48 protein-coding genes (1 of these 48 running past the window's edge) are annotated in these 57671 nt (G+C 52.5%); 23 read left to right on the top strand and 25 right to left on the bottom strand.

Translation table 11 applies throughout. From position 1 onward, the window contains the following. The 4 genes from NYR02_RS18010 to NYR02_RS17995 all read right to left on the bottom strand — a co-directional run. Positions 1-540, bottom strand: the beginning of a protein-coding gene (locus tag NYR02_RS18010) for a cache domain-containing protein (RefSeq protein ID WP_260977755.1). The gene continues 876 nt to the left of window position 1, outside the view; the window shows 540 of its 1416 coding nt (coding positions 1-540); it begins with the start codon at positions 538-540; its stop codon lies beyond the left edge, outside the window. 198 nt (positions 541-738) lie between these two features. After that, the gene (locus tag NYR02_RS18005; RefSeq protein WP_260977754.1) at positions 739-2031 is read right to left on the bottom strand and encodes a TRAP transporter large permease; all 1293 of its coding nucleotides are present in this window, start codon (positions 2029-2031) and stop codon (positions 739-741) included. Next, entirely contained in the window at positions 2028-2558 is a 531-nt protein-coding gene (locus NYR02_RS18000) for a TRAP transporter small permease subunit (protein WP_260977753.1), read from the bottom strand. Before NYR02_RS18000 ends, NYR02_RS18005 begins: the two co-directional genes overlap by 4 nt. Before the next feature lie 82 nt (positions 2559-2640). After that, on the bottom strand, positions 2641-3714 hold the full coding sequence (locus NYR02_RS17995; protein WP_260977752.1) for a TRAP transporter substrate-binding protein: 1074 nt from the start codon (positions 3712-3714) through the stop codon (positions 2641-2643). A gap of 504 nt (positions 3715-4218) precedes the next feature. Here NYR02_RS17995 and chrA point away from each other — a divergent pair. Then, the gene (gene chrA / locus NYR02_RS17990; RefSeq protein ID WP_260977751.1) at positions 4219-5376 is read left to right on the top strand and encodes a chromate efflux transporter; all 1158 of its coding nucleotides are present in this window, start codon (positions 4219-4221) and stop codon (positions 5374-5376) included. 2 nt (positions 5377-5378) lie between these two features. Here chrA and NYR02_RS17985 read toward each other — a convergent pair whose 3' ends face one another. Beyond that, positions 5379-7727 (bottom strand): winged helix-turn-helix domain-containing protein, encoded by a 2349-nt coding sequence (locus tag NYR02_RS17985; RefSeq protein WP_260977750.1) that lies wholly within the window; start codon positions 7725-7727, stop codon positions 5379-5381. Positions 7728-7942: 215 nt separating this feature from the next. Between NYR02_RS17985 and NYR02_RS17980 the strand changes: the two genes are divergently transcribed. Genes NYR02_RS17980 through NYR02_RS17970 form a run of 3 tightly spaced genes read left to right on the top strand, consistent with a single transcriptional unit; the run spans position 7943 to position 10133 of the window. Beyond that, on the top strand, positions 7943-8638 hold the full coding sequence (locus tag NYR02_RS17980; protein WP_260977749.1) for a cytochrome c biogenesis protein CcdA: 696 nt from the start codon (positions 7943-7945) through the stop codon (positions 8636-8638). A 32-nt stretch (positions 8639-8670) separates the two neighbouring features. Next, positions 8671-9201: a TlpA family protein disulfide reductase gene (locus NYR02_RS17975; RefSeq protein WP_260977748.1), complete on the top strand. Its 531-nt coding sequence runs from the start codon at positions 8671-8673 to the stop codon at positions 9199-9201. Further along, complete coding sequence (locus tag NYR02_RS17970) at positions 9198-10133, top strand: peroxiredoxin family protein (protein ID WP_260977747.1); 936 nt, start codon at positions 9198-9200, stop codon at positions 10131-10133. Before NYR02_RS17975 ends, NYR02_RS17970 begins: the two co-directional genes overlap by 4 nt. Positions 10134-10301: 168 nt before the next feature. Here the strand turns inward: NYR02_RS17970 and NYR02_RS17965 are convergent, their stop codons facing one another. Together NYR02_RS17965 and NYR02_RS17960 are read right to left on the bottom strand one after the other, a co-directional pair. Beyond that, the gene (locus NYR02_RS17965; protein WP_260977746.1) at positions 10302-10943 is read right to left on the bottom strand and encodes a lytic transglycosylase domain-containing protein; all 642 of its coding nucleotides are present in this window, start codon (positions 10941-10943) and stop codon (positions 10302-10304) included. After that, a complete protein-coding gene (locus NYR02_RS17960; RefSeq protein WP_260977745.1) occupies positions 10944-12677 on the bottom strand; it encodes a proline--tRNA ligase in 1734 nt (577 codons plus the stop codon). Between the two features lie 224 nt (positions 12678-12901). On the opposite strand from NYR02_RS17960, the gene NYR02_RS17955 reads away from it, so the two are divergent. The 4 genes from NYR02_RS17955 (at position 12902) to NYR02_RS17940 (ending at position 15467) form a co-directional block, all read left to right on the top strand. Further along, positions 12902-13552: a DUF938 domain-containing protein gene (locus tag NYR02_RS17955; RefSeq protein ID WP_260977744.1), complete on the top strand. Its 651-nt coding sequence runs from the start codon at positions 12902-12904 to the stop codon at positions 13550-13552. Continuing rightward, complete coding sequence (locus NYR02_RS17950) at positions 13545-14141, top strand: DNA-3-methyladenine glycosylase I (protein ID WP_260977743.1); 597 nt, start codon at positions 13545-13547, stop codon at positions 14139-14141. The genes NYR02_RS17955 and NYR02_RS17950 overlap by 8 nt, the downstream gene beginning before the upstream one ends. A gap of 50 nt (positions 14142-14191) precedes the next feature. Next, positions 14192-14551: a hypothetical protein gene (locus tag NYR02_RS17945; protein WP_260977742.1), complete on the top strand. Its 360-nt coding sequence runs from the start codon at positions 14192-14194 to the stop codon at positions 14549-14551. Between the two features lie 220 nt (positions 14552-14771). Further along, positions 14772-15467, top strand: a complete 696-nt coding sequence (locus NYR02_RS17940) for an MgtC/SapB family protein (RefSeq protein WP_260977741.1) — start codon at positions 14772-14774, stop codon at positions 15465-15467. Between the two features lie 12 nt (positions 15468-15479). On the opposite strand, the gene NYR02_RS17935 is transcribed toward NYR02_RS17940, so the two are convergent. From NYR02_RS17935 to NYR02_RS17920, 4 genes are read right to left on the bottom strand one after another with little or no spacing between them, the layout of a single operon-like run. Continuing rightward, positions 15480-16655: an ABC transporter permease gene (locus tag NYR02_RS17935; RefSeq protein WP_260977740.1), complete on the bottom strand. Its 1176-nt coding sequence runs from the start codon at positions 16653-16655 to the stop codon at positions 15480-15482. Beyond that, positions 16648-17625 carry an ABC transporter ATP-binding protein gene (locus NYR02_RS17930; protein ID WP_260977739.1) on the bottom strand — a complete coding sequence of 326 codons (978 nt, stop codon included), beginning with the start codon at positions 17623-17625 and terminating at the stop codon, positions 16648-16650. Before NYR02_RS17930 ends, NYR02_RS17935 begins: the two co-directional genes overlap by 8 nt. Then, entirely contained in the window at positions 17622-18593 is a 972-nt protein-coding gene (locus NYR02_RS17925) for an HlyD family secretion protein (RefSeq protein WP_260977738.1), read from the bottom strand. Before NYR02_RS17925 ends, NYR02_RS17930 begins: the two co-directional genes overlap by 4 nt. After that, a complete protein-coding gene (locus tag NYR02_RS17920) occupies positions 18590-19384 on the bottom strand; it encodes a TetR/AcrR family transcriptional regulator (protein WP_260977737.1) in 795 nt (264 codons plus the stop codon). Before NYR02_RS17920 ends, NYR02_RS17925 begins: the two co-directional genes overlap by 4 nt. Before the next feature lie 192 nt (positions 19385-19576). Between NYR02_RS17920 and NYR02_RS17915 the strand changes: the two genes are divergently transcribed. The 3 genes from NYR02_RS17915 to NYR02_RS17905 are packed head-to-tail and all read left to right on the top strand — an operon-like array spanning position 19577 to position 21134. Further along, on the top strand, positions 19577-20224 hold the full coding sequence (locus NYR02_RS17915) for a L,D-transpeptidase family protein (protein ID WP_260977736.1): 648 nt from the start codon (positions 19577-19579) through the stop codon (positions 20222-20224). 3 nt (positions 20225-20227) lie between these two features. Then, a complete protein-coding gene (locus NYR02_RS17910) occupies positions 20228-20671 on the top strand; it encodes an acetyltransferase (RefSeq protein WP_260977735.1) in 444 nt (147 codons plus the stop codon). A 34-nt stretch (positions 20672-20705) separates the two neighbouring features. Continuing rightward, positions 20706-21134, top strand: a complete 429-nt coding sequence (locus NYR02_RS17905; protein WP_260977734.1) for a hypothetical protein — start codon at positions 20706-20708, stop codon at positions 21132-21134. 86 nt (positions 21135-21220) lie between these two features. Here NYR02_RS17905 and NYR02_RS17900 read toward each other — a convergent pair whose 3' ends face one another. Further along, complete coding sequence (locus tag NYR02_RS17900) at positions 21221-22129, bottom strand: hypothetical protein (RefSeq protein ID WP_260977733.1); 909 nt, start codon at positions 22127-22129, stop codon at positions 21221-21223. A gap of 347 nt (positions 22130-22476) precedes the next feature. On the opposite strand from NYR02_RS17900, the gene NYR02_RS17895 reads away from it, so the two are divergent. Further along, on the top strand, positions 22477-24675 hold the full coding sequence (locus NYR02_RS17895; protein ID WP_260977732.1) for an OsmC domain/YcaO domain-containing protein: 2199 nt from the start codon (positions 22477-22479) through the stop codon (positions 24673-24675). 70 nt (positions 24676-24745) lie between these two features. Here NYR02_RS17895 and cobA read toward each other — a convergent pair whose 3' ends face one another. Together cobA and NYR02_RS17885 are read right to left on the bottom strand one after the other, a co-directional pair. Continuing rightward, the gene (gene cobA / locus NYR02_RS17890; protein WP_260977731.1) at positions 24746-25594 is read right to left on the bottom strand and encodes a uroporphyrinogen-III C-methyltransferase; all 849 of its coding nucleotides are present in this window, start codon (positions 25592-25594) and stop codon (positions 24746-24748) included. After that, complete coding sequence (locus NYR02_RS17885) at positions 25594-28350, bottom strand: nitrate reductase (RefSeq protein WP_260977730.1); 2757 nt, start codon at positions 28348-28350, stop codon at positions 25594-25596. The genes cobA and NYR02_RS17885 overlap by 1 nt, the downstream gene beginning before the upstream one ends. A gap of 117 nt (positions 28351-28467) precedes the next feature. Here NYR02_RS17885 and NYR02_RS17880 point away from each other — a divergent pair, with 117 nt between their 5' ends. The 7 genes from NYR02_RS17880 (at position 28468) to NYR02_RS17850 (ending at position 37260) form a co-directional block, all read left to right on the top strand. Then, on the top strand, positions 28468-28668 hold the full coding sequence (locus tag NYR02_RS17880; RefSeq protein ID WP_260977729.1) for a hypothetical protein: 201 nt from the start codon (positions 28468-28470) through the stop codon (positions 28666-28668). A 161-nt stretch (positions 28669-28829) separates the two neighbouring features. Next, on the top strand, positions 28830-29633 hold the full coding sequence (locus tag NYR02_RS17875; protein WP_260977728.1) for a response regulator: 804 nt from the start codon (positions 28830-28832) through the stop codon (positions 29631-29633). A gap of 23 nt (positions 29634-29656) precedes the next feature. After that, positions 29657-30166 carry a GGDEF domain-containing protein gene (locus NYR02_RS17870; protein WP_260977727.1) on the top strand — a complete coding sequence of 170 codons (510 nt, stop codon included), beginning with the start codon at positions 29657-29659 and terminating at the stop codon, positions 30164-30166. Positions 30167-30693: 527 nt separating this feature from the next. Beyond that, positions 30694-33258 (top strand): nitrite reductase large subunit NirB, encoded by a 2565-nt coding sequence (nirB, locus tag NYR02_RS17865; RefSeq protein ID WP_260977726.1) that lies wholly within the window; start codon positions 30694-30696, stop codon positions 33256-33258. Between the two features lie 10 nt (positions 33259-33268). Next, a complete protein-coding gene (gene nirD / locus NYR02_RS17860) occupies positions 33269-33634 on the top strand; it encodes a nitrite reductase small subunit NirD (protein WP_225691934.1) in 366 nt (121 codons plus the stop codon). A 68-nt stretch (positions 33635-33702) separates the two neighbouring features. Beyond that, the gene (locus tag NYR02_RS17855; protein ID WP_260977725.1) at positions 33703-35187 is read left to right on the top strand and encodes a NarK family nitrate/nitrite MFS transporter; all 1485 of its coding nucleotides are present in this window, start codon (positions 33703-33705) and stop codon (positions 35185-35187) included. Between the two features lie 243 nt (positions 35188-35430). Then, entirely contained in the window at positions 35431-37260 is a 1830-nt protein-coding gene (locus tag NYR02_RS17850) for a bifunctional protein-serine/threonine kinase/phosphatase (protein WP_260977724.1), read from the top strand. A 38-nt stretch (positions 37261-37298) separates the two neighbouring features. Here the strand turns inward: NYR02_RS17850 and NYR02_RS17845 are convergent, their stop codons facing one another. After that, positions 37299-38255 (bottom strand): DMT family transporter, encoded by a 957-nt coding sequence (locus tag NYR02_RS17845; protein WP_260977723.1) that lies wholly within the window; start codon positions 38253-38255, stop codon positions 37299-37301. A gap of 222 nt (positions 38256-38477) precedes the next feature. Here NYR02_RS17845 and NYR02_RS17840 point away from each other — a divergent pair, with 222 nt between their 5' ends. Together NYR02_RS17840 and NYR02_RS17835 are read left to right on the top strand one after the other, a co-directional pair. Further along, the gene (locus NYR02_RS17840) at positions 38478-39956 is read left to right on the top strand and encodes an aminotransferase-like domain-containing protein (protein ID WP_260977722.1); all 1479 of its coding nucleotides are present in this window, start codon (positions 38478-38480) and stop codon (positions 39954-39956) included. A gap of 1 nt (position 39957) precedes the next feature. After that, complete coding sequence (locus tag NYR02_RS17835; protein WP_260977721.1) at positions 39958-40290, top strand: DMT family transporter; 333 nt, start codon at positions 39958-39960, stop codon at positions 40288-40290. An 18-nt stretch (positions 40291-40308) separates the two neighbouring features. On the opposite strand, the gene NYR02_RS17830 is transcribed toward NYR02_RS17835, so the two are convergent. The 10 genes from NYR02_RS17830 to NYR02_RS17785 all read right to left on the bottom strand — a co-directional run bounded on the left by NYR02_RS17830 (position 40309) and on the right by NYR02_RS17785 (position 54012). Continuing rightward, positions 40309-41586 carry an NAD(P)/FAD-dependent oxidoreductase gene (locus tag NYR02_RS17830; RefSeq protein WP_260977720.1) on the bottom strand — a complete coding sequence of 426 codons (1278 nt, stop codon included), beginning with the start codon at positions 41584-41586 and terminating at the stop codon, positions 40309-40311. 86 nt (positions 41587-41672) lie between these two features. Further along, positions 41673-42845 (bottom strand): alginate export family protein, encoded by a 1173-nt coding sequence (locus tag NYR02_RS17825; RefSeq protein ID WP_260977719.1) that lies wholly within the window; start codon positions 42843-42845, stop codon positions 41673-41675. Positions 42846-42870: 25 nt separating this feature from the next. Continuing rightward, positions 42871-43806 (bottom strand): ABC transporter ATP-binding protein, encoded by a 936-nt coding sequence (locus NYR02_RS17820; protein ID WP_260977718.1) that lies wholly within the window; start codon positions 43804-43806, stop codon positions 42871-42873. Positions 43807-43821: 15 nt separating this feature from the next. Then, positions 43822-44838 carry an ABC transporter permease gene (locus NYR02_RS17815; protein WP_260977717.1) on the bottom strand — a complete coding sequence of 339 codons (1017 nt, stop codon included), beginning with the start codon at positions 44836-44838 and terminating at the stop codon, positions 43822-43824. 161 nt (positions 44839-44999) lie between these two features. Continuing rightward, positions 45000-46397, bottom strand: coding sequence for a CmpA/NrtA family ABC transporter substrate-binding protein (locus tag NYR02_RS17810; RefSeq protein WP_260977716.1), 1398 nt, complete (start codon positions 46395-46397; stop codon positions 45000-45002). 364 nt (positions 46398-46761) lie between these two features. Next, positions 46762-48048 carry a nitrate- and nitrite sensing domain-containing protein gene (locus tag NYR02_RS17805; RefSeq protein ID WP_260977715.1) on the bottom strand — a complete coding sequence of 429 codons (1287 nt, stop codon included), beginning with the start codon at positions 48046-48048 and terminating at the stop codon, positions 46762-46764. A gap of 301 nt (positions 48049-48349) precedes the next feature. Further along, positions 48350-49486: a hypothetical protein gene (locus tag NYR02_RS17800; protein ID WP_260977714.1), complete on the bottom strand. Its 1137-nt coding sequence runs from the start codon at positions 49484-49486 to the stop codon at positions 48350-48352. Further along, positions 49477-50682 carry an SO2930 family diheme c-type cytochrome gene (locus NYR02_RS17795; RefSeq protein WP_260977713.1) on the bottom strand — a complete coding sequence of 402 codons (1206 nt, stop codon included), beginning with the start codon at positions 50680-50682 and terminating at the stop codon, positions 49477-49479. The genes NYR02_RS17800 and NYR02_RS17795 overlap by 10 nt, the downstream gene beginning before the upstream one ends. A gap of 57 nt (positions 50683-50739) precedes the next feature. Then, on the bottom strand, positions 50740-52479 hold the full coding sequence (locus tag NYR02_RS17790) for a parallel beta-helix domain-containing protein (RefSeq protein WP_260977712.1): 1740 nt from the start codon (positions 52477-52479) through the stop codon (positions 50740-50742). A 435-nt stretch (positions 52480-52914) separates the two neighbouring features. Beyond that, positions 52915-54012 carry an AraC family transcriptional regulator gene (locus tag NYR02_RS17785; protein WP_260977711.1) on the bottom strand — a complete coding sequence of 366 codons (1098 nt, stop codon included), beginning with the start codon at positions 54010-54012 and terminating at the stop codon, positions 52915-52917. 265 nt (positions 54013-54277) lie between these two features. On the opposite strand from NYR02_RS17785, the gene NYR02_RS17780 reads away from it, so the two are divergent. Both NYR02_RS17780 and NYR02_RS17775 read left to right on the top strand, forming a co-directional pair. Further along, positions 54278-56443, top strand: coding sequence for a YgiQ family radical SAM protein (locus tag NYR02_RS17780; protein WP_260977710.1), 2166 nt, complete (start codon positions 54278-54280; stop codon positions 56441-56443). A 382-nt stretch (positions 56444-56825) separates the two neighbouring features. Further along, positions 56826-57608, top strand: coding sequence for a radical SAM protein (locus tag NYR02_RS17775; RefSeq protein ID WP_260977709.1), 783 nt, complete (start codon positions 56826-56828; stop codon positions 57606-57608). The last annotated feature ends 63 nt before the right edge of the window (positions 57609-57671 follow it).

Below are 57671 nucleotides of genomic sequence, written 5' to 3'. Positions count from 1 at the left end.
ATAGCTGAGTTTGTTTTCTTGCCCGGATAACGATGGTTTATTCCAGATATAGCGATAAAAACCTCCGCCCTTTTCTGCCAGGGCGAGTAAATCGCGGATGACGTACTGGCCATTATCATCCTGAAAATCAATCATGGGCTGGCCCACCAGATCGGGCTGGGCAGGGTGGACGAGGTTAGTACCATACTGGTCGTAAACAAAAAAGTAGCCGTCGTTACCGTAGGTCAGCCCTTGCAGAATGCGCTTGACTTCATATTCTGCACGGGATTGATTCAGGCCGTATTCCAGCTCTTCCAACACCGGATTAATGGACGTCATCGCCAGGCTGACGTAATCAACCAGCGCTTTGCGTTTACTGGCCAGTACATTTTCTTCGAATATTGCCACCTGTTGCTGGGCCAGTTGCTGCGCCTGTCGCTGAGTAATCCAGGTAATGGTCAGGGTGAGGGCAACCAGCGGTAATACAGTCAGCAACAGGATTTTTGCTTTTAAAGTCAGGTTCATACCCGGCGGCCGTGGCGGAATTAATAGATTACCCATATTAGAACCTGCCGGCGAGGATAGATAGTCGCGCTTCAGAGCTGGATTCTGCGGGTTGGCGTTGGATATTCATAACGTCTTTATTGTCATTATTATTGTCAGCAGCGGGATGCTTGCTGCGAAATTTTTCGGTGCGTATGACCGGTTTGCTCTGTCGTCCGACATCCTGCGATTATCGGACGACAGAGCATCGTGGTATTAATCGAGCAGGCCATACCATTCAGGGAAAAGCAGAATCGTAATAACCACACCGACCTGCATCAGAATAAAGGGGATAACCCCGCGATAAATATCCATTGTGCGGACACCGGCGGGCGCAACCCCCTTCAGATAGAACAGACTGAAACCAAAAGGCGGTGTCAGGAAGGACGTCTGCAGATTCATGGCAATCAGAATAGCGAACCAGACCGGGGCAATACCCAGCGCATCTGCAACCGGCGCCAGAATCGGCACAATAATAAAACTGATTTCCACGAAGTCGATAAAGAAACCAAGAATCATAATGGCGACCATCGACAGAATCAGGAAGCCCATGGCACCGCCTGGCATATCTGACAGCAATTCTTCAACAATGTAGTCACCGCCGGTATAACTGAAGGCCATCGAGAAGGCTGTCGCACCGAGCAGAATTGCAAACACCATTGCAGAGATTTTTACCGTTTCCTGTGAGGCTTCATACACCATTTTCCAATTGAACTGGCCATACAGCGCCGCCAGAATCAGTGCGCCCACACCACCCAGAGCAGACGATTCTGTAGGGGTGGCAATACCGGCAAAGATGGAGCCGAGGACGATCAGAATTAACGCCAGTGGCGGAATGATGGCTTTTAATGCTCGTACATATTGTTCGTGACGATAGGATAAATCATCGTCCATGGGCAGGGCGGGAGCCGCCTCCGGCTTAAGCCAGGTGTAAATCAGGATGTACACCACATAGCAGCCGATTAATACCAGACCCGGAGCCAATGCTGCCTGAAATAAATCGCCGACCGGTATACCGAGTACATCACCGAGAATAATCAGAATAATGGACGGTGGAATAATTTGTCCCAGCGTACCCGACGCACAAATAGTGCCGCAGGCCAGTGCTTTGTCGTAGTTGTATTTCAGCATGACCGGTAATGAGATTAACCCCATCGCCACAACCGATGCGCCGACAACGCCGGTGGATGCGGCTAATAAAGCACCGACCAGAACCGTCGAAATGGCCAGCCCACCACGGACGCCACCAAACAGTTTACCCATGGCCTCCAGCAGTTGTTCTGCCAGTTTGGTGCGTTGCAGCACAATGCCCATAAAAATAAACAGTGGCACCGCCATCAGGGTGACATTTTCCATGATGCTCTGCACACGGAAAGGCATAAAGGCAAAGATATCCGGGCCTTCAGCAAATACACCAAAAATCAGCGCAACACCGCCAAAGGTAAACGCCACCGGGAAGCCGAATATCAGCATTAACAGGGCGACAAAAAACATCACAATACCAATCATAAAAGCCCCCGGTCGATTTTGGTTTCATGCTCATCTTTCAGGGCAATTACGCTGTTCAGAATCATGGCAACACCAGAAATGGCGGTTGCAAAAAATGCAAAAGGAATCACCGCTTTAATAATCCAGCGATTGGTTAAGCCGCCGGGATCGCCGGAGGTTTCACCCAGACTCCAGGCTTCATGTGCGAAGCCAACACCGTACCAGCCAACCAGCAGGCAGAACGGCAATAAAAACAACAGTCCACCGGCGATATCAATAATGGCTTTACGGCGGATGGATAAATTTTCGTACACAAGGTCTACGCGAACATGGCCACCGGCCCGCAGCGTATAAGGAACACCCAGCATGAACATGGCGGCAAACAGATGCCATTCCATTTCCTGCATGGCAATGGATACCTCGTTCAGGGCGTAACGCATGACAACGTCAATAAAGACATTCATCAGCATCAGAAGAAAAAGCACAGCGGAAACTGTGCCGAGAAAATCGGAAAAGCGATTAATGGCCCGTTCTGCCTTAATCAGCATAGTGCACTCCCGTCGGCATCCGCCGGGCTGGGTAAGTCCGGCGGATGGTCTGTCATTGTTATGGTTTATCAGCCGACACTGTTCAGTCGGCGCTGTTCAGGTACGCTTTGTCAGAAATATCGGTCCAGCGGCGGGCTTTTTTCAGGTAAGCCGCTTGTGAGTCGAGAATTTCTTTTGCCAGAGGGTCTTTCGCCGCGCTTTCGGCCAGCAGTTCGCTGTTGGCTTTGTGCAGGGCTTTCATGACATCAGCAGGGAAGGTACGGATCTGAACTTTTGGGTAGTCCTTATCCAGTACCGCCATGTTTTCGGCCGATTCGTGATAAGACTGGATGTACATGTCGTACGCTGCAGTACGCATTGAGACGCGCAGGATTTCCTGCAGATCGGCAGGCAGACGATCCCATGAACGCTTGTTGATCATGAACTGCAGTTCGGTCGCAGGCTCATGCCAGCCGGTGTAGTAGTAGGGAGCAATTTTGTGGAAGCCCATACGCAGATCGAGAGACGGGCCAACCCATTCCAGTGCATCAATGGTGCGGCGCTCAAGGGCGGTGTACAGCTCGCCTGGCGGGATGTTCGTCGGGCTGGCGCCCAGTTTTGCCAGAACTTCACCGGCAAAGCCCGGAATGCGCATTTTCAGACCTTTCAGATCTTCCAGACTATTGATCTCTTTCTGGAACCAACCGCCCATCTGGTTACCGGTATTACCGCCCGGAAAGCTCAGGATATTGAACTCGCCGTAGACTTTTTCCATCAGTTCCATACCGCCGCCGTGATAGAACCAGGCGTACTGTTCAGGGGCTGTCATACCGAATGGCATGGTGGTGAAATACAGCGTATTCGGTACTTTGCCTTTCCAGTAATACGAGGCAGAGTGGCCCATATCGTACTGGCCGGCACGCACCATATCGAACACACCAAAAGCCGATTTATGTTTGTTAGCCGAGTCGATGGTGATCTGCAGACGACCATTCGACATTTTTTCAGCCATGGCAGCCATGTTACGTGGAGCGTCACCGAATACGGGGAAATTCGTCGGCCAGCTTTCGGCCAGTTTCAGACGGTATACTTTGTCGTCTGCCTGAGCAGTACCGAACATAGCCAGGCTGCACGCAGCGGCTACCAGTACCTGTTTGAAGCGGGATAGGCGGATCATGGTTATTATCCTTTTTAGTGTTTCAGATTGATTGTGCGTACCCGTGAAGAGGCACAGCACACCCTGACTTTTCGAGTGTGCAAGCCGTGGCCGATGGTGACTATCCGCAGGACTGCGGTTTTGTAGGTAGTTAGGGCAAGAGTGCTTAAGTAGTTTTACTAGTACACTGGCGCTTGTCGGACTGGCGATAACAAGGCAGTTTGAGCTGCAGCCCAAGTATCATCAGGGCTTCAGCGGCGAAAGCGGGATCAGGATATTGGTATGACCAATAATCCATCAGGCTCTAGACTTTGGTCGGGTAGGCGGCAATTAACGCGGTTTCAGGCTTTTCGCGCCTCCTTATTAGGCGTCAGTCCGATGGATTGATGAGCCCCACGCACACCCACAAACAGCCAGCAGTGCACACGACGGATAGCGATGACAACGCCGAAACCACAACCGAAACCAGAAACGCTTACGGGAGCAACAGAACACGCGGAGCCATTACCCGTCCGGTTATGGGGTGTGTTCAGGCAGTTTTTCTGGTTGGGTTGCATCGGTTTTGGTGGGCCAGCGGCTCATCTCGGGTATTTTCAGCGTGTCTTTGTGCAACGCCTGCAGTGGCTGAGTGCAGAGCATTATGCGCAGCTGGTGGCACTGGCGCAGTTTCTGCCCGGGCCGGCGTCCAGCCAGGTCGGCTTTGCTATCGGTATGCAGCGTGGTGGTCTGGCAGGTGGTATCAGCGCGTTTATTGCCTTTACCCTGCCTTCTTTCTTACTGATGCTGGCGCTGGCCAGCAGCCTCACTATCTTGCTGACTTACCCCTGGTTTCCGGCGCTGATTCACGGCCTGAAATTGCTGGCTGTGATTGTTGTGGCAGATGCCACGCTGAGCATGGCGAAGACCTTCTGCAGCAGCGCCTTTAGCCGGGTATTGATGTTGCTTACCGCCGTTGCCCTCTGGCTGACGCCACTGCCGGTTTGGCTGTTGCTGATTCTGGCTGCCGTGCTGGGCCGGTTATTTCAGCACTGGCAAAACAGCCCTGCAGCTGAGCTGGCCGTTGAACAATCACAGTATCCGGCCAAACGTCTGGCGCTGATTATCGGACTGATGCTATGGGCCGGTCTGTATTTACTCAGTCACTTGTTCAGCCAGAACGATACGGCAGACGCTATGGGCATTTTCGCCGCCTTTTATCAGACCGGCAGTCTGGTGTTTGGTGGCGGCCATGTGGTGTTGCCTCTGGTACAGCAGCAGTTTGCCGGGCAGCTGACCGCCGAAACCCTGCTGACCGGTTATGGCGCTGCACAGCTGGTGCCGGGGCCGATGTTTACCTTCGCCACGTTTTTAGGTGCTGAATTATTGCCAGAGTCCCGGATGAGCGGTGCTTTACTGGCAACGCTGGGGGTATTTTTACCCGGTTTTATTCTGTTAGTTGCGCTGCAGCCGTTATGGTCGCAGTGGCTGGTTAAACCCGGTTTAAAGCACGCTTTAATGGGCGTTAATGCAGCGGTTGTCGGACTGTTACTGGCGACACTGGTCACACCGGTCGCCAGCTCAAGCCTGCTGAGTGGCGCCGATGCTGTTTTTGTTATTGCGGGTTTTATTGCCCTGCGGCGGAAAGCACTCAATGTAATCGGCTTGATTCCGCTGGCTCTGGGCTTTGGTTTGCTGGCGCCCTGACGTCAGCCCTCCAGCCAGTCTGATTCACAGTACACCAGATGCGGCAGAGGCTCGGGGGGCAGCGGCTGATAGTCCCCTTGCTGATACAGACGTAAGCGCTGCGTATCGTCTTCCTGCCAGAGCTGCGGCCAGCGCTTACGGAATTCTTCCAGCACCTGTTGCGCCTGCTCAGGCCGCTGCTGCTCGTAGTGTGCGCGGGCCAGATATCTGGCCTGCAGCCGGGTGTCGGGAGAGCGGGCGGCCTGTACGGCCTTGTCATATTGTTGCTGCTGCAGGTAAATCCACAGAATTGAATAGTTGCTGTAGCCAATGCTGGTGGGCATTTGCAGGGTCTGATAATGCATCTGAGCCTGCTGCAGCTCATCCAGCGCCTGAGCGAAATAGCGGCTGCGCTCTGCTGTCGTTGCAGTGCGCGCCAGATCGGCCAGTGCCCAGCCGCGGAAGAAGCGCGCATGGGCGAGATAGAGTTCTGTCGGCGCGGTATCGATAAAGCTCTGAAATTGCTGCAGTGCCTTGTGCAGGTATTCGCTGTGCTGGCCATGACGGCCAAGGCTGCTCTGGTCGAGTCCCTGATCCAGGCTGGCAAAGCCCAGATAGAGTTCACTCAGGCTGATCAGCGGAGTGGCTCCCAGCTGGCGGGCGATTTCTGCCGCCTCCTGAAAATAATCCTGCGCCAGATCTCCCCGGTGTAACTGCAGCTGAAAAAAGCCGCCATAAATCAGCGCCTGAGCCAGATCATAGGGTTGTTCCAGAGTGCGATAGGCGGTAATAGCCGCTGCCAGTGCAATGCTGCGCTCATCCAGCGGGAAACGATAATTCTGCGCAATCGCCAGCTCGGTGGCGGCGATCTGTGGCTGATTATTCAGCTGGCGATAAAAATTCAGCGCTTTCTCCAGCCGCAGGCGATTGCTGTCCAGATCGTTCAGAGGCGACTTTTCCAGACCACTGTTGCTGGGATTACCCAGATAAAACAGCTGATCTGCCCGCAGTTGCATATCGGCAGAGGGTTCGGTTTGCTGGCTGGCCTGTTGCAGCAAACGCTGATGTTCCAGCCAGTCCATAGCGTCCCAGGCTTGTTGTGCCTTGAGTTGCAGACTCTGAGATATCAGCTCCGGATCTGAGGTTTGTTGCGCCAGATGCAGCGCCTGATCGGCGAGCGCGCTGCTGTTGCTGTCGCCGCGCCATGAGGCCAGCTGTGCCCGACTGTGCAGGGCAAAGGTTTTCAGGCTGAGATCATTGTCCAGTTCGCTGGCGGGAATCGCGGCCAGCTGCTGCGCAGCCTGTTGCCATTCACCCAGATTAAGCAGGGCGCGCACCAGCCAGGCTCTGGCCCAGTGGCTGTCCGGCTCAATGGTCAGAGATGCCTGAAAATAGGGCCGTGCCCGTACAGCACCTTGCTGACGCAGGGCCTGCATCCCCTGCGCTAATGCCTGGGCGGCGATCGGGTCGGTCGCTGCTGCCGGATGTTTTTCAGCGTGCTGCGGGCGCAGCAAGGCCAGCAGTTGCTGGCTGATGGCAAGCGATTCGGCCGGCAGCGATGGGTAGCTGATAGCCCCTTGCTGGATACGGCCATCTCGATAAATCAGCTGAAAATCCAGCACCTGTTGCTGGTTATGCAGACGTACGCTGGCAAACAGCGCGGCGTCCTGCTGCTGGTCATTGAGCAGGGTGCGGATATGCACCGGCAGAGTTGGCCAGGGCAGGCCTGAATCGAGCAGTAATGACTGCGCCTGAGCTGGTGGGGTAACGCTCAGTTTTTGCTGACGCTTCAGATCAATGGCAATCATGTCCGCCAGCCCCAGCTCGAGCCAGGTCATCTGGCTTTCACCGGTGGCATTAATAAAAGGCAGCACCAGCAGGGATAATGTGCTGCCGGAAGGGGAGACCGGCGTGCTGGCCGGCCGCCAGAACATCAGTGCGCTTATTAAAAGGGCCAGTGCACCGCCCAGCACTAATGTGAGTAACAGAGCCGGACGCCATGTCTGGCGTGCCATTGACTGGCCGGGCGATGGTTCGCTTTTGCTATTTGTGTCAGCGGCTGTCAGGCGGCCGATAAACTGATAGCCGCGCTGATTGAAGGTACGGATATAACGCGGAGACTGAGCGTTGTCGCCTAACGCCTGACGCAGTTCCCGGATGCTCTGGGTCAGTGAGTTTTCGCGGTAATCGCCGTGGGTCCACAGTTCGGCCAGCAGCTCCTCTTTGCTGACGACCCGGTCGGCATGTTGCAACAGATAGTGCAGCAGGTTGGCAACCTTGTGGCGCAGCACGGTGTGTGCGCCCTGATCGCTGTGAAGACTGCCGCGCTCGGGGTCAAAGGTAAATGCGTCAAATCGGTACTGCCTGGTCATCCGCTGGGCCGTTTGCTGCCTTAAGTAAGGTGCTCATTCTAGGTTTTGCTGACTTTCCCGGCAACCGTGTTGTTCTTTGTGTGATTTTTTAAGTTATTGAAATTTATAGGGAAATATAAATTTTATGCGAATTTTAAGAGGATTTTAGCCCGTTTAAATATCTACGCTGCCGCTTCCTGCTATCAATGCCGTCATCACCAACGACGGAGTCCGCTATGGACAGTTTTATTCAAACCGCCCTGTTTGATGGGCAATGGTCGGTCTGGGTGCCGCTGGCTGTATTTGCGACCGGCTTGCTGACCAGTCTCACTCCCTGCGTGTATCCCATGCTGCCAATTACGGTGGCGGTGGTCGGCAGTCACACTACTGACCGCCGCCAGGCCTTTGTCTTGTCGCTTTTCTATGTGCTGGGGTTGTCGCTGACCTACGCCATTCTCGGTGTTTTTGCGGCCAGCAGTGGCCAGCTGTTTGGCTCGGTCGCCAGCCATCCTGTCACGCTGTTGCTGGTGGCGTTTATGTGTCTGCTGTTCAGTGCCTGGATGCTGGGCTGGCTGAGAATGCCGGCCTTGCAGCTGCCAGACGTGCCTGCCGCCGGGCGAATGCCTCCCTTTATGCGCGTCATGCTCAGTGGTGCGGTATCGGGCCTGGTGCTGGCTCCCTGTACATCGCCGGTATTCGGCATGCTGCTGATGTATGTGGCCGGACAGGGCAGCGTGCCCTGGGCGCTGTTACTGATGTTTGTGTTTGCCCTTGGCATGAGTGCGTTGCTGCTGGCTGCAGGCACTTTCAGCGGCATGCTGGCACGACTGCCGAAATCCGGACGCTGGTTGCTGCTCAGTCAGCGTCTGCTGGCCGGCCTGATGTTACTGGCTGCTGTGTGGTTCAGCTGGCAGGCGCTGCAACAGTTCTGAAGTTTCTGTTTTTAATCAATAAGGAGAACGCAATGCGTAAACCACTTAAACCTATGCTCAGACCGGCGGCTTTGCTGTTTGGCCTGACGCTGATTCTTGCTCCCACCCTGACGCAGGCGAAACCACCACTGGCGGTTGGCGATCCGGCGCCGGATTTCAGTGTGCAGACACTGGATGGCAAAACGCTGCAGCTGAGCGAGCTGATCGGCAAGAAACCGGTGTATCTGAAATTCTGGGCAACCTGGTGCAGCTACTGCAAAGCAGAAATGCCGTACCTGCAGTCTGTTTATGAGCAGCCGGGAGAGCCTGTTCAGGTACTGAGTGTGAATGTCGGTATTAACGATTCGGTAGCCAATATTCATCAATTGTTTAAAACCGGGGGCTACAGCATGCCGACCACCTTTGATCAGAACGGAGCGCTGACCGCCGCTTATGGGGTGGTGGGTACACCAACGCATATTCTAATCGACCGTGATGGGCGCGTGGCTTACCGCACGTTTTTACTGACCGATCAGCTGGAAAATATAGTGGCTGACTGGAGCCAGCAGGAGGACAAACAATGAAAGCAGGACTGATGTCTTTATTATTACTGGCACCGGTGGCGGTGCAGGCTGAATTCACCGATTTTCGGGGTGAACCGGTGGTCATTGAAAACGAAAAAATCCGCCATCTGGTGTTTACCGATATCTGGGCTGTTTATGATGGCCGGGGCGATGAACAATTACTGGAACGACTGCCTGCCAGTTTCCGTCAGCAAAGTCAGCAAATCTGGATTCAGCCGCAGTTAAATGTCACCACCGCACAGTTGGAGGAGTTTGCGGGCTACTATCCGCAATTGCAGCCGCTGGTTTTAGATAAAGAATTCCGCCTGATGCGCAGCGAGGGCGTATGGGAATCGCCTTATCATGTGCTTTACCAGGGAGAACAGCGCGTTTTTTCCGGCAGTACCGATGAACTCCGGCGTTATCTGGGTCTTACTGTAACAGGAAAAATGGAAGCCGTTGCGGCTGACAAGGCTTCTGATAACGAGGCTGACAGTGCGGTTGTTAGCGCCGACTATCGGCAGAGAAAAAAACAACAGCCAGCAGAGCAGAAAAAGCCGCAGGCCGGTGCTGATATGGGCGAAATCATGTTGCTCAATGCCGGGGGCAAAGAGCAGAGTCTTAAAACACTGACCGCAGAAAAACCGCTAAGCCTGGTATTTCTCGATACCCTGTGTCCGATGCCACATTTTCCCGGCTGCGAAGATAAAATCGCGCAGCTGAATCAGCTGGTAGCAAGCACACCGGAGCGCCAGTGGGTAGGTGTTGTTAATTCTTACTATGTTAATGCGGAGGCGGTAGAACCTTTTCGTCAGCGTTTTAACCTGACGCTGCCGTTAATATTTGACCACGAGCATAAAGTCTTTGATGCCTTTGGTGTTCATGCCACTCCTTATCAGATTGATATCGGTATCGGTGGTGTGCTGAAAAGCAGAGGGGATCAGATTCAGTAAAATATAAAGCCCGCAGTCGCGGGCTTTTTTATGTGTCAGAATTTTCTTTGACACCGATGTTCGTATTTTTAAGGTTATTGCTGTGGATCTTTCAGGGTTAACGCTCTTTTCGGTTGCAGTTCAGGCTTGAGCGGGAATCAGAAAAATCCGGGTGAAAAATATCAATAACTAATAATTCACAAACCAGTGCCGTTCCCAGGTCAGCATAACTTTCTCCGGGTATTTGGTGCGGCCAAGGCTGCCGTTGTAGCGTGCTAACGCACGAATCCAGTCACCTTTTTCTTTATCAAGATAATGTTTGAGAATGGTGCAGCCGTAACGCAGGTTGGTGGCAGCGTGCATCAGATTGTCGTCGGTGCGCCCGATTTCTTTTTTCCAGAATGGCATAATCTGCATATAGCCCTGAGCACCGACATACGAAATAGCAAAACGGTCAAAGGCGCTTTCGACTTGTATCACCGATAACACCAGTTCCGGTGATAAACCGGCGCGGCTGGCTTCTTTATGGATCAGGCTGAGCAGTTCCAGGCGTTGTTTATCGTTTTTGATATAGCGTTTCAGGCGTGCCGACATATCGACCAGCCAGACCTGAGCATCGTATTGATCTTCAAAGGATTCGCTGCTGCTTACCGCTTCTTTTAAGGCGTTACGCAATTCCGGGTCGATGCGCTGGTTGGCACTTTGTGCGACAGCATAAGAGGGCAGGGCTGTAATGGTGAATAGTAAACAGAAAAAAACCAGCGAACGCCCGAGGCGTCCGCTGGTTTTAGCTGCGAGGTTTTTTAACCGAACCTGCACAGAGGTGTGCATTTAACCGATCTGCTGCTTAAGAAAATCAAGGATGTCGGCCAGTGGGATATCCTGCGCTTCGCCATTGCGGCGCGCTTTGTATTCCACATTACCGGCTTCCAGACCACGGTCGCTGATGACGATGCGGTGCGGCAGGCCCATCAGTTCCATATCGGCGAATTTAACCCCCGGGCTGGTTTTCTTGTCGCGGTCGTCCAGATACACGTCGAAGCCTGCGGCGCTCAGTTCGGTGTACAGTTTTTCGGTTGCTTCTTTTACCACGTCGGAACGGTGATAGTTCATTGGCACGATGCCGATGTTGAACGGAGCAATGGCGTCCGGCCAGATAATGCCGTTATCGTCGTGGTTCTGTTCGATGGCAGAGGCCACCACACGGCTGACACCAATACCGTAACAACCCATCACCAATGTGCGGTCTTTGCCGTTTTCGTCCAGCACTTTGGCTTTCATGGCTTCCGAGTACTTGGTACCAAGCTGGAAAATATGACCCACTTCGATACCGCGTTTGATGTCCAGCGTGCCTTTACCACACGGGCTTGGATCACCGGCCACCACGTTACGCAGATCGCGCACTTCCGGCAGCTCGCCGTCACGTTCCCAGTTAAAACCGGTTAAGTGTGTGTCGGCGGCGTTGGCACCACAGATAAAGTTGGCCATGTGTGCTGCGGAGCGGTCGACATAGCATTTGGCCTGGATGCCCTGCGGGCCAACAAAGCCGCTGACGCCGCCAATGGCTGCGATTTCAGCATCGGAAGCAAATTGCAGGGGTGAGGCAACACCGGCAATTTTCTCGGCCTTGATTTCGTTCAGCTGGTGATCACCGCGCAGGAACAGAACCACCGGAGCGGGTTCCCCTTCGGCTTTTTCTGCCGTGTGTTCGCCGCGTACGACAATGGCTTTCAGCACCTGAGCCGGGCTGGCTTTGAGGAAACTGGCAACGTCTTCGATGCTGGTCATCGCCGGAGTGGCAATGCTGGCCAGTTCAGCAGTGGCGGCCGGACGTTCACCGGCCGGTGCTACCGTTTCGGCCAGTTCGACGTTGGCGGCGTAATCGCTCTCATTGGAGAAGGCAATATCGTCTTCACCGGATGAGGCCAGTACGTGGAATTCATGCGATAAGGCACCACCAATAGACCCGGTGTCGGCCAGTACCGGACGGAAATCCAGACCCAGACGGGTAAAAATGCGCGAGTAGGCTTCGTGCATTTTGTCGTAGGTAATCTGCAGACTGGCTTCGTCGGCATGGAAGGAGTAAGCATCTTTCATGATGAATTCACGCGCGCGCATCACACCAAAGCGCGGACGGGTTTCATCACGGAATTTGGTTTGAATCTGGTACAGGTTAACCGGCAGCTGTTTGTAGCTCGACAGCTGGTTGCGGGCCAGATCGGTAATTACTTCTTCGTGGGTCGGGCCAATGCAGAAATCACGGTTGTGGCGGTCTTTTACGCGCAGCAGCTCGCCGCCGTACTGAAACCAGCGCCCGGTTTCTTCCCATAATTCGGCCGGTTGCACCGCCGGCATCAATACTTCCTGCGCGCCGGCGCGGTTCATTTCTTCACGCACAATGGCTTCGACCTTGCGCAGGGTACGCAGGCCCAGCGGCATCCAGGTGTACAGGCCCGCCGCGAGTTTGCGGATCATACCGGAGCGCAGCATCAGCTGGTGGCTGATAACAACGGCATCGGCCGGGGTTTCTTTTTCGGTGGCTAACAGAAATTCGGTGGCGCGCATAAGCTTTGTCTGGATTCCACATGAGTGAATAGGAGGAGATTGCCGCGATTTTATCGCTTGCGCGCTCCGGCGGCAATTTGCCTTTGCGTGTCGGGGGGTAACTCATGACGGATAATGCCCTGTTGCGCTGTTATGAGGCGCATAAAATGCACGTATCCTACTTGTGCAGTCACTCAGCTATGACATACTCCGCCATCGTTAATAGTCCTGCGGGAGATAAGGTTATGGTCGAGGTCGGAAAGCAGCCGGAGGTTTTGCAACCGAAAGCCGCCAACAGCGCTGAACTGCCAGTCTCCGACGCTTGTCTGCGCAATCAGCAGCCTATCTCTGACGTGCTGGCACGCGAACTGCCGGAGCACTCGGTTGTGCTGGAAATTGGCAGTGGCACGGGGCAGCACGCCGCGTTTATTACCCGCCGCCTGCCCGGTATCAAATGGCAGCCGTCCGAACTGGCTGGCCGTATTGGCGACATTAATGCCTGGCGTGAAAACAGCCAGAATGCCAACTTTTTACCGCCGCTGGTGCTCGATGTCGCGCAGGACCTGTGGCCGGTCAAACAAGTGGATGCGGTGTTCAGTGCCAATGTGGTGCATTTTATTGGCTGGCCTAAAGTCCGCGCCATGATGTCTGGCATTGGCCGGGTACTGAAGCACACCGGGCTGGCGTTTTTTTATGGCCCGTTTAATTATGGCGGTCAGTTCACCAGTGAAGGTAATCGGCTGCTGGACCAATGGTTGCGTGAACGTGACCCGGACTCCGGCATTAAAGACTTTGAACAAATCGTGCTGGCGGCGCGTAAAGAAAAACTGCGTCTGATGAAAGACATCGCCATGCCCGCCAATAACCGTCTGCTGGTGCTGCAAAAATATGTCTGATGCATCGTCCTCCTCTGTTGTAAAAGCACTCATTCCCTGCGCCTGGGCGAAAGGGGATGATTATCTTGAATATCACAACAACGAATGGGGTGTCCCCAATTTTGATCGGCAGAAACTGTTTGAAAAGCTCTGTCTTGAGGGGCAACAGGCAGGGTTAAGCTGGATTACCGTATTGCGTAAACGTGATCATTACCGCCAATGTTTTCACGGCTTTAATCCACAAAAAATTGCCCGCATGACGGATGAGCAGATTGAACTATTACTGACCGATACCGGCCTGATCCGTAACCGCTTAAAATTATATGGCATCCGTAAAAATGCGCTGGCATTACTGGCACTGGAACAGCAGGGCGTCGATTTTGTCGAATTCCTCTGGGGTTTTGTCGATGGTCAGCCAGTGATCAACCGTTACGCCAGTATGAAAGAGGTTCCGACTGAAACCGCCGCCGCCAAAGCCATGAGCAAGGCGCTGAAAAAAGCCGGATTTACCTTTGTCGGCCCGACCATCTGTTATGCCTTTATGCAAAGTATGGGATTGGTGAACGACCATATGACCGATTGCCCCTGTCATCCGGATAACCGATCCTGACGCGGGTTATGCTGTATTTTTGTATTCAATTTAAAAGGAATTATGCTCTGATGATCGTCTGCAGATTCGTGGCCGCCGCATTGCTGCTGGCTCTTACTTCGTTTGCTTCTGCTCAGGAAGAAAGCAGCACCGATACACGTGTCTTGGTGTATCTGGACGAAGTCGGCGGCCCGTATTTTGATGAATGGTATCTGCAGGGCAATATTGCCCGGCCGGAAGGGCTGACACTGCAGCGCAGCGGTAAATCCGGCGAATTGTCGGTTCCTGTGACGGTCGACTGTCACGCTGCAACGGTTAGCGTCAGCGGACCGGGGTTGGTGTTTGAAAGCATGGATATCAGCGCCGCCGAGGCGCAGGAATATATTATTGCGCCCCTTGCTGAAGCGGTTATTCAGAAAGTTTGCCCTTAACCTGTCATTTATTCGCAGTGCTCATAAGTCGTGCCCGTAAGTGGTACCCATAAGTAGCGCTCAAAAATAGCGCTCAGGCGCCACGATCATCCCTGTGTTATCTGTCTTCTTTTTCTGTTCGCAGCCGAGCTTATCAGTGTTCGGCGGTTTGACGAACCGACTGATATGAACCAGTTTTTATAACAGGTTGTATTTTTCAGGCGGGTAAAGGAGCAGACCTTTGACACTCAGCAGTGATGAAACCGAAATGCTGGTGCGCTTACTGACGGCGCTGGCAGCGGGTGTTCTGATTGGTTACGAGCGTTCTTACAGCGGCCGGCCTGCGGGCTTCCGTACCCATGGCCTGGTCAGTCTGGCGTCCTGTATGCTGATGCTGGTCACCGTTTATGAAGCGCACTGGCTGCGCACATCGGTTGATTTAATTCGCCTTGATCCTACCCGGATGGCGCAGGGCATTATGACCGGTATCGGTTTTTTAGGTGCCGGTGTGATTATGAAAGACGGCATTTCGGTACGTGGTTTAACCACGGCAGCGTCTATCTGGATTACCGCAGCCATCGGCATTCTGGCCGGTATCGGTTTTTATGTACCGATGCTTATTTCTGTTGTTCTGACGCTGGGTACGCTGTCGCTGTTTCGCTGGATAGAATCGCTGATGCCCAGTCAGGTGTATTACCATTTTGATGTGCGCGTGGCGCGGACTTCGGATATGACCGAAGCAACACTGCGCGCTTTACTCGAGCAGCATGGCTTCAGTATTGCCAATTTCAGTTACCGGCTGGACGCGGAAGAGCAGGTCCGGCGTCACGGTATGGTACTGCGCACCTCTGATCGCAACCGCGTTGCGCGATTGTTTACCACGCTGGAAGGGCTGGATTCTATTCAGCAGTTCCGTATTACGCCAACCGGCGACTGAAATTTACCGCCATCAGTCGAGTCGCTTTTTAAAGCGCAGCGCGGCAAAGGCTAAACCGCCCAGTGTAAATGCCGCCAGCCATAACGCATCGCGCTGTAAATTCCAGAGCAGAGCATCACGTAACACAATGCCGCGTACCATGCGCATAAAATGCGTGGCCGGCAGTGCTTCGGAAATAATCTGTGCCGGCTGCGGCATGGCCTCGTAGGGGAACATAAAGCCCGATAATAAAATCGATGGCATTAAAATAAATACCGTCATCTGCATTGCCTGCAGCTGGGTTTTGGCTATGGTGGAAATAACCAGTCCAAGGGTCAGGCTGGCGAAAATAAACAGCAGGGCCGCCACCAGTAAGGTCAGTAATCCGCCCCGAACCGGCACCGAAAAAAGCAGATGTCCGATGCCTAAAATAATGCCCACCTGAATTAAGCCAACCAGTACATAAGGTACGATTTTACCGATCATTAATTCCATCGGTTTTACCGGGGTGGCGATCAGAAATTCCATATTGCCCTGTTCACGTTCGCGCACGATGGCGGCGGAGGTAAACATGATCATCGTCATGGTCAGAATAATGGCCAGCAGCCCGGGCACAATATTGACCACGCTGCGCTGCTCCGGATTAAAAAACTGCACCACTTCAAAGGTGGGGACGTTATCTTTTAGCGCCCGCCCGGCCAGCGTATCCAACGGCAGCTGGCGCAGGCTGCGGATGCTGGCGGCAATCACGGTATCACCGCCATCAACCAGCCACTGGCCAACAGGTTGCAGGGTTTGGCTGTTACTGTGGCCGCTGTCGCGGTTAAAGGCCGGATGCACACTCAGGCGCTGACCGAGATCGGCGGGCAGGTAAAGCACGGCTTTAACATCACCACGGATAATGGCCTGTTCTGCTTCCTGAGCTGAGGCGTAGACCCGTACAAAGTCGACGGTCTGACTGGCCTCGGTAATGGCAATGAGTTCGCGGCTGTAAGAGGACTGACTCAGGTCGACCAGTCCGGCCGGTATATGGCGCACGTCGGTGTTTATGGCGTAGCCAAACAGCAGCAGCTGTACCAGTGGAATCATCACAATCATGCCAAAGGTCATGCGGTCGCGCGCCAGCTGGCGGATTTCTTTAACCACAATGGCGGCAACGCGGCGCCAGGTGGCCAACAGCGGATTGCTGTTGACGCGGTATTCAAACATGACGTTCCCCCTGCTCAGAATCCGAACCCGCAGCCGCTCTGGCCGTTGCTGAGGAAACCGAATGCTGACCGGTGCAGGCCACAAACACATCTTCGAGGCTGGGACGTACGGCTTCGATGCGGCGGCCATTCACCTGAGCCTGCAGCCACTGCTGTGGTTGTTCGGTCTGATCGCGAACCAGTACCCGCAAACGGGTGCCCAGCTGCGCCGTCGACAATACCTGCGGGCATTGTGTCAGCTGGCTTTTCAGGGTGCGCAGATCGTCGCCTTCAACCTCCAGTACATGAGCGCCCAGGGTGGCCATCAGCTCCGCCGGTGAGCCGTCGGCGCGTTTAATGCCATTTTCCAGAATGGCCAGTGCATGGCAGCGTTCGGCCTCATCCATATAGTGGGTGGAGACCAGAATGGTGGTACCGGCATTACACAGGTCGAACAACCGTTCCCAGAATTCGCGGCGGTTTTCCGGGTCAACCGCCGAAGTTGGTTCATCAAGGAATAACAGATCCGGGTGATGCAGGGTGGCGGCTGCCAGTGCCAGCCGTTGTTTCTGACCGCCACTGAGTGAGCCGGCCAGCTGCGTCTGGCGCTTATCCAGTGCATACAGGGCGAGTAATTCGTTGACCCGCTCACGGCTCTGACGGCTGTTAAGGCCGTAAATCTGCGCAACAAAACTGAGGTTCTCGCGGATGCTGAGGTTGTCGTACAACGAGAATTTCTGCGTCATATAGCCAATGCGCAGGCGCAGGGCTTCGGCGTATTGAGGCAGGCGCTGACCTAGTACTTCAACCTCGCCAGAGGTGGGTGTCAGCAGCCCGGTCAGCATGCGGATCGAGGTGGATTTACCGCAGCCGTTGGGGCCTAAAAAGCCATAAATAGTCCCGCGCGGAATCTGCAGATCAAGATGATCAACCGCGATATTTTTACCGAAGCAGCGTGTCATTTGCCGGACGTTAATCGCCAGATCGCTCATGGTTTGCTTCCCTGTACTGAAGTATCGTCTGGCAGTAAAACCTCAACCGCCAGACCGCTGGCGAGCCCGGCGGGCATATCGCTCAGTACGATTTCCGTCAGATGCATCAGTCGTGCGCGGTCGCGTTCATTCAGCGCGAAATACGGGGTATAGGCGGGCTGCGCACGGACATTCCGCACCCGGCCATGCAGGGCTTGCGGCAGACCTTCGATGCGCACCTCAAGTTTGCTGCCAACACTCAGTGCGGCGATCTTACTTTGCGGCACGTATACCCGCACATAGGGTTCGGCATCGGCGAGTAAGGTCAGCAGGGGCGTGCCGGTGTTCACCCGAGAACCGGCTTCGGCAGCTATCAGATCGACCTGAGCGGCAACCGGTGCGCGCAGGGTTAAATTGGCCAGATGCTTTTGCTCTCCGGCCAGACGCGCTTCGGCGGCTCTGAGTGCGGCCTGGGCCTGACGGATTTTTTCCGGCCGGGTGCCATTGGTTAACTGACGCAGTTGTTCTTCGGCCTGATCGAGCCGGGCAGCCGCAGCATCGTGCTGGGCGATGGCGTTGTCGAGTTCGGCCTGACCAATCATCTGTTGTTTAAACAGAGTGCGGTTACGGTTCAGACGCTGACTGGCTTCGGTCAGGCTGGCGCGGGCGGCTTCTGCGGCGGCCGCGGCGGCGGCGCGTTCCTCGCGACGTGCCCCGGCGAGTAATTCATCCAGAGCTGCGCGGGCACTGTCGAGTTCAGCCTGACGCTGCTGCACACGGCTTTGGGCCAATGTGTCGTCCAGGGTCAGCAGAATATCGCCGGGCTGAACCTGTTGGCCTTCCTGAGCATTCAGCGCGCGGATCACTTCGCCGACCGGCGCGCTCAGGCTGATACGGTCGCGCTCCAGAGTGCCCAGTGCAACCGATGAATCGTCACTGCTGCAGGCGCACAGTAATAAGCAAAAGGATACAAACCATAGCGTTTTCATTGTGGGGTCTCCCCGCTGTTGGTGGTGGTATCCGCAGCGGATTCTGATTGCGTGAATACGCCCTGACTGAACAGGCGGCTGTTATGGCCAGCCAGCTGAGTGAGGGTTTCCGGGGTAACGTGAATGCCCAGGCGGCGCAGAATGAGCGGCGGGGCGATTAATGGAAAGACCATCAGACTGACAAACGACAGCCGGGCAAACTGTGGATTAACACTCTGATCAAATTGGCCGGGCAGTAATAAGGCTTGCTTCAGCCAACTGTCAGAGGCTTGCACCACGTCGCTGAAAACGCGGCTTAGAATAGCAAAAGGTTCCAGATCATCGCCTTCACTCAGTATGCGGAACACCAGCCGCGGCAGATGCGGGTGGCGACCCATAATCCGGTAATAGGTCTGCATCAGATGTTCAGCCTGTTGCTGGCCGGATGCCGTCTGTCTGGGTTGTGATTGCTCAGCGGATGTCTGGGTCGGATGTTCTCCGGCATGGCGTAACGCCGCCAGCACCGGTGCCAGGGTTTCGCGTATCATTGCTTCGAACAGGCCGGCCTTGCCGCCAAAGTAGTAACGCACCAGTGCGGCATCGACTCCGGCATAACGGGCGACTTCGCGCAGGGTCACGGTGCGGTAGGGGCGGTTGGCAAAGAGTTCACGGGCGGTTTCCAGTAAAGCCTCACGGGCGTCGGAATCGCCCAACGGGCGGCCACGGCGTGTTTTTTTAGCAGCGGCTGTTGCAGCGGTTGGCGCTGCATCCGGACCTTTGGTTCGGCTGTTCTCTGAAGGGGGCTGTTGCATGCTGATCGCCTGTTTTCATCACTTGATGAATATCCTAGGTCAGCGGCTTGTGGATTGGCAGCGGAATAATTCTGCGGATCGCGCTTGCTGATGAATTAAGGGGGCTTACCCGTGGGTTGTTGTTGGTTTGTGGTTTATTGACTAAGTACTCAGCGCAATACAGACTGGCTGCCAAGGTTACTGGGATATACGTTGCAGATTGGTTGCGCTGATAGCCGTCTGAACGGTTTATCTGAGCGTGGATGCAATAACAGAATTGGGGCGTTTACGGTGCGACAGATAATTTTACGGGCGTATTCAGCCATAAAATTCTCACGTAGATTGTTGTTTAAAAGTGCGAGTGGTGGTCTTTTCTGTTGTCTGCTTGCAATGCCATCTGCTGATGCCGGTGCTGATTTTCTAACGACTGATTTGCAAACCGTTGATCTGGTAACGGTCGATAAATCGGAAAGAAAAATGTACCTGCTCTCGGGCGGTAAAATCGTTAAAGAATACCGTGTGGCTCTGGGAGCAAATCCGCAAGGCCACAAACGACAGGAAGGTGATGAAAGAACTCCTGAGGGTGACTATACGCTCGATTATAAAAAAGAAGATTCTGCTTTTTACCGGGCCATGCATGTCAGCTATCCGAATGCTGTTGATGTTGCAGCAGCAAAGAAACAAGGTGTGTCTCCGGGCGGCTTTATTATGGTGCACGGTCAGCGCAACGGCCTGGGGTGGCTCGCGCCGCTTGCACAATATTTTAATTGGACGAACGGTTGCATCGCACTCACTGATGCCGAAATGGATGAGTTTATGACTCTGGTCAGGGTTGGCACACCAATTCGTATTGAGTGGTAAGTTATGTTGAACACAGCAAGGGTAAAATCATCAGAGTATCCGCAGCTGATCGAAATCTGGGAAGCATCGGTGCGGGCAACGCACGATTTTTTAGCCGAGCAGGATCTGGTTGAGTTAAAACCACTGATTCTGGAGCAATATTTTGCTGCGGTTGAATTGACGGTGGCAAAAGATACTGATGCTCAGATTCTGGGATTTATCGGCGTCAGTGAAGGCAATATTGAAATGCTGTTTATTGCACCAGACTCCAGGGGGCTGGGCGTAGGGAAGCTGCTTACCTGTTATGCCATTAATAATCAGCAGGCGACCAGAGTGGATGTGAACGAACAGAATGAGCAGGCGCTGGGGTTTTATCAGCATCTGGGTTTTTCGGTTATCGGGCGCTCGCCACTGGACGGACAGGGCAAGCCTTATCCTCTGCTGCACATGGAATTATCAGCCGCTTAACAGGCTGGCAAAAATACACAATAAGGATATTGCTATGAGTGAACCGGCCATGTGGGTTCGTAATCTTTATACCGGCACCGGTGGTGGTGCCTATGCCGGCCCCGGCGGAGGCCTGTATCGCGGCCCGGGAGGCGGTGCTTCTGTCGGCCCTGGCGGCGGCCTGTACTGCGGACCGGGTGGCGGGGCTTATAAAGGCCCTGGTGGTGGATTGTATACCGGACCTGGCGGTGGTGCTTATGCTGGCCCAGGGGGCGGTTTGTATATGGGGCCTGGCGGTGGTTTATACACTGGCCCGGGTGGTGGGCTCTATGCCGGTCCGGGCGGTGGGCTGTACACCGGCGCAGACCCGAATCCCTTTATGGCTAACTTTCCTCCATGGCCTGTTTTTGCCCGTGAGCTCAGGGCGATGGGTAAACACCGGGAGGCGGACTTAATTGAAAAAGCACTGCGGCGTAGGGGATGAGTCTCAGCGTATGATAAAGATAGGCCTGTACTCATCGGTCACCTTATTGCACGGTGAGCACAGGATCAGGATGGCAAAATAAACCGTCAGATATAGTCAACCATAATCCGGCTCCACATATTCTCCGCTAACACTGCAATCTTCTCGTCGTCCGCGGGAAAGGCTGGTCCCTCTCTGAAAATGCCGCCAAACTTTCTCTCCAGCTCCGTTTTGTTGTGCAGGATGGCGCTTTTCAGAAAGAGATGTATCTGCGATTTAAGCTGGTCTTTTGCCGGAATTTCATACCAGCCGATATTCTCCGTTTCGTAAAAGCGAACAATGCTGTGCGCACGATAGGCTTTGCCTTTGGTTTTAAAATCGAAGGTTAAACGAAACTGTATTTCAACATTTTTGCCATCGTCATCGGGCAGGTCATAGATCACAAAGGCCATATCGCCTTTTATACCAGGCGGTGTGCGCGCAGGCAGGGGTTCTGTGGTGATGCTGCAATCAAAAGGTTGCACATAGGTTTTATTGCCCAGAGAAAGAGCAATATTGTTGGTCTCACGACAGTCGTAATCGTTGACACATACTTTATTGCCAGAGCGCTGGACAACGCGGTCACAAAGGCTCGGGGCATCATCAGGGAAGGTGCTGCTGTCGCAGGCTCTGTTCAGTACCTGCCATTGTTTGCCAAGGTAAATTGCCTGATGTTGATGCAGATTGCTGTTGCGCAGGGAAAAACTCTTGCTGGCGAGTGCTTCTGCCTCGGTGGGAAAAGCATCGGATATAAAATGTTCCTGATTAAAACAGTAACTGGCAATAAAAGCCTGCTCACGCTCATCGAAGGTAATCACCGCATGCTGGGTATCAATGGCGTCAAAAACAAAGAAATGCTGCCGCCAGCCAGCGCTGTTGCTGAATGTTGATGGGTTATTGTTGCGGCTCAACAGCGTGTTGCTCCAGCGTTGCAGGGTATCTTCCAGTGATGTCCTGATATCGGGTGTAACGTCCATATTCCTGCTCTGATCGTGACTTGGCCTGCCAGTATAGCGTCTGCCCAAAAGGTTATGAATAGAGCTAACAATAAGAGTGCGGAGTTGTGCTGTTGGTGGTCGGTTGTACTGAGGACAGCTCGCTGAAGGTGGCGTGCCGAAAATGACCGTTTTTTAACCATGTGTTAACAGGCCCTGGGGGGTTCGACAGTTACCAACAAGGCAGAGCAGAAGGTTTGTGGCGTATTGCCAAACAGCAAGCAAGACTCGGCGCGCAAAAACTGGATAATAGCGACTATTATTGTACGGGGCCCTGTCAGCGGGCTGCCAATGTTCCCGTCCATCATCTGCTTATTCTGGTACTGTGCATGCAAATTAAGGTCAATTTTCTCGATAATCTTCGTCTGGAAGCAAAGTTTGATGATTTTACGGTGGTGGCCGACCAGCCCATCCGTTACAAAGGCGATGGCTCAGCCCCCGGTCCGTTCGATTATTTTCTGGCCTCTTCAGCTTTGTGTGCGGCGTATTTTGTCAAGTTGTACTGCCAGACCCGGGATATCCCAACAGAGAATATCCGCCTGTCGCAAAATAACATCGTCGATCCGGAAAATCGCTACAACCAGATTTTTAAAATTCAGGTAGAGCTGCCGGAAAATATTTCGGAGAAAGACCGCCAGGGTATCCTGCGTTCTATTGACCGTTGTACGGTGAAAAAAGTAGTGCAGACCGGCCCGGAGTTTGTGATTGAAGTGGTCGATAACCTCGATGAAGACGCGCAGGCGCTGTTGATGACACTGCCGGCCGACAATGCGGCGACCTATATTCCGGGCAAGGATTTACCGCTGGAACAGACCATTGCCAATATGTCGGGCAAGCTGGCCGATCTGGGCATGAAAATCGAGATCGCTTCCTGGCGTAATATCGTGCCGAATGTCTGGTCGCTGCATATCCGTGATGCCGATTCGCCCATGTGTTTTACCAATGGTAAAGGCTCCAGCAAAGAAAGTGCGCTGGCCTCGGCGCTGGGCGAATTTCTGGAACGCCTGAACTGCAATTTCTTTTATAACGATCAGTTTTTTGGTGAAGAGATCGCTAACGCCGATTTTGTTCATTACCCGCAGGAGCGCTGGTTTAAACCCGGCCCGAACGATGAACTGCCGCAAGAGATTCTCGATGAATATTGTCTGGATATTTATAACCCGGATGGCGAACTGTGTGGCTCACACCTGTACGATACTAATTCGGGCAATGTTGAACGCGGTATCTGCTCGCTGCCCTATGTACGTCAGTCTGATGGCGAAACGGTCTATTTCCCCTCGAATCTGATCGAAAATCTGTTCCTCAGTAACGGCATGAGCGCCGGTAATACCCTGGCGGAAGCACAGGTACAGTGTCTGTCAGAAATTTTTGAACGCGCCGTTAAACGCGAAATTCTGGAAAATGAAATCGCGCTGCCGGATGTTCCGCAGGACGTTCTGGCAAAATATCCGGGTATTGTTGCCGGTATTCAGGGGTTGGAAGAGCAGGGCTTTCCTGTATTGGTAAAAGATGCCTCACTTGGCGGGCGTTTCCCGGTGATGTGCGTCACCCTGATGAATCCGCGTACCGGCGGTGTATTTGCTTCTTTCGGCGCCCATCCGAGTTTTGAAGTCGCGCTGGAGCGCAGCCTGACCGAATTATTACAGGGGCGCAGCTTTGAAGGCTTAAACGATTTGCCACAGCCAACTTTCGAAAGCCAGGCCGTGCAGGAACCGAATAATTTTGTTGAACACTTTATTGATTCAACAGGGTTGGTGTCCTGGCGCTTTTTCAGTGCTAAAGCCGATGTCGATTTTGTTGAATGGGATTTTTCTTCCAATAACGAAAAATCCAATGAAGAAGAAGCGGCTAAACTGTTTGCTATCCTCGAAGCACTGGAACTGGACAGCTATATGGCGTTGTACGACGATTTAGGCGTGCAGGCCTGCCGTATTCTGGTGCCGGGTTATTCTGAGGTTTATCCGCTGGAAGATTTAATCTGGGATAACACCAATAAAGCCCTGTATTTCCGCGAAGATATTCTCAACCTGCATGCGCTTAACGATGAACAACTGGAGGATCTGGTCGAGCGCCTGGAAGAAAGTGGTCTGGATAACTACACCGATATCACCACCCTGATCGGCATTGAATTTGATGACAACACTGTCTGGGGTCAGCTGACTATTCTGGAACTGAAACTGCTGATTTATCTGGCTCTGGATCGTCTGGAAGAGGCGAAAGAGCTGACCGAAACCTTCCTGCAGTTTAATGACAATACAGTAGAGCGCGGGCTGTTTTATCAGGCGCTGAATGTTCTGCTGGAAGTGGTGCTTGATGACGAACTGGAGCCTGAAGACTACATCGGCAATTTCCGCCGTATGTACGGTAACGAGCGTATGGATGCTGTGGTCGGCTCCATTGAAGGCAGTGTACGTTTTTACGGTTTAACACCAACCAATATGCAGCTTGAAGGGCTGGATAAGCACCTGCGTTTGATAGCCAGTTATAAAAAGCTGCATGCAGCGCGGGCGGCAGCGGCGGGGCTTTAAGCACCAGTCATTACGCTTATATTTATTAATGCCAGACGAAAGCCCTGCAGTGCAGGGCTTTTTTATACCCTCAGGCTACTGCCTGTGCATTCAGCTCAGCCTGCAGTTCTTTATTGCTGCGTGCCATCGCTGCCACTTCTCCGACAATAATCAGCCCCGGACCATCGCTCTCGCTTTTCAGATAACGTTCGGCCAGATACGCAAGATCCATCAGTACGCCTTTAAAAACCTGTTGGTTGGCTAACGTGCCGTTGGTGATTAAAGCCACCGGGGTGGATTCGTGCAGGCCTTCCTGCAGCAGTTGGGCGGTAATCGGCCCGGCCTGGCGCAGGCCCATATAAAATACCCGGGTTGGATTCTGGCACGGAGAAAATTCGTTAAATTTGCTATGGCCGGAATGCAGTACCAGCGCATTGCCGTAATCGCGGTGGGTGAGGGGAATACCGGCTGCCGCGGCACAGCCTCCGGCGGCGGTAATGCCGGGGACAATATCCACTTCCACGCCGCGCTGTTGCAGGTATTCCATTTCTTCGCCGCCGCGACCAAAAATAAAAGGATCGCCGCCTTTTAAACGCACCACGCGCTGGTATTTTCCGGCAGCCGATAGCAAGGCTTTATTAATATCCTGCTGCGTCATTTTATGCGCGCCACAACGTTTTCCGGTATGGATACGTGCACACTGGCGCGGCAGCAGGGCGAGAATATCGTCAGAAATCAGGCTGTCGTACAGCACCACGTCGGCCTCGGCGATGACCCGCATGGCTTTTAAGGTCAGCAATTCCGGATCGCCCGGACCGGCGCCGACCAGCCAGACTTTTCCTGAACCTTTCTGCTCTTTGCTGCCTGGTGGATTGCTCAGTTTGGATGCATGCAAAGAGGACGCATGTTTTACCGGATTTTTTGCCTGTATTGTCATCATTATAATTCCACTGCAGTGCAGGCCGCGTCGCTGAACAGGGCTGCAGGTTGTGTATCGCTACCGGCGCTGTGGCTGGCCAGCAGGGTTTTTAATTCGGGAATGCAGGAGCCGCAATTGGTGCCGCAACGCAGAGCCTTGCCCAGTGCGTCGCTACTATCGCAACCGTTATTAATGGCCTGAATAATCTGTTTTTCACCGATCTGGAAGCAGGAGCACACAATAGCGCCATGATCCGGGGCATCAGCCGGTTGGCCGGCAAGCAGAGCACGGCGCTGCTGGCTGCTCAGTTCGCTCTGGGCAAAGCATTCGGTCAGCCACTGACGGTTACTGAACTGCAGATCTTTATGCACAAAAATGACGGCTTCAAGCTGGTTATTAACAATCAGAACATGGCGGTAATGTTGCTGAGCGGGGTCGCTCAGCGTTAACCACTGGCCTTTTAACGCTTGGTCCGGCAGCCGTTGACGCAGAGCATCGACAAACTGGCCGGCATCGCCCTGACCAGCCACTTCGTAGACCATGCCAGGATTATGGATGTCGTCGCCAAACACACCGCAGGCCCAGTAAGCGCAATCCGGCGTGCCGATATCATGGCGGCTTAACACAAAGCCCTGCCACCCGGGGCGGAAAGGCTCGGCATTAACGGCGCTGAATTTCAGTTCCGGCTGACCGGAGATGGCGTCCACGCTGCTGTCGGTCAGGGTGCCCATGCGTGCGGCACTGGCGTAACGGCTGGTCCAGTGCATGGGTACAAATATTTCGCCGGTGCGCTGGTTATCACTGATATGGGCACGCAGCAGCAGGCTGCCACGGGGGTTGAATATCCGGACCAGCGAGCCGTCTTCAATCCCGCGCAGGGCGGCATCCTGCGGGTGAATATCGGCGTATGGTTCGCTGATATGCTGTGCCAGCCTCGGTGCTTTACCGGTGCGGGTCATGGTGTGCCAGTGATCGCGTACACGGCCGGTGTTCATAATCAGATCGCCGCCAGTACGGGGCACTGGCAGTTCGGGGGCAACGGCAATAAAACGTGCTTTACCGTTATCGGTGTAGAAGCGACGGTCATCAAAAAAGCGCTGACGCCCCTGCGGATATTGCGCATTCACCGGCCACTGTACCGGTGCCATGGCGTCGTACTGCGCGCGGCTCATAGCGCTTAATCCGCTTAAATCAAAATCACGGCTGCCGTTATTTTCAAAGGCCGAGAGTCTCGCATGCTCGTCAAAAATATCGGCCGGATGGCTGTAGTTAAATGCATCTGCATGACCCAGGGCATGGGCCACCTGGGTGATAATCCACCAGTCGGGCATGGCTTCACCCGGTGGCGGCAGAAAACCGCGCTGACGTGAAATGCGGCGTTCGGAGTTGGTGACGGTGCCGTTTTTCTCGCCCCAGCTGGCCGCTGGCAGCAATACATGGGCAGCGGCAGCAGTATCGGTATCGGCCATGCAATCGGAAACCACCACCAGTTCGCAGTGTTTGAGAGCTTCCTTTACATCGTCGGCATCGGGCATGCTGACCAGCGGGTTGGTGGACATAATCCACAGAAATTTGATCTCGCCGCGTTTAACTGCCTGAAACAGGTCAACGGCTTTCAGGCCCGGACGTTCGGCCAGATTGGGTGCCTGCCAGAAACGCCGTACCCGGTCGCGCTCGGCAGCGGAAAAATCCATATGCGCAGCCAGCTGATTAGCCAGTCCGCCCACTTCACGGCCGCCCATAGCATTGGGCTGACCGGTAATGGAAAAGGGCGTGGCGCCGGGTTTACCAATACGGCCGGTGGCTAAATGCACATTGATGATGGCATTGCCTTTATCGGTGCCGGTCGCGCTCTGGTTAATACCCTGAGAATAAAAAGTAACCGTGCGTGGGGTATCGGCAAACCAGTGAAAGAACTGCGCCAGATCTGAGGCTTCGATATCCAGCTGGCCGGCAACGTCTTTCAGACTGCGGCATTGTTGCCGTGCGGTCTCCAGCGCGCTGCCAAAGCCTTCGGTATGCAGGGCGATGAAATTGTGGTCGAGGTTATTGGTTTCACCGAGATACGCCAGCAGGGCGGTAAACAGAAAAGCATCACTGCCGGGACGGATAGCCAGATGCAGATCGGCGAGATCACAGGTAGCGGTGCGGCGCGGATCAATCACCACTACTTTCATATCCGGGTTGGCTTTTTTCGCGGCCACCATGCGCTGATACAACACGGGGTGGGCCCATGCCGCATTGGAGCCGGTAAGCACCAGCAGGTCGGCCTGCTCTAAATCTTCGTAGCAGCCGGGCACGGTGTCGGAGCCAAACGCGCGCTTATAGGACGCAACGGACGAGGCCATGCACAGACGGGAGTTGGTATCCATATTGGCGCTGCCGATAAAGCCCTTCATCAGCTTATTGGCAACGTAATAATCTTCGGTCAGCAGCTGACCTGAGCCATAAAAGGCCACGGCATCCGGCCCATGGGTATGGATTACCTGCTGAATTTTATCGGCAATCAGGTTGATGGCCTGAGTCCAGCTGCTGCGCTGGCCGTTCATGAGCGGATACAGCAGGCGACCGTTATGGCTGATGGTTTCATGCAGCGCTGAGCCTTTTACGCACAAGCGGCCAAAGTTAGACGGATGACGGCTGTCTCCGGCGACCGGTAACAGCTGTCCATTCTGCTGGCTGATATCAACGCCGCAGCCAACACCGCAGTAAGGGCAGGTGGTCTGCGTTTGCTGTATGGCGGTTAACGGCGTTGTTGTCTGCTCAATGGCGCTCATCGGCAATCCACTCTGAAAAATCCCAAAAAAAAGCGCCCACAGGTTTTTACCTGTGAGCGCCAATGCTCATTCTGCACAACATAGCTTTCGTCGCGACAGGCCTTGTAAGCGCTGTGTATGACGGTTGGCATCTGCGTTGATGCCGGAAACAGCCAGGTAGCGGCCACTTCGTTATCTGAAGCAATTCAAGATAAATGCCAACCCTGCGGAACGGCCCTGAAAAATAACAGCAAAGGCACAGAATGGCTCGTTTGCGCGGGCGGGCATGATATTCAGCTGGCCAATACTGGCGCGGTTAAAAAGAAAAATGCGTTTTAGCGGAGCGCAGGCTAACCACTGTGATTCAAGTTGGTGCGAAGTTGCCTGTGATTTAGCCGTCGCTACCTGCCTTTGCGCTATAAGCAGGCAAAATCGTTGCTACACTCGGATGAACGGCTTCAGGTGTGCCGGTCAATTTGTACAGAAAGGTCCTGTATGCAATGACAGATGAAATCAATAACCCCGGAATAAAGCGACTGCTCGCCGAAATTCCTTTGCTGAATCGCCGTATTCAGCATTATCAGCCGGGTATGCCGATAACGATTCTGGCGTTCGGTACCAGTACTGTACCGCCGTCACTGGCAGAAAAAATCCGTACTGCGGGTTACCGGCTGAAAGAGGTGGAGTCTATATCGCATCTGCTGCATCACGAAGGTAATAACACCTGTGCGCTGATCGTTAATCTTGATTCTCTTAACAGCAAGCAACAGCAACGTGTGCTGCAGCTGGCGCAGCAGAATCTGCATTTGCCGGTGCTGGCCATCAGTACCGCCAGCGGGCTGGAAGAACGTATTATTGCTATCCGCATGGGGGCTCAGGCCTTTATTACCACGCCGGTTAACGATGATCAGGTTCTGGCAGAAATCAATGCCCTGACTGAACGCTATGAATGCGATCCTTATCAGGTACTGATTGTTGATGATCAGCCTTCTGTGGCGGAGTTCCTTTCTTCTGCTCTGCAGGAGGCGGGTTTTCATACCCATGTGATTACCAAGCCAATGACTGAGCTTATGCCTTATCTGCAGAATCATATCCCCGATCTGATTCTGCTTGATCTTTATATGCCTGGCATTAATGGTCAGGAGCTGGCCGGGGTGATCCGCCAGCAGGATAATCTGATCAGCGTACCCATCGTTTTCCTGTCGAATGAAATCAGCCCCAAAGTTCAGGTGCAGGCGATGTGTACCGGTGCCGATGTTTTTCTGAGCAAGCCGGTGCAGCCGGTTGATCTGTTGTTTGGGTAGAGTCGCGCATCCGTCGCGGGCGTATGGTACGTAATCTGGTAACCCGTGATTCTCTCACGTCCTTACTCAACCGGCGGGAGTCGATGCGCCGACTTAAAGAAGAAGTGCTTCGCTGTCAGCGTTATGGCAATAAACTGTGCGTTGCACTGCTCGATCTGGACCGCTTTAAACGTATTAACGATACCTATGGCCATGCGGTTGGCGACCGGGTGATTAAACATTTTGCCCTGTTGTTAAAAAACGGTCTGCGTGATGGTGACATTGTCGGCCGTGTTGGTGGCGAAGAGTTTATGGTCGTGCTGCCGGAAACAACGGTGGCAGTTGCCCGGCGAACTTTTGAGCGTCTGGCCGAAGAACTGCGCGAGAACCCGTTCAGTGATTTTTCCTATACTTTTTCCGGTGGGCTGGTACGTTGCTTACCCGGCGTTATGGATGATGCTCTGCTGGAGCAGGCAGACGTTGCTTTGTATGAAGCCAAAGCCGCCGGTCGTGATCAGGTTGTCTGTGTGGATCATCCGGTATCCGGACATTGATAAAAAAAGCCACACGCGGAATTCTCTGAATCCGGTGTGGCGAGTGCGCGAATCCGCTTCACAGAGTGAGCGTTTAACGGCCTGAGCATCGCAGGAATTCAATCTCAGCGCAGCCCCTTTCATTGCGTCTGTCTGCCAATCAAAACATTGTGCTTTCCTTATTCTGCCGTGTGCACTCATTTATTACCGATAGCCCTTCATAGGTGCCATTGCCTCTGCTCCGAATGGCTTGCTGCGATTCGTGTTGTCATCAGGCTTCAGGTGATCCCGGATGCGTTTTTTTATTGCCCTTAATCAGGGCGACCGGCTGTTTATCTGGTGTTTTCTGGTGCATTTCCCGGATTTAAAAATCAGCCTGGCGCCATAAACAGGCTGTTGCTTGCTGAAAACAGGGCAAATTTATTCTTTGGCATTCATGTTGCTAAACCCCTTGTGATGTTTTCGCACTGCAACGGCGTGGTGTGAAAAGAGAGCAACGATGCAAATACAGGAGAAATCAGATTATGACCCGATAGCGAGGCCATCCCATGAGCAAAAAGCGTATTATTGTCGTTGGCAACGGCATGGTTGGACACAACTTTATCAACACTCTTGCCACCTCCGAACATTCCTCCGAATTTGAACTCGTTACCTTCTCAGAAGAACCGCGTCTGGCTTATGACCGGGTACAGCTGAGCAAATACTTTTCCGGCTATACCGCCGCCGATCTGGCACTGACCACAGCAGATGATTATGAACGTCAGGGCGTTGTATTTACCCTGAACGATAAAGTCGTGGCCATTAACAGCCATGAAAAAACCATCACCACCGCCAGCGGGCGTAAAGAAGGTTACGACAAGCTGGTACTGGCAACCGGTTCTTACCCCTTTGTTCCGCCGATTCCGGGCAAAGACCAGGATCACTGTCTGGTTTACCGTACTATTGAAGATCTTGAAGCTATTTCTGCCTCGGCCGCCGTGAGTAAAACCGGTGTTGTTGTGGGGGGCGGACTGTTGGGGCTGGAAGCTGCAAACGCGTTAAAACAGGCCGGGCTGGAAACCCATGTCGTGGAATTTGCGCCGCGTTTAATGGCCGTACAGCTGGACGAAGGCGGCGGTCAATTACTGCGCCGTAAAATTGAAGATCTGGGCGTTACGGTTCATACCGAAAAAAATACCAAAGAAATTGTGGCCGGGCAGGAATGCCGCTATCGCATGAATTTTGCCGATGGCAGCTTTCTGGAAACCGATATGATTCTGTTCTCTGCCGGTATCCGTCCGCAGGATGAACTGGCGCGTCAGTTCGGACTGGATCTGGGTGAACGTGGCGGTATTGTTATTAATGATTACTGTCAGACATCCGATGACGATATTTATGCCATTGGTGAATGCGCACTGTGGGATAACAAAATTTTCGGTCTGGTTGCTCCCGGCTATCAGATGGCCAAAGTCAGTGCCGCACATATTGTCAGTTCGTTAATTACCCACGAAGAACCGGCGCTGGCCTTTAAAGGTGCCGACATGAGCACCAAACTTAAATTGCTGGGCGTTGACGTTGCCTCCATTGGTGATGCACACGGACATACTGCTGGCAGTCAGAGTTATGTATTTAATGACGATATTGCCGAAGTCTATAAACGCCTGATTGTTTCTGCCGACGGTAAAAAATTGCTGGGTGCGGTGCTGGTGGGTGAGGCTGAGGCTTACGGTACGCTGTTGCAGTTAATGCTGAACGATATGGATATTCCCGGTAACCCGGCGGCACTGATTCTGCCAGCGGTGGATGGTGAAGCTTCCGTCGGACTGGGCGTTGCTGCCTTACCGGAAACGGCTCAGATCTGTTCCTGTTTTGATGTTACCAAAGGTGATCTGGCGGCAGCGGTGCAGGGCGGTTGTTGCACGATGGGGGATATTAAAGACGCGACTAAAGCTTCGACCGGCTGTGGTGGTTGTTCTGCACTGGTGAAGCAGGTGATGGATGCTGAGCTGGTGGCTCTTGGTGTTGAGGTTAATAACAATCTGTGCGAACACTTTGCTTATACCCGTGCTGAGCTGGCGGATATTATCCGTGTTAAAGGCTACACCACCTTTGCTCAGGTATTGCAGGGGCATGGTAAAGGCCATGGCTGTGAAATCTGTAAACCAACGGTCGGTTCTGTACTGGCCTCCTTTCATAACGAATACATTCTGAAAGACGAGCATATCGGTCTGCAGGATACCAACGATATTTTCCTCGGAAATATGCAGAAAGACGGTACTTATTCCATTGTGCCGCGTATTGCCGGTGGTGAAATTACGCCGGATAAACTGATCGTACTGGGTGAAATTGCCAAAGAATACGACCTGTATACCAAAATTACCGGTGGACAGCGTATCGATTTATTCGGCGCGCAATTACACGAATTGCCGCAGATCTGGGAGCGTCTGGTTGCTGCCGGATTTGAAACCGGCCATGCCTACGGTAAATCGCTGCGCACGGTGAAATCCTGTGTTGGCAGTACATGGTGTCGCTACGGTGTGCTCGACAGTGTGTCGATGGCGATTGCACTGGAGAACCGCTACAAAGGCCTGCGTGCTCCTCACAAAATTAAGTTCGCCGTATCCGGCTGTACCCGCGAATGTGCGGAGGCACAGAGCAAAGACATCGGTGTTATTGCCACCGAAAAAGGCTGGAACTTATATGTCTGTGGTAATGGTGGTATGCGTCCGCGTCATGCTGATTTATTTGCCACCGAACTGGACGATGAAACCCTGATTAAAACCATTGACCGTGTACTGATGTTTTATGTACGCACCGCCGACCGTCTGCAGCGCACGTCGGTATGGATGGAAAACCTTGAGGGCGGACTGGATTACCTGCGTGAGGTCGTGGTCGACGACAAACTGAGTATCTGCAGCGAACTGGAAGATGCTATGACTCGCGTTGTGAGTACTTACCAGTGTGAATGGAAAACAACACTGGAAAATCCGGAAAAACTCAAACGCTTCCAGCATTTTATTAATGCCGATGAAGATGACAGCAACCTGCTGTATGTGCGCGAGCGTGGTCAACGCCGTCCGGCAACCGCAACCGAGCGGATTGAACTGGTTAATCTCAGTACAGTACAGGGTTAAGGAGCAGATTATGACATTATTAAATTCAGTAAAAACCGGCCAGGAACAGGCCGTTGATCAATGGAGCAGCATTTGTCTGTTAGAGGATATCGCTCCGGATACCGGTGTGTGCGCGCTGTATCAGGGCGAGCAGGTGGCACTGTTCCGGATCGGTGACAGTGATCAGGTGTTTGCCATCAGTAATTACGATCCGCTGGGTGAGGCCAATGTGTTATCACGCGGTATTGTCGGTTCTGTTGGTGAGCGGCTGGTGGTGGCATCACCTTTATATAAACAGCATTACGATCTGGCGACCGGCGAGTGTCTGGAAGACAGTGATCTGTTGCTGAAAACCTACCGGGTAAGAGTGGAGGAACGGCAGGTTCAGCTGAGCTGAACCCAGGGCCTTACTGCAACGCTGCCCGTAACGCGGGCAGTGATATTAATTACCGGATGAATTATCTGATGACGGTCGAAAAATTTAATCTGTTTAATTTCAGCGGTAAGATGAAAGTACTTCATCTTAGCTGGATCGCATTTTTTATTACCTTTGTTGTGTGGTTTAACCATGCACCCATGCTGCAGGCGATTGCCGCCAGTCTGGGGCTGAGCGCTGCGGAAGTTAAAACACTGCTGATTCTTAACGTCGCGCTGACCATTCCGGCACGGGTTATTATTGGCATGCTGACGGATCGTTTTGGTCCACGTATTGTTTACTCGCTATTACTGGCGCTATGTTCAATTCCTTGCTTTATGTTTGCCCTGGCTGATGATTTTACTCAGGCCGCGATTGCCCGCTTTCTGCTGGGCTTTATCGGTGCCGGTTTTGTGATTGGTATTCGTATGGTCAGTGAATGGTTTCCGGCTAACGAGCTGGGAACGGCTGAAGGGATTTACGGTGGTTGGGGTAACTTCGGCTCTGCGGCGGCGGCATTCACCTTGCCGGTTATTGCGCTGTTATTTGGCGGCGACGATGGCTGGCGTTATGCCATTGCTCTGACCGGGGTTCTTAGCCTGCTGTTCAGCGTTATTTATTATCGTAATGTTTCGGATACACCGAAAGGCTCTACCTACTTTAAGCCAAAGCATGTCGGTGCGCTGGAAGTCACCAGTAAAGGCGATTTTTTCTTTCTGCTGGTGATGAAGGTGCCTATGTATGCGGCGCTGGCATTATTGGCATGGAAACTGTCTCCGGCTGGTGTCAGCATGCTGACCGATACCATGGCAGTGGGGATTTATATCGGCCTGGTGCTGTTGTATCTGTACGATGTCAGCCATGTCTGGAATGTTAATAAAACGGTTTTCAAAGAACCGGTCGCTGAAATTCATCGTTATAAATTCCGTCAGGTGGCGGTGCTGAATATCCTGTATTTTGCTACCTTCGGTTCTGAACTGGCGGTTATTTCCATGCTACCGCTGTTTTTTGCCGAAACCTTTGAACTGACACCGGTTATGGCCGGTATGGTGGCTTCGGCTTATGCCTTTATGAACTTGATGTCACGTCCGGGGGGCGGTTGGTTGTCGGATAAATTCGGCCGTAAGCCAACCCTGCTGATTCTGACCCTGGGTCTGTCTATTGGTTATTGTGCGATGGCTATGGTCGACAGCAGCTGGCCGCTGTGGCTTGCCGTTGTTGCGGCAATGGCCTGTTCGTTCTTTGTTCAGTCCGGAGAAGGTGCTGTGTTTGCTGTCGTGCCATTAATCAAACGCCGTCTGACCGGGCAGATTGCCGGTATGACCGGAGCCTACGGCAATGTCGGTGCCGTGACCTATTTAACGGTGTTGTCATTCGTGGATTATTCAACTTTCTTTATGGTGATCGCGGCGACGGCTGTCGTGGGCTTTATTGCTCTGTTGGCCATGGAGGAACCAGCAGGCCATATTGCTGAGGTGCGTGATGATGGTACGGTTGAAATGATTGATGTGAACTCTGCTGCAACGGCGCGCTGAGTTATAAGTATAACGATCAGGCGAACCAGACATACGGTGACAGCAGGTGCTTACCTTCCTTCATCAGTTGTACCGTGTCTGGATATTTCGCCTATTGCGCTGTTGCGCACTGTGTAAAACGGGACGGATATCAATGAATACCGGGCTACTCTCTCACGTCTTGGTATTCATCATCTGTGCATCGTTTTACACAAGTTTTTTATTGCAGGACGTTGGGCATTAATACCTGATTCAGAGACATCTATGCAGACTGACAGAGCATTAAATAAGGAATATGGTCTTGCCACTGAAGGTGACATTATCCGTCGGCCTTCTGCCAAACGCCTGATGGTCACGCTGGGCGGCTACTCGTCTGCAGGCCCGAAAGACGAAAATCAGGATGCTTTTGCTGCCTGTCTTACCACCCAGGAGCATTATAAAGGGGTGGCCCTGTGTGTCGCCGACGGTGTCAGCTGCAGCGAGCATGCGCAGCAGGCAAGCACCACCAGTGTGACGCATTTTCTGCAGGATTATTACAGTACGCCCGACAGCTGGGATGTAAAAACTGCAGCAGGACGGGTTTTATCGTCACTGAATGCCTGGCTGTATCATCATGGCCAGCAGGCCAGTGCCCGCCATAACAGTCTGGTAACGACCTTCAGCGGAATTATTTTAAAATCCAATACTGCGCATTTACTGCATGTCGGCGATAGCCGGATTTATCGTCTGCGTGCCGGTGTTCTTGAGTTGCTGACCCGCGATCATAATCATCAGCAGGGAGGGCGTCAGTACCTTAGCCGGGCGCTGGGCATGGATACCCATCTGGAAGTCGATTATCAGACTCAGCCCCTGCAACAGGGAGATGTATTTATGCTCACCAGCGATGGTGTGCATGGTTTTTTAACCGCCCAGCAATTACAGCAGACTCTGAATAATGCGTTGCAGGCTGCAACCGGCAGCCACGGAGTCAATCAGTATCAGCTGGAACAATGCAGCAAACAGCTGGTGCAACAGGCTTTGGCCCAGGGCGGTGACGACAATGCAACCTGCTGTTTGCTGGTGGTTGAACAATTGCCGCAGACCAATCTGGAAGAGGCGCACCGCACTTTGTGTGAGCGGGTGATTCCGCCGGTGATGAAAACCGGCGATAAAATTGATAATTTTCAGATACAGGAAATTCTGTATGCCGGTACGCGTAGCCATGTTTACCGGGTGCGTAATCTGCGCGACCAAAAAGACTATGTATTAAAAGCACCGTCGCTGAATTTTCAGGATGATCTGGTTTATCTTGAGGGATTTGTGCGCGAGCAATGGGTTGGCAGCCGGATCAATCACCCGAATATTATGAAGATTTACCCGCCACTGGATAACAGCCGCTTTCTTTATCATATTTGTGAAAAACTGGATGGCGACAGCCTGCGCCAGTGGGTGCATGACCACCCGGCTCCGTCTGCTGTCGATGTCCGTAAGCTTACCGGGCAATTAATTCATGCACTGCGGGCATTTCAGCGATTGGGCATGGTGCACCGTGATTTAAAGCCGGAAAATGTGCTGGTTGACCGCGATGGCGGTATTAAATTAATTGATTTTGGCACCGTTCAGGTACGCGGCCTGGCAGAAATTAACAGCGCTGTTAAAGAAGAATACCCGCAGGGATCGGTTAATTATATTGCACCTGAAACCGCTCTTGGCACGACAGGCCTGAATAATGCCAGCCATCAGAGTGACTTATTTTCGCTGGGCGTTATGGTCTATGAGCTGTTCAGCGGTGCGCAGCCTTTTGCGATGGATCAGGTACACCGGCGCGGAGCAAAATCGTTTTCGCAATGGCGCTATACATCGCTGTTGCAGTATCGTCCGGATTTACCGCTGTGGCTGGATCTCTGTATTCAGAAAGCCTGTGAACCCAATCCGGTGGAGCGTTATCAGGCGTATTCTGAATTCTGGACCGACCTGCATCAGCCTAATGCTTCGCTGCAGCGGCAATACCGGCAGAAGCCGTTTATGGAGCGCAACCCACTGCGTTTCTGGCAAATACTCAGTGGGCTTTTACTGCTTGTGATTATTGTACAGGCGCTGATTTTTTCCGGCTGATTCAGGGCCTGTCGACATGAGTCTGTATTAACCGCTGATCAGCGCTTTGCGCTTTTCATTGCACACATCACCATCAACACTATCAGCGCGCAAAAAATAAGCTGAGCAAAGGTAATGCTGTCACGCAGCATCAGGCTGATAAAGGCCAGGGTAAAAAATGGCTGCAGCAATTGCAGCTGACTGATTTTGGCGACACCCGCCGTGGCAAGGCTGCGATACCAGAAACGAAAGCCCCACAGCTGACTGATCAGCCCCAGATAAAGCAGGGCGAGCAGGCTTTGCACGATATTCTGCTGGTTGCTGTGTACTGCTTCCTCAGCCCACAAACTTCCCCATACCAGCGCCGCCAGTGGCAAATATAAAACCACCATCCAGCAGATGGTCTGCCAGCCACCAATCATTGCGGCTGCTCTTGCTCCGGCGCTGTAACCCAGACCGCCAAACACTAAGGTCGCGATCAGCGTCAGCACATGCTGTGGCTCAAAAGCAGGCAGACTGCCGATGCTGGTGATCACATAACCGGCGAGCAGACCGCAACCGGCAACCGAAAAAAACCAGAAGCGTGGCGGATGACGTTCACCCTGCAACAGAGTGGCCAGTAATGACGTTACCAGTGGCAGCCCGGCCAGTACCACGCCCATATCAGCAGCGGGTATACGGGTCAGGCTGAGGCTCAGTAAATACGGAAAGCCCAGTACCACACCAATACCGGCCAGCAGCAACCAGGGTAAAGCCCGCAGCGGCGGACGTTGCCAGTCATTAATCACGATGACAACCCAGGCAACCAGTCCTGCGATCAGCGCCCGGCTGGCGGCAATAAATTCGGCTGAAAAACTGCTCAGAGCAATTTGCGTCATCGGAATGGTGAGGGCAAACAGCATCACCGCAAATAAGGCCTGATGAATGGCATTAAATGCAGCTGGCGGGTTTTCCGGTTTGCCGCTGTCAGTGGCGCAGTCAGGAGGTGCAGGGATGGTCAGAGGCGGGTTTTGCATACATGGCCTTTTGGGTTGGCAGAATCTGAAGAATCATCATGCCGTGGTGCGGGTTGTAGCAGCAGACGCAGGCCAGGAGAGAAGCAACGGTACAGTCGCGTTGGATTTCTGAACTGTACTGGGTTGAATTGGCTAAACTGTATCGGTTAGCGGTACAGTTGTTTCTTTAGAATGACGTTTGTCAGCGAGCAGCGGCTTTCAACAACGGCTCAGGAGTTCATCGTGTTACAGCGCCAGACAGAACAACCCCTCTATCAGCAACTGGCTGGCCGGGTGGCGGAGGATATCCGTGCCGGAGTGTTTGCCGCCGGCAGCAAAGTACCCAGTGTGCGTAAACTGGCAGGGCAGTACGGCGTGAGTATTTCAACCGTAACCCAGGCTTATGCCTGGCTTGAGGATCAGGGCTGGATTTCGGCCCGGCCACAATCGGGTTATTTTGTCCGTGGTCATGTGTCGTCTGCTGAGCAGCAGATACCGCCGTTATCCGCCGGTGATAAACCCAGCGCAGTTACCAAGGCTGAATTTATTAATGGCATGCTGGCTAAGGTCAACCGTCCGGCCATGATCAATCTGGGGGCCGCAATTCCGCGTCCGGACTGGTTACCGCAGCGGGTGCTGCAGACCCATATTCAGAAAGTCAGTCGTTTTCATTCTGCCGAAGTATTTGATTATTTATTTTCACCTGGTCTGGAAGAGTTGCGTAATCAGGTGGCGGTTCGTATGCGCGATGTGAATGTGCGTTGTCAGGCGGATGATATCGTTATTACCCATGGCTGTGCCGAAGCCCTGGCTCTGTGTTTGCGGGCAGTTACGAACCCCGGTGATCTGGTCGCGGTTGAATCGCCCTGTTATTACGGTTTTTTGCAGACCGCCGATATGCTTGGGCTGAAAATTATTGAAATACCCACCGACCCGCAGCAGGGCATGAGTGTTGATGCATTAAAGCTGGCATTAGAGCAGTGGCCGGTAAAAGTGATTCAGGTCAGCAGCCGTTATTCCAATCCGACCGGTTGCAGTATGCCGGTTGAGCAACAGAAAAAACTGGTGGCGCTGGCCAGCCAGTATCAGGTGCCGGTCATTGAAGATGATGTTTATGGCGAAACAGGGTATCCGGTTGCACGTGGACAGACTCAGTCACCGGCTTCGGTACTCAAAACCTACGATCGCGAAGGCATGGTGCTGTATTGCTCGTCATTTTCCAAAACGGTTTCGGCAGGCTTGCGTGTGGGCTGGTGTATTCCAGGGCGCTGGTACCGGCAGGTGAAAGAACGGCAGACATTTACCACTTTTTCGGCGGCGAGTCTGTCACAATACGCGATGTTGTCGTATCTGCAGAATGGTCATTATGATCGCCATCTGCGTCAGTTCCGGGTACGGGCTGCAAACAGTATGCAGCGTTTTATTCATGCCATTCGCCAGTATTTTCCTGCCGAAACCCGGGTCAGTGAGCCTGCCGGAGGATTTATTCTCTGGGTCTGTTTACCCGAGGAGGTCAGCGCAATGGATCTGCATTATGATGCAGCACAGCGTTCTGTCATTATTATTCCCGGCGATGTATTTTCCAATACAGAACATTTTTCCAATTATATCCGCATCAACACCGCCATTACCTGGAGCGTGGATGTGGAGGAGTCAATAAAGATGCTGGCGCAGCTGGTAAAAAAACAACAGCAAAAGTACAGCGACACTCTAGGAGGCTAGTATGAATACCTGGTGGATTCTGGCGATTGCGATTATTGCCGAAGTAATCGCAACCTCAGCGTTAAAAGTCAGCGAAGGTTTTACCCGTTTAATCCCCTCGCTGGTGGTGGTCATTGGCTACAGTATTGCATTTTATGGTCTTGCCCTGACACTGAAAGTGATCCCCGTCGGGGTTACCTACGCCATCTGGTCGGGCATGGGTATTGTTCTGGTTGCCCTGATTGGCTGGTTTGTATTCGACCAAAAACTCGATCCGGCGGCCATTATCGGTATGGTGCTGATTATTACCGGCGTGGTGGTGATGAATGTGTTTTCTGCCAGTAGCGGTCACTGATAATCTTTCAGCACGGTATCAGCAATACGCCTGGCCGAACAATAATGTTGGCCGCATAGCGGTAACGCTGTCACCCTGTTGCATTAATTCATAATACCAGTGGCTGTCGGCGACATCGCCGACACACAGGGCGCCGACGATGCGTTCGTCACGTAACAGAATTTTTTTATAAATACCCGCATGCTCATCCAGCAGTTGCAGCACCTCTGTGCTGCTGTCTGCTTCAAACTGACCGATGCTGTGAATATCGACACCGGATACTTTTAATTTGGTTAAATGCTCGCGCTCCTGATACGTTAACAGAGGATCGGCAGCGCTTAATGCCAGGTGTTGATCGGGCTGACCGGATTGATATTGCTGGCGCAGCTGGCGCGCAAGGATGCTGGCCTGCTCCCAGATCGGAGCGACCAGACCATAGGTATTGCCGTTAAATTCGCAGCATTCGCCCAGTGCAAAAATATGCGGCTGGCTGGTACGCATCAATGCATCTACCTGAATCCCCCGACCACAGCGGATACCCGCACTTTCTGCCAGTTCTTTATTGGCAATAATACCGGTGGCAAATATCACCAGATCGGTATTCAGATGTTGCTGACTATTGCTGCCAGTCTGTTCAAACTGAATAGTATTGATGTGCAGCTTTGGCGCATTGCTGCTGCACAAGTTAAGCGGGGTGCAGCCGGTGCGAACATCAATGCCGCGGTTAAGCAGTTCTTTTTCGAGTAATGCCGACGCTGTGGCATCCATCTGGCGGTTCATTAACACAGGATTACGATGCAGCAGAGTTACCTGAATGCTGTGGCTGCGCAGACCCGTGGCGGCTTCTACACCCAACAATCCGGCACCAATCACGGTGGCGTGTTGTATATCCGGCAAGCGTACAAGCATCGTGTCAACATCGCGCAGACTGCGGAAACCAACCACATTACTCGCATCTGAACCGGGAATATCAGGCACAAAGGAACGGGAGCCGGTAGCGAATATCAGCGCATCATAAGAAAAGCGGTCGCCACCAGAACAGATTACCTGCTGCTTTTGTTTATCAATCTGTTCAACATTCTGATTCAGATAAACAGCAATACGCCGGCTCTGATACCAGTCTTTATCATGCGGCGTAATGGCATTTAACGTTGTTTCGCCGGCCAGTAATGGTGAGAGCATAATGCGGTTGTAATGGGCCACAGGTTCATCGCTAAGAACCTGAACGGCACTGAACGGATGATCTTCGCCCAGTTGCTCCAGCACACGGTTAGCCGCGAGGCCATTGCCAATAATCACCAGTATGTTTGCCGCCATGTATATCTCCTGTTATCTGGCAGATGGCGGTACCGTAAGGGCACCGCCATATTGCTTTAAGACTGAGTGTTAAGGCTGACGCTTAATCAGAATTTTGCTTCCAGCCACAGCCAGGCTTTGGCGCTGTCGGTGCCGGTATCTCCGGCGCTGTAGGTGGCGTATTTCACACCGGCGCTGTAATGCTCAGCAAAGTTTTTAGCGACGAGAAAATTAACCTCACTGCCTTTATCGTCATTGCCTTCGTCAGCGCTGTAGTCATGATACATGGCCAGTAATTTGATACCGGCAACGGCTCCGGCGGCTTTAATGTAGGTATCACTCAGACCATCGGCCGGAGTGGCCAGAAATTTGTCTGCCCAGCCATTAAAAGCGTGTTTGGTGGCTAACGGGGTCTGGAATCCATAGGCGCCGTCATCGCTTCCGAGGGTTTCATTACCCAGTGCGAGAGTAATGCCGGACAACACCACGCCGCCTTCCAGGGCATAATAACTGGCATCAAAATCATCGCTGGACTGGGTAGCAAATTCTGCGCTGTAGATCAGGCTAAGATCATTGACGGCCGTTTTTCCGGCAAAGCGCGCACCGTAGGTATCCAGCTTGGCGTCGCTGTCGTCATCCTTTAATAAATAGGCGTAACCGGTCAGGTTTCCGGCTTTGAGTCCGGAGTAGGTGGCATTAAGTAAATGGCTGGTAACGTCGGCATCAAATTTACGCAGAATACCGTTCACCTGATCGATGTAAGCGTACTGGAGATTCAGATCACCGGTTTTATAGCTTGCTTTTAGCGCATCAAACGTTTGCTCATTCTGACGCCAGCCGACATTACCGACGAAGCGGGCGTTATCGAGAATAATACGCTGACGACCGGCTACAAGGCTGAAGCCATCTTTGCTGTAGCTGATCTGAGCACGGTTGATTTCGGTGTTCTCCGGATCGGCGACGGTATCATAATCGGTATTTTCCGGAGCATAGTCGTTGATGACAGCGCGTACATCTTCAATTTCGTACAGCACTTTAAAGCCGTTAAAATCGGCTGTTTCATAACCCAGGCGTGAACGCAGGGTAAGGGCGGTCGCTGAATCTTTATCGGTGGCATCGTCATCATCCGCGCTTTCATAACGCAGGCGAAGATCGGCAATAACATCCCCTTGTTTCAGCGTGTCAGTAATGCTGCTTTCTGCCAGCGCACTCTGACTGAATACTATCTGGCTTGCGGCCAAACCCAGGGCTGCAGCGATCAGGCTTTTTCTCATTTCCATTATGTGTTCTCCGGTATGTGATAATTCAGGCGGTTTTCAATGTATTGAGTTTTTCCTGCTCCGGCCCATGGGCATCAGCTTGTCCGGCCGGGGTGTTTATCGCGCGGGTTTCATTCTTTTCTTTTATTGTTGTTTGTTCTGCCGGAGCGCTGCTTTGGGCAGCAGTCTGGCTGTCATCGGTTTTACGCTGTTTTTCATAGAGGAAACTCAGCACCTGATGGCGGTAATGGTTATAGCGTGGATCATCGGCTAACTGCAGGCGGTTACGCGGACGTTCCAGATTAATGTCCAGAATTTCACCGATGGTGGCGGCGGGGCCGTTGGTCATCATAACGATGCGGTCAGACAGTAAGACCGCTTCATCGACATCATGGGTAATCATAATGACGGTGTTATTCAGCGCTTTCTGAATGTCCATTAATGAATCCTGAAGGTGGGCGCGGGTCAGGGCGTCGAGCGCACCAAAAGGCTCGTCCATTAATAACACCTGAGGCTCCATCGCCAGTGCCCGGGCGATACCCACGCGTTGCTTCATGCCACCGGAAATTTCATCCGGACGTTTATGCATGGCGTGGGTCATATGCACCAGCTCCAGATTGTGCTCAATCCAGGCTTTCATTTCGGCTTTGGATTTTTTGCCACGGAATACCTGTTTTACTGCCAGCTCGACATTTTCATAAGCACTGAGCCAGGGCAGCAGAGAATGGTTCTGAAAAACCACCGCACGTTCAGGGCCGGGCTCGTTTACTTCTTTGCCCTTCAGAACTACGCCGCCTTCGGTGGCCTGCAGCAGACCGGCAACAATATTCAGCACGGTGGATTTGCCGCAGCCGGAGTGGCCGATCAGTGAAATATATTCGCCCTTATTGATTTTAAGGTCGACATTCTGCAATGCGCGGAAACTGCCTTTTTCGGTGCTGAATTCAATACCTACCTGAGTCAGTTCGAGTAATGGGTTCATAATATTCTCCGGTTCTCAGCGTAAGGTGGCGGATTTATCCCAGGACACCATGCGCTGCAGCAGCAACATCATGCGGTCAAGGGCGAAGCCGATTAAGCCGATGGTAATAACCGCGACCATAATTCGGCCGAGGGAATTTGAGCTGCCGTTCTGGAATTCGTCCCAGACGAATTTTCCAAGACCGGGGTTTTGTGCCAGCATTTCCGCAGCAATCAGCACCATCCAGGCGATACTCAGCGACAGACGAAGACCGGTAAACATCATCGGAATAGCGGCAGGTAACACAATTTTCCGTACATGAGTCAGCCAGCTTAAACGCAGTACCTGACTGACATTTTTTAGATCCTGAGAAATAGAGGCGACGCCCACGGCGGTATTAATAACGGTTGGCCACAGGCAGCAGAGCATGACGGTAATCATGGAAGTGACAAATGACTTTGCCACGAGCGGGTCATCGCTGACATAGACAGCACTGACCACCATAGTGACCAGCGGCAGCCAGGCCAGAGGCGATACCGGTTTGAAAATCTGAATCACCGGATTAAATGCCGAGTACAGGTTGGCACTTAAACCAATAACAATACCCAGCGGAATGGCGATCAGTGAGGCAATCAGAAAACCGCTCAGAACCGTGATCAGGCTGGTGCCAATCTGATCAACGTAGGTTGGTTTTCCGGTATAGTCGCGGATTTTTACGACATAGTCCGGGTCCTGTGCCAGGCGTTCAGTGTTACGTTCATGCTGGCGCTGGTAGAACGCTGCGGCTTTTTCACGTTCGGTAATATGTTCGCTGATCAGGGTTTTACTCTGGCTCAGAACATCGGCCGGTCCGGGGAATTTTCCCAGCGACGTGTCAATGCTTGATGCGGACGCATGCCAGATCATTAAAAACACCAGAATCCCTGCCAGAGGAATGCCGATGGCTTTGGCAATAATTCTCAGGTTCTGGCTGCGGTTTTCTCCCTGAGCGGCTTTAATCATCGGTTCCAGCCAGCTTATTTTGCTTAATGTTTGGGTCAGGGCAATGCTCATAGGATCTCCTTGACGGATTCAGTTGACTGCACAATGTCGATGAATGTGTGATGATTGTCCGGCTGTTTTAGTCCGGCTGTTTTAGTCCGGCTGTTTTAGTCCGGCTGTTTTAGTCCGGCTGTTTTAGTCCGGCTGTTTTAACAGCCGGCTTATTCCCTGTGTTACAGCTTTTGCTCACCTTTCAGGCCGATAGCAAGCTTCTGCAGGTAAGCATTCGGTTGCTGACCGTCATAGGTGATGTTGTCGATAAATTCGCTTTGAGGAGCACGGAAGCCGCTTTCATTGCTGAAGTCAGGGAAGTCTTTGGTATTGGCTTTACCCTCAGCTATTAAAGCTTTTGCGGCTTCGGCATAGATATCCGGGCGATACACTTTTTTGGCGATGTCTTTGTACCAGTCATCCGGTTTAGCTTCGGCAATCTGTCCCCAGCGGCGCATCTGTGTCAGATACCAGATGGCATCGGAGTAATACGGGTAGGTGGCGTTGTAGCGGAAAAAGACATTGAAATCCGGTACAGAGCGCTTATCGCCTTTTTCATATTCGAAAGTACCGGTCATAGAGTTAGCGATCACTTTGTAATCGGCACCCACATACTGTGGCTTAGCAAGGATTTTTACCGCCTCTTCACGGTTGGCATTATTATTTTCATCAAGCCAGGCGGCAGCGCGGATCAGTGCTTTGACCACACGCTTGTGAGTGTTCGGATACTTTTCTGCCCAGGTTTTGCTGACGCCAAATACTTTTTCCGGATTATTTTTCCAGATTTCATAGTCGGTAATAACCGGTACGCCAATACCCTTAAAGACGGCTTGCTGATTCCAGGGTTCGCCTACGCAATAACCATAAATCGTACCGGCTTCCATGGTTGCCGGCATTTGTGGTGGCGGTGTCACCGAAAGCAGGGCATCAGCATTCAGCTGGCCGGAGGTATCACCTTTTGCCGGAGCGTAATAACCCGGGTTAATACCGCCAGCTGCCAGCCAGTAGCGTAACTCGTAGTTGTGGGTGGATACCGGAAAAACCATGCCCATATTAAATGGCTTACCCTGGGCTTTGTATTTTTCTATAACAGGTTTCAGGTAATCGGCTTTAATCGGGTGTACGGGTTTCCCTTCAGCATCCTTGGGGATAAAGGGTTTCATTTGCTGCCAGACATCATTGGAAACGGTAATGGCGTTACCGTTTAAATCCATACTGAAGGCGGTAATGATATCGGCTTTGGTGCCAAATCCTATGGTTGCCCCCAATGGCTGACCCGCGAGCATATGGGCGCCATCCAGCTGGCCATCAATCACACGGTCGAGTAATACTTTCCAGTTTGCCTGTGCTTCAAGGGTGACATACAAGCCTTCGTCCTCAAAGAAACCCTTTTCATAGGCAATAGCCAGCGGTGCCATATCGGTTAATTTAATAAAACCGAATTTCAGTTCTTCTTTTTCCGGATAATCATCAGCATGACTGAGTGGTATCGATAATGCCGATAAACCACTGGCCAGACCTGTGGTCAGAATCAATGCACTTTTTATCAGTGTGCGGCGCAGAGTGTTCAGTCCTTGCATGGTCTTCCCCTTTCTTGGCAACAAAAAAAAAGGCGCCACAACGGTTGCCCGTTGTAAGCGCCTTTGCTGTTAAAATGTGTCAGTACGTTTACCCGCCATTGGGTATGCACTGAATAAGAAATTCAGAATAGGTATTGCCAGAAGCGTGCCAGAGTTTTCGGACAATGTCCGTCTATGGCGTTTTTAACGCATTTTAATCCGCTAACTTCCTGTTTTTATTTGGGTTGCAATCAACCCTAAGGTTTTTAAAAGCAGTTGTCAGGAATAAAAAAATCCCTGCGTTGTTACGGCAAGGATTTTTTTTGCTCTGCTGAAGAGCAGGTTATGCGCTGGTGCTGCGACTTGGTGCAGTGCACAACCTGATTTAAAGAAGCTCGGTCATGCTTAATAAACCGGCAGCAACATCCACCAGACGGCGGTTCTGATTCATCGCCATACTGCGTAATAACGCATAGGCTTCCTGTTCGCTCATCTGGCGGCGCTGAATCAGTTCACGTTTGGCGCGGTCAATCAGTTTGCGCTCATGCAGTTCGGTACGGGCGGCATCCAGTTCATCATTCAGGCTTTTTAAGCGTTGGCCCTGAGCTTCGATTAATTCGACCACCGGCTTACTGACGTTATGCACCATATCGTCATCAGGGCCGCTGAGGGTATGGTCTGATTCATGCCCGGCGGACTGTGAATGGCTGACGTACAGAGCAAAAGAGGGAACATCGTCGAAGGCCCCGCGTTGCAGATCATGCCCTTGCTGGTCAGGACCTGAAGCGGCTTCACGTACGGCCAGAATGCGTTGCTGACTGTGGGACAGCAGCTGGGTTTCCAGTACTTCTTCGACATACTTGATCGCATCCAGTCGTTCAGAGCAGCAGATAAACCAGCGCACATCATAATCGGCAGCTGCCAGTGACTGCGGGCCGGCGGTCAGGGCCAGACGGCGCAGGCGTTCAAATTCGAGCTGGAATTCACCGCGCTGAACCTGTTCCCAGGCGCTCAGAGCTTCGTCACTGGCGTAGTCGGTAAATATATGGAAACAGCGATCCTGGCGGTCGATTAATTGTGTCAGGCGCTGACGCAGGCCGGGGTCAAATTCATGAGCGGAAAATCCGGCAGCACCACAGGCGCGCTCCTGTCCGGCCAGCTCTTTGCCCTGCATTAAATTAAACATGGCGACGAGAATGCGCGCGGTGATTTCATCGGCCGCGTTGCCTGCGGCCTCGAACACCACAGCCAGCAAGCTCTGAATCATTTCGGAATAGGCTTTAATAGCAACGGTGGTGTTGAATTTCAGCTGTTCAACATCCTGCCGCAGTTGTGGCAATCGTTCGAGACTGTGCAGGGCATAACCCAGACGGCGAAACCAGCGTGCGGGAAAAGCATGCTGCCCGTGCTCTGGCAGTAAGTTGGCCAGGGCTTTATGAAACAGCGCCAGCTGCTCATTGCTGCTGTGCCACTGCTGTTGCAGTTCCTGCTGGCAGCGCAGGCCGGCACTGCCGAGAAAGCGGTTGGACAATCCGCGTTCGTACTGCAGCTGATGCAACAGATTGCTGATGGCAATCACCAGCTGGCCGGTGCGGGCAAATTGCTCAAGCTCCTGTATTTCCTGTTGCTGACCAAGGTTCAGAAAATAGGCAACGCTGTGAAGATCCTGCACGGAAATGAATCCTTCTTTGCAAATAAATAAGGGCTTTGCTCAGCGTTGGTGCAAGATGAATACCAGCTGTTAAATATTGTTTAATAAAAAGGAGCAGTTAACGGTTGTGCAGTCGTTGATCAGATTAACGTTGTGTTATCGGCTTTGTGGACAGGAATAAACGTTTAAACCCGATAGTGTTAAGGGCTGACGTCGGTTGGTTGCGCAGTAAAGCGGCAGAGCGATATAAAATCGCTCTGTTCTGGTGCAAAAGTTGTCGGTGGCTATGGCCGCCTGTTTTATTAGTGTTACAGGGCGTGGTTCAGCCGCTGGCACAGTCCTGCGCGGGCAGGGTATCAATCCAGGCGCGTATTAAAGCCACGGCGTCGTCATCGGCGACACTGCGCCCTATCGGCGGCATGCGGTCGGCTGCACCGTTTAATTCCATGCGCAGAGGCAGGCTGGATTCATCACCACGGCCGGGCCAGATATCAAAACCACCACCACGCCAGCCATGGGCTGAGTTACAGACGCCGTGGGTGTAGTCGATAGCGCTGCGCCAGTATTCCAGCCTTAAGCCGGAAAGAGCGGCGGCGCCGTTATCGTTGTGGCAGTGCGCGCAGTTAATATCCAGATAAGCTTTGGCGCGTTGTTGCAGCGGTGCCGATGTATCGCGCCAGTCAGGGGCATACGGATGTTCACCCGCCGGTAAGGTAATAATGCCCAGCGATTGCCAGTATTGCAGTTGATTAATAGCCTGGCTGTTGACCTCAATGGTCTGGTTCAGGTGGCGGATTTTCAGCCCAATGGGCACAAAACTGAGCTGCTCATTAATTTTAACCTGATGACAGTTCTGGCAGCGCAACAGAGAAGGGGACTCATAGGTCAGATTCAGCATTTCACCGTTATGGCTGAAGCTGACAGGGGTCTGACTTCCGGATATTGCCAGGCGGGCATCATCAATACTGCTATCCCAGACATAAGGAATAAAAATCCAGCCATTACTGCGTTTGACCAGCAGGCGGACTTCCATAATCTCTTCTGCGCTGTCAGCGGTGCTTTCTGTGGGCATAGCAAAGACTTTGACGATGACACTGCCGGTTGGAAAATCGAGTGTATCCTGTTGCTGGTAGCCAAGCTGAGTACCTTGCGGCAGAAAAAAATAACGGTATTTACGCGCATGATCGGTAAATAATTCACTGCCCAATTTATAATAAATACCGCCATTGCTGTTGTTAATATCGGAGGGTAACCCTTTAAACAGACCATATTGCGATAATAACGGACAGCGTGTTTGTTGCAGGGCGTGCCAGTTAATCTCGCTGCCGGAATGGTCGCAGAGCGGGTCCGCGGAAAGAGCAGGGATATTATTCTCATCCGCGCTACCGGCTCCGCAACTGCTCAGTAATAACAGTAAAAAAAGGGCGCCGAGGCGCCCGCTGATGACCGTTAATCGCACAATGCCGGGTCCAGGCTGTCAATCCAGGCTTTGATCAGTGCCGTGCTTTCTTTATGAATAACCGCGCGTCCCAGAGGTGGCATAATTTTACCGGCCTGAGTGGTGTTCATACGGTTATACATCAGCGACTGGGAAGCATCGCCCGGCACAATGATTTTTGTAGAGCCTTCACTGGCACCGGAAACCGGTACGGCACAGGCACCATGATGGCCTTCGTTACCTGCCCACGGTGTGTTGTAGTCAGCACGGAAAGCCGTATTGCTGGCCTGGCCTTCGGTACGGTGACAATGGCCGCAGTTAATATCCATCCAGGATTTTGCGGTTGCGGTCAGCTGTTCTGGTGTTCCACTGTATTCACCCAGAGAGGTGTCATCGCTGAACGCAGCAGCGCGCGGAATGCTGCTGTTTTCGTCAGGAAGACCGGTGAGCATATTTTCGGCGACCCATTTATTTAACTGATTTTCCAGGCCCTGACCAAAGTCATAATCGGAATTCAGATAGCGCGCTTTGGGGCCGATTGGGGCGAAATAAGCCGGGGTCGGGTCAACGCCGTTTACGGCATCATGATCGCCATTAGGATTAAACTGATGGCAGTTGGTACAGGAATTCTGATTAGGCACGCCATAATTAAACGACAGGGTATCTTCACCGTGTTTCAGGTTATTAATGGCCACAACCTCGCCTGTTTTATCCCAGACAGCTTCGGTCTCTGTTTCATTCCAGACATAAGGCCGTGCAACCCATCCACCGGCTTTTTTAATCAGCAGCCGGGTTTCGATGATTTTTTCTTTCTCTACACCACGATCGGCTGTATCTGCGGGCATGGTAAAGGTTTTGGAGATAACGGTGCCTACCGGAAACTCAAACACTTCGGTGGCGGAGTAGGTGGCTGTTTTTCCTTCCGGAATAAAGACAAAACGATATTTGGACGCGTAGTCGGTGAATAATGGCGCTGAGAGTGTGTAGGGTAAACTGCGGGCGCTGGCGTTTTGCGTCGGATCGCAGGGATTGCTGAATAATTGATACTCGGCCAGAGTCGCGGCATCGGCCTGCAGGACTTTTTCCCAGTTAACGTTTTTTTCAGATGAAACACAGAGGGATGAAGAGCCATTGTCAGTGTCGCTGCTGCTTTCACCACCACAGGCGCTGAGCAATGCAGCCGCTGAGATTATCGCCAGAGAATGGATATATTTCATAAATTTAATCCGCAATACAAACTTGGATAAACTGGGGGCCAATGGCCCCCGTGGTGATTACAGGGCGCAGGACGGATTGCTGGAATCGTCAGCGCTGCAACCAAAGGTTTGAGCATTAAAAGTAACGGTCGCGGCTGTGCCTTCAAAACCTGATGCACAGTTCATCACACCATCCGGGTCCGCCATTACTGAGGCGGCAATACCGGTGTTGGTGGTAAGCTGCTCCAGTTTGGTAACCGGTGCACCATCAACAAAGGTGCCGGCAGCTGCAGTTGTTTCATAGACCGACGCGGCAAACAGATCCACGCCATCAATGCCGTTATCGGACTGACACAAACCACCATCGGTTGCATACGGGGCAAATTTACTCAGATCAATTGCCGTGTAATCAGGAGCGTTGGGGATATTGGCTTTTACTTCCGCCGCGATCTGATTAATACCGCCGGCAATGGCTTGCATAATACTTCCGCCACCGCCTGGGTTTGGCGTATTGGCCAGTAATTCACCCACACCATCATAAAGAATATGCGGCACGGTGGTTTTACCGCTGGCGACATCCGGCAGCTGGCTGTGGAATGCGGTATAGCCGTCGATCAGATCCTGAATCAGTTCGCCCTGAGGATTATTCAGTGCAGCGGCCAGGCTGATGGTGTTGTTATGAATGTTGATGTTGCGCACGAACGGCGACCAGCCATCCATAAAGACTTCGGCATACGGATGGATATCGCCGTAGCTCATGACTTCACCACCAACATCCTGATCCGGAACAGCAGCGACTTTGTCATCCGGCAGCATGTAGGAGGTCACCGCAATCGCCGTGGTCTGATGGTCTTTGATGATGTTGTTGTAAATCTCAACATCGGACGTCGACAGCACGATCACGCCGGTACCCGGTGGCACGATATGAACACCACCGGCAAACGTGCCGACTTTGGCGAAGTTAGGCGCGTTGTTGGCTTCAACGTTGTTATCAAAAACCCGCACGCCGGAACCGTATTTGCCGTTACCGATTGGCAGGTCAAAAATCAGGATGCCACCGGTGTTGCCGGTGGCGGTGTTGCCATATACGTCCGCTTCGGTGCTGTTTTCGATTTCGATACCGGCAACGTTTTTCTCGGCGATGTTATTACGCACAACGATTTTATCGGATTGGCCAACGTAGATACCGGCATCGGCTGAGCCTTTCACATAACAGTCTTCAATCAGCACGTTGCTGGTCTGTACCGGGTACAGGCCGTAGGCACCGTTGGTTGATTGGTAATCGGTTTCCCACACAGTCGCCATACGGCGCATGATCACGCCATCGGATTTGGTCACTTTAAGAGCGTTGTTATTGGATTCGTAGATGGCGAAATCTTCGAAAATAAGATGATCGGTATTGTTGATCAGGAAACCATCGGAAGCAGCACCACTGGCGTCAATGATGGTTTTTTCCATGCCAGCACCTTTAAAGGTGAGGTTGGAAACCGGAATGTTATCAACCAGGCCATTAAAGTCGATGGTGCTGGTGAAGGCGTAGCGGCCCTGAGGCAATACAAAGGTGTCACCGGTTTCAGCTCCGGCCAGTGCTTCGATCAGCTCATCCTGAACGTTACTGTCAGTCAGGTCATTGGCTGAACCGATACAGATCACCCGCGCCCCGGCGGTGCTGCTGTTGGTACAGTTAAATACTTTTTTCAGGCCCGTGTTACTGCTGCTTTTATTATCGCTGCCGCCACAGGCAGTCAGGCCAATGGCCGCAATCGCCATGGCCAGCGCCAGCCGTTTCTGGCTGCGAGAGGAGTGTGCTTTCTGCATGATGAATACCTTATTGTTTTATTATGCGCCCGGATTCCTTCCCTGAGCGTTAGGTCGGTAGCTTCCCAGCCGCATTCATCAAAGCGAAAGGTGCTTAAGGGGTAAAAGCAAATCGTGCTGCAATCTCTGGAAGCGGCTGTGCATTTTCTGAAAAGCCAGTATTTATAAGGCCTGGCGCGCAGTAACAGGCCGCTGAAAAGTGACTGTGCAAAAAGTAAAACGCAGGATATGCACAGTTGGCGGTATGGTTTTTTGGGCGTTTTATGGGCGTTTTGTGGGGGTAGTATGTGCTGGAATTGTGCTCATTTTGCCGCACGCCGATGATCGCCCGGACAGTGTGCAATGAGGCCGTAATGCACCCTTAAATGAGTGCTGCTGCGGGCGTTTTAACCGTGCGAATGGTGAACAAATACAAGGGGCGTAGTTCGGCCTGAATCAGCTGTGCGGCGGTTGACCACGATGTTCGCGATAATCGGATGGGGTGCTGTGGTGGATTTTACGGAAGGCCCGGTTAAAGGAGCTCATGGTGCGGTAGCCAACATCCAGAGCAATGTTGGTGATGGGGGTTTCGGTTTCACTCAGCAGTCGCTCAGCGGCTTCGCCGATGCGCAGCTCGTTAATGTATTCGTTAAAATTGTTGTAGTTCAGCGCTTTGTTGATGGTGGCCCGCAGGCGGTATTCCGGAATGTCGAGTTGTTGCGCCAGAATAGCCAGAGTCAGATTTTCACGACGATAAAACCCCTGATTCATCAGTTCCTGTAACTGCTGCAGTTCCTCGCTGTTTGCATGATTGCCCGCTTGCATGCTGTGTGCTTGGGCGCATAGCGGCGGAAGTGAATGGATGTTGTTTGTGCTGTTATTGGGGCTGTTTTGGGAGCTGTTGCCACCGTCTTCTGTCAGGCTGGATTGTGGTAGCAGACGCCACAATTCTGAGCGTCCCTGCAATAACAACCAGGCCAGTATCAGAATACTCAGGTCGAGGGCCAGGTAGCGCGACACGCTATCACCTATATTCAGGTTGAATGAAAAAATGCCCCAGCCCACGGCAAGGCCGGTCGCCAGCATAATGCCGCCGCGCATACGCCGGCGGGTTTCCAGCAGATCGTTATTCCAGTTGCTGATGACTTCCCACAGCCCGGCCAGAATCAGCAAATACTCCAGCCATTGCGGAATGCCTTTCAGCAGCAAGTGCAGGCCTTCGGGCGTGCCCGTGAGCAAATACAGCAAGGGCCCGAGAAAGCTGTAAAAAGCCAGAGCCCAGAGTAGATGACGTGGCTCATCCGGCGGGACAAAGGTGATGCGGCAGCACATCCAGAACAGGGCCGGTGTGGCACTCTGCACAACATACGAATAGCCGTGCCATGCGCTTGGCAGCCAGGGATGAAATAAATGCACGTTGGCTGCTGCCAGCAGCAGAATAAATAAGCGGGCAGCCAGGGTCTGGAAAAAATCGCGGGCAATCAGCAGTACCAGAATCAGACTTAATCCGGCACCAAAGGCGGCAAAAAACAACAGCGGATCAAAGGGCGGCATAGGTTGGCTCGTACGTTCTTCTTATTTTGTGCGCTATTTGCGCTACGTCGATACTCGGCCAGTACGACGTAAAAGACAAGACGATGGTGCTGATAAAACCTGTTAGCGCTGAATGTTGGCATATTATTTACGTTTTAATCCTTATGATTCGAGAGGGCATTGGCTGTAGAAATAACGCTGAAAGACAGGGAATATTTTGTCTTTCAGCTTTTGTCAGGCGGCGTAATTTGGGACAATGGCGGCCGTTTTTTCCCGGTCCGGACTTATGACTCAGCCAGCGCAACATCTGTTTTCTTATTACCCCTACTGGGCCGAATGTTTCGGCACGGCTCCTTTCCTGCCAATGTCACGCGAGGAAATGGACGTGCTGGGCTGGGACAGCTGTGATGTGATCCTGGTAACCGGTGATGCCTACGTGGATCATCCGAGTTTTGGTATGGCGGTGTTGGGGCGTTTACTGGAAGCCCAGGGTTTCCGTGTGGGTATTATTGCGCAGCCGGACTGGAACAACCCCGAAGAGTTTAAAAAACTGGGTAAGCCCAATCTGTATTTCGGTGTCACTGCCGGCAATATGGATTCCCTCATCAATAAATACACCGCCGATCTGAAAGTGCGCAGTGATGATGCCTACACTCCACATGGTGAGCCGGGCAAGCGTCCGGAGCGGGCGGTGATTGTGTATTCGCAGAAATGCCGCCAGGTGTACAAAGATGTACCGGTGGTGATTGGTGGTATTGAAGCGAGTCTGCGCCGTATTGCCCAGTACGATTACTGGAGTGATCAGATCCGCCGTTCGGTGCTGATCGATTCCGGTGCCGATGTGCTGCTGTACGGTAACGCTGAACGTGCGCTGGTGGAGTTGACCCATGCGCTGGCCGAAGGCAAAACCCTTGACGATCTACAAAACCTGCGTGGTACCGCCATTGTGCGTAATGCCACTCCGGCAGGCTGGACGGAAGTGGATTCGACCCGTATTGACTGGCCGGGTCATATTGACCAGATCCCCAATCCATACGAAATGAAAGACACCGAAAGCATGAGCTGCAGCACCAATAATGACGGTGATGACAGCGATGCGGCTGATGACATTATGCCGGTTAAAATTGTGCCTATGCCGTTGCAGCGTAAAGCCGACCTTGATCCGGATAAAACCTGCATTCGCTTGCCGTCGTTTGAAAAAGTCCGCAACGACAGTGCTTTGTACGCTCATGCCTCTCGCGTATTACACCAGGAAGCCAACCCTTATAACGCGCGTCCGTTAATCCAGAGACACGGTCATCAGGAAGTGTGGGTCAACCCGCCACCGATTCCGCTGGAAACCGATGAAATGGATTCGGTGTTTGGCTTCGCCTATCAGCGGGTTCCGCACCCAAGCTACGGTGATGCTAAAATTCCTGCTTACGATATGATCCGCTTTTCGGTCAATATTATGCGCGGCTGTTTTGGCGGCTGTACCTTCTGTTCGATTACCGAGCACGAAGGGCGCATTATTCAGAACCGCTCGCAGGAATCTATTCTGCATGAGCTGGAAGAAATCCGCGATAAAGTGCCGGGCTTTACTGGTACGATCTCTGATCTCGGCGGTCCGACCGCCAATATGTACCGTCTGCACTGTAAGAGTGAAACCATTCTTAAAAGCTGCCGCCGTTTATCCTGCGTGTTCCCGACCATTTGTAAAAATCTGGAAACCAGCCACAAACATACCACCGCGTTGTATCGTGCGGCGCGCAAAATTCCCGGTATTAAACGCATCGCCATTGCCTCCGGTCTGCGTTATGACCTCGCTGTGCGTGATCCGGAATATGTCCGTGAACTGGTTACCCACCATGTTGGCGGTCTGCTGAAAATTGCGCCGGAGCACACCGAAGAAAATGTGCTCAACAAAATGATGAAACCGGGTATGGGTACCTACGACGCCTTTAAGAAAATGTTCGATAAATATTCGAAAGAGGCAGGCAAAGAACAATACCTGGTGCCGTACTTTATTGCCGCGCATCCGGGATCAGAAAATAAAGACATGATGAATCTGGCGTTGTGGTTAAAACGCCAGAAAATGCGCGTCGATCAGGTGCAGACGTTTTATCCGTCGCCGATGTCGCTGGCGACCGCCATGTATCACTCTGAGCGCGATCCGCTGCATCGTATGAGCTATAAATCAGACAAGATTTATATCCCGCGCGATCTCAGTCAACGCCGGGTGCAAAAGGCATTTTTACGCTATCACGATCCCAAAAACTGGCCGTTATTGCGTGAAGAACTAAAAGCCATGGGGCGCAGCGACCTGATTGGCAACGGCCCGAAAGCGCTGGTGCCGGGGGAAGAAGACGCCATGCTGCGTAACTCGCCACGTCCTGGCTTTGCGGCTAAGGGAGCGGGCAAGGGTGGTAAACCTGCGACTAAGAACAAACGGCCACTGCGTAAGCCGCGTTAAAACGATAAAAGAGTGGCAGAATAAGACGGCGTCTGTTTCCGCTAGGGAATATGACGCTGCTGGCGCTCAACGGCCCCTGAATCGCATCAACTTCACCATCGCTGAGCCTCTATAGAATAGGGCAAAGTGCACAAACCCTACTAATGGCTGTCGCGCTCTGTGTTTGGCATCTAAGGCCATTGCCAGAAATTGGCCGCAGTGTATGCTCTGCACTGCTTAATGGATCTGACTGTTAAGCCGGGCAGGGAAGGCCTTCATAAGATTCTCTCTCCGTTGTCTGTTTGATAACAATTCATCATGCATATTGCCATTGACCGGTCGTTTGAGGTGGGCAGTGCGCTGCAAATCCGAATAGTCACAATTTACGTCTGAGAGAGGACACATGCATACCCCGAGAAAGAAAGCGGCCTACCTGAACGCGGTACAATTTAAAGTCGGTAATGCGTTCGGCTGGCGTGGTACGTTAAATGCCAACAGTCGGGTGGACATCAGTGAGTCACCCTGTCAGGTTTTTCATCTTTTGCTGATCAAGCCAACACGCTATGACGATGAAGGGTATCCGATTCAATGGGTTCGTTCTTCTATACCATCTAATTCTCTGGCTTGCCTGAACGGCATTGCGCTGGATGTTGCAGCCCGCCGTATTCTGGGCGCCGATGTTGATATCCGGATTTCTACCTTTGACGAAGCTTGCGACGTAATCAATGTTGATGCCCTTGCGAATACCCTGAAGCGTATTGGCCATCGGGCTCTGGTGTGTATGGCCGGTGTACAGAGTAACCAGTTTCCGCGCACGATTGATGTCTCAAAGCGTTTTATTCAACACGGTATTCCGGTATGTATCGGTGGATTTCATGTCAGTGGCGTTTTAAGTGTAGTGGGGAAACTCACCGAAGAACTGGTTGCTGCGCAAAATCTGGGCATATCTCTCTTTGCTGGTGAAGCAGAGTCCGGGCGTTTTGATGATGTTGTTAAAGATGCCTGGAATCATCAACTGAAGCCTTTGTATGAGTATCAGAATGCAATGGTTTCGCTCGAAAATCAGCCTCAGCCCGTGTTGCCGACGGAATTAGTAAAGCGAAATTTTGGCAGTATCAGTACGATCGACCTTGGTCGTGGCTGTCCGTTTCAATGCTCTTTCTGTTGCGCCGAATTCATATACTAACCGCGACACTTTTTCAAAATAAGAAGGTGAGCTGTAAGATTCGCTCTTTTTCACTCCCGCCAA

This window comes from Thalassolituus pacificus (assembly GCF_025318105.1).
GTDB lineage: Bacteria > Pseudomonadota > Gammaproteobacteria > Pseudomonadales > Oceanobacteraceae > Venatoribacter > Venatoribacter pacificus.
This window is presented reverse-complemented; position numbering and strand designations above follow the sequence as displayed.

Bases quoted from the DNA above. Each gene is read 5' to 3' on its own strand.
- NYR02_RS18005 (WP_260977754.1), bottom strand. From the start codon at position 2,031: ATGATTGGTATTGTGATGTTTTTTGTCGCCCTGTTAATGCTGATATTC.
- NYR02_RS18000 (WP_260977753.1), bottom strand. From the start codon at position 2,558: ATGCTGATTAAGGCAGAACGGGCCATTAATCGCTTTTCCGATTTTCTC.
- NYR02_RS17995 (WP_260977752.1), bottom strand. From the start codon at position 3,714: ATGATCCGCCTATCCCGCTTCAAACAGGTACTGGTAGCCGCTGCGTGC.
- NYR02_RS17985 (WP_260977750.1), bottom strand. From the start codon at position 7,727: ATGACCAGGCAGTACCGATTTGACGCATTTACCTTTGACCCCGAGCGC.
- NYR02_RS17980 (WP_260977749.1), top strand. From the start codon at position 7,943: ATGGACAGTTTTATTCAAACCGCCCTGTTTGATGGGCAATGGTCGGTC.
- NYR02_RS17975 (WP_260977748.1), top strand. From the start codon at position 8,671: ATGCGTAAACCACTTAAACCTATGCTCAGACCGGCGGCTTTGCTGTTT.
- NYR02_RS17970 (WP_260977747.1), top strand. From the start codon at position 9,198: ATGAAAGCAGGACTGATGTCTTTATTATTACTGGCACCGGTGGCGGTG.
- NYR02_RS17965 (WP_260977746.1), bottom strand. From the start codon at position 10,943: ATGCACACCTCTGTGCAGGTTCGGTTAAAAAACCTCGCAGCTAAAACC.
- NYR02_RS17960 (WP_260977745.1), bottom strand. From the start codon at position 12,677: ATGCGCGCCACCGAATTTCTGTTAGCCACCGAAAAAGAAACCCCGGCC.
- NYR02_RS17955 (WP_260977744.1), top strand. From the start codon at position 12,902: ATGGTCGAGGTCGGAAAGCAGCCGGAGGTTTTGCAACCGAAAGCCGCC.
- NYR02_RS17950 (WP_260977743.1), top strand. From the start codon at position 13,545: ATGTCTGATGCATCGTCCTCCTCTGTTGTAAAAGCACTCATTCCCTGC.
- NYR02_RS17945 (WP_260977742.1), top strand. From the start codon at position 14,192: ATGATCGTCTGCAGATTCGTGGCCGCCGCATTGCTGCTGGCTCTTACT.
- NYR02_RS17935 (WP_260977740.1), bottom strand. From the start codon at position 16,655: ATGTTTGAATACCGCGTCAACAGCAATCCGCTGTTGGCCACCTGGCGC.
- NYR02_RS17930 (WP_260977739.1), bottom strand. From the start codon at position 17,625: ATGAGCGATCTGGCGATTAACGTCCGGCAAATGACACGCTGCTTCGGT.
- NYR02_RS17925 (WP_260977738.1), bottom strand. From the start codon at position 18,593: ATGAAAACGCTATGGTTTGTATCCTTTTGCTTATTACTGTGCGCCTGC.
- NYR02_RS17920 (WP_260977737.1), bottom strand. From the start codon at position 19,384: ATGCAACAGCCCCCTTCAGAGAACAGCCGAACCAAAGGTCCGGATGCA.
- NYR02_RS17910 (WP_260977735.1), top strand. From the start codon at position 20,228: ATGTTGAACACAGCAAGGGTAAAATCATCAGAGTATCCGCAGCTGATC.
- NYR02_RS17905 (WP_260977734.1), top strand. From the start codon at position 20,706: ATGAGTGAACCGGCCATGTGGGTTCGTAATCTTTATACCGGCACCGGT.
- NYR02_RS17900 (WP_260977733.1), bottom strand. From the start codon at position 22,129: ATGGACGTTACACCCGATATCAGGACATCACTGGAAGATACCCTGCAA.
- NYR02_RS17895 (WP_260977732.1), top strand. From the start codon at position 22,477: ATGCAAATTAAGGTCAATTTTCTCGATAATCTTCGTCTGGAAGCAAAG.
- cobA (WP_260977731.1), bottom strand. From the start codon at position 25,594: ATGATGACAATACAGGCAAAAAATCCGGTAAAACATGCGTCCTCTTTG.
- NYR02_RS17885 (WP_260977730.1), bottom strand. From the start codon at position 28,350: ATGAGCGCCATTGAGCAGACAACAACGCCGTTAACCGCCATACAGCAA.
- NYR02_RS17880 (WP_260977729.1), top strand. From the start codon at position 28,468: ATGACGGTTGGCATCTGCGTTGATGCCGGAAACAGCCAGGTAGCGGCC.
- NYR02_RS17875 (WP_260977728.1), top strand. From the start codon at position 28,830: ATGACAGATGAAATCAATAACCCCGGAATAAAGCGACTGCTCGCCGAA.
- NYR02_RS17870 (WP_260977727.1), top strand. From the start codon at position 29,657: ATGGTACGTAATCTGGTAACCCGTGATTCTCTCACGTCCTTACTCAAC.
- nirB (WP_260977726.1), top strand. From the start codon at position 30,694: ATGAGCAAAAAGCGTATTATTGTCGTTGGCAACGGCATGGTTGGACAC.
- nirD (WP_225691934.1), top strand. From the start codon at position 33,269: ATGACATTATTAAATTCAGTAAAAACCGGCCAGGAACAGGCCGTTGAT.
- NYR02_RS17855 (WP_260977725.1), top strand. From the start codon at position 33,703: ATGACGGTCGAAAAATTTAATCTGTTTAATTTCAGCGGTAAGATGAAA.
- NYR02_RS17850 (WP_260977724.1), top strand. From the start codon at position 35,431: ATGCAGACTGACAGAGCATTAAATAAGGAATATGGTCTTGCCACTGAA.
- NYR02_RS17845 (WP_260977723.1), bottom strand. From the start codon at position 38,255: ATGCAAAACCCGCCTCTGACCATCCCTGCACCTCCTGACTGCGCCACT.
- NYR02_RS17835 (WP_260977721.1), top strand. From the start codon at position 39,958: ATGAATACCTGGTGGATTCTGGCGATTGCGATTATTGCCGAAGTAATC.
- NYR02_RS17830 (WP_260977720.1), bottom strand. From the start codon at position 41,586: ATGGCGGCAAACATACTGGTGATTATTGGCAATGGCCTCGCGGCTAAC.
- NYR02_RS17825 (WP_260977719.1), bottom strand. From the start codon at position 42,845: ATGGAAATGAGAAAAAGCCTGATCGCTGCAGCCCTGGGTTTGGCCGCA.
- NYR02_RS17820 (WP_260977718.1), bottom strand. From the start codon at position 43,806: ATGAACCCATTACTCGAACTGACTCAGGTAGGTATTGAATTCAGCACC.
- NYR02_RS17815 (WP_260977717.1), bottom strand. From the start codon at position 44,838: ATGAGCATTGCCCTGACCCAAACATTAAGCAAAATAAGCTGGCTGGAA.
- NYR02_RS17810 (WP_260977716.1), bottom strand. From the start codon at position 46,397: ATGCAAGGACTGAACACTCTGCGCCGCACACTGATAAAAAGTGCATTG.
- NYR02_RS17795 (WP_260977713.1), bottom strand. From the start codon at position 50,682: ATGAAATATATCCATTCTCTGGCGATAATCTCAGCGGCTGCATTGCTC.
- NYR02_RS17790 (WP_260977712.1), bottom strand. From the start codon at position 52,479: ATGCAGAAAGCACACTCCTCTCGCAGCCAGAAACGGCTGGCGCTGGCC.
- NYR02_RS17785 (WP_260977711.1), bottom strand. From the start codon at position 54,012: ATGCCGCCCTTTGATCCGCTGTTGTTTTTTGCCGCCTTTGGTGCCGGA.
- NYR02_RS17780 (WP_260977710.1), top strand. From the start codon at position 54,278: ATGACTCAGCCAGCGCAACATCTGTTTTCTTATTACCCCTACTGGGCC.
- NYR02_RS17775 (WP_260977709.1), top strand. From the start codon at position 56,826: ATGCATACCCCGAGAAAGAAAGCGGCCTACCTGAACGCGGTACAATTT.